Origin of the sequence: Emticicia agri, assembly GCF_004168285.1 — a bacterium.
Classification (GTDB): domain Bacteria; phylum Bacteroidota; class Bacteroidia; order Cytophagales; family Spirosomataceae; genus Emticicia; species Emticicia agri.
Genome location: NZ_SEWF01000025.1, coordinates 1 through 57671 on the forward strand (window position 1 = coordinate 1; position 57671 = coordinate 57671).

The 57671-nt window shown below is 39.7% G+C and carries 50 protein-coding genes and 1 tRNA gene (1 of these 51 running past the window's edge); 23 read left to right on the forward strand and 28 right to left on the reverse strand.

The genetic code is table 11. From position 1 onward, the window contains the following. Window positions 1-150, reverse strand: a 150-nt coding sequence (locus tag EWM59_RS28805) for an IS1 family transposase (RefSeq protein ID WP_130022357.1), incomplete at its 3' end; no start/stop codon positions are given. A gap of 125 nt (window positions 151-275) precedes the next feature. Further along, window positions 276-677, reverse strand: coding sequence for an IS1/IS1595 family N-terminal zinc-binding domain-containing protein (locus tag EWM59_RS28860; protein ID WP_445447093.1), 402 nt, complete (start codon window positions 675-677; stop codon window positions 276-278). 298 nt (window positions 678-975) lie between these two features. Here EWM59_RS28860 and EWM59_RS27650 point away from each other — a divergent pair. Next, window positions 976-1039: transfer RNA gene (locus EWM59_RS27650), tRNA-Ser, on the forward strand. 157 nt (window positions 1040-1196) lie between these two features. Further along, entirely contained in the window at window positions 1197-1502 is a 306-nt protein-coding gene (locus EWM59_RS16635) for a hypothetical protein (RefSeq protein WP_130022358.1), read from the forward strand. 281 nt (window positions 1503-1783) lie between these two features. Here the strand turns inward: EWM59_RS16635 and EWM59_RS16645 are convergent, their stop codons facing one another. The 6 genes from EWM59_RS16645 to EWM59_RS16665 all read right to left on the reverse strand — a co-directional run bounded on the left by EWM59_RS16645 (window position 1784) and on the right by EWM59_RS16665 (window position 6251). Beyond that, window positions 1784-2437, reverse strand: a complete 654-nt coding sequence (locus EWM59_RS16645) for a hypothetical protein (protein ID WP_130022360.1) — start codon at window positions 2435-2437, stop codon at window positions 1784-1786. 54 nt (window positions 2438-2491) lie between these two features. Further along, on the reverse strand, window positions 2492-2878 hold the full coding sequence (locus EWM59_RS16650; RefSeq protein WP_130022361.1) for a carboxypeptidase regulatory-like domain-containing protein: 387 nt from the start codon (window positions 2876-2878) through the stop codon (window positions 2492-2494). Window positions 2879-2939: 61 nt separating this feature from the next. Next, window positions 2940-3587 carry a hypothetical protein gene (locus EWM59_RS16655; RefSeq protein ID WP_130022362.1) on the reverse strand — a complete coding sequence of 216 codons (648 nt, stop codon included), beginning with the start codon at window positions 3585-3587 and terminating at the stop codon, window positions 2940-2942. Between the two features lie 4 nt (window positions 3588-3591). Then, window positions 3592-4101 (reverse strand): RNA polymerase sigma factor, encoded by a 510-nt coding sequence (locus EWM59_RS16660; protein WP_130022363.1) that lies wholly within the window; start codon window positions 4099-4101, stop codon window positions 3592-3594. Continuing rightward, window positions 4098-4274, reverse strand: a complete 177-nt coding sequence (locus tag EWM59_RS27655; protein WP_165372198.1) for a hypothetical protein — start codon at window positions 4272-4274, stop codon at window positions 4098-4100. The genes EWM59_RS16660 and EWM59_RS27655 overlap by 4 nt, the downstream gene beginning before the upstream one ends. Before the next feature lie 282 nt (window positions 4275-4556). Then, window positions 4557-6251 carry a serine hydrolase gene (locus tag EWM59_RS16665; RefSeq protein ID WP_165372199.1) on the reverse strand — a complete coding sequence of 565 codons (1695 nt, stop codon included), beginning with the start codon at window positions 6249-6251 and terminating at the stop codon, window positions 4557-4559. 368 nt (window positions 6252-6619) lie between these two features. On the opposite strand from EWM59_RS16665, the gene EWM59_RS16670 reads away from it, so the two are divergent. From EWM59_RS16670 to EWM59_RS16680, 3 genes are all read left to right on the forward strand, one after another. Beyond that, window positions 6620-7717 (forward strand): PQQ-dependent sugar dehydrogenase, encoded by a 1098-nt coding sequence (locus tag EWM59_RS16670; protein WP_130022365.1) that lies wholly within the window; start codon window positions 6620-6622, stop codon window positions 7715-7717. A 135-nt stretch (window positions 7718-7852) separates the two neighbouring features. Continuing rightward, the gene (locus tag EWM59_RS16675) at window positions 7853-8494 is read left to right on the forward strand and encodes a 3-keto-disaccharide hydrolase (protein ID WP_130022366.1); all 642 of its coding nucleotides are present in this window, start codon (window positions 7853-7855) and stop codon (window positions 8492-8494) included. Window positions 8495-8757: 263 nt separating this feature from the next. Beyond that, entirely contained in the window at window positions 8758-11640 is a 2883-nt protein-coding gene (locus EWM59_RS16680; RefSeq protein WP_130022367.1) for a PVC-type heme-binding CxxCH protein, read from the forward strand. A 106-nt stretch (window positions 11641-11746) separates the two neighbouring features. Here EWM59_RS16680 and EWM59_RS16685 read toward each other — a convergent pair whose 3' ends face one another. The 3 genes from EWM59_RS16685 to EWM59_RS16695 form a co-directional block, all read right to left on the reverse strand. Further along, window positions 11747-12130 (reverse strand): DUF3037 domain-containing protein, encoded by a 384-nt coding sequence (locus tag EWM59_RS16685; RefSeq protein ID WP_130022368.1) that lies wholly within the window; start codon window positions 12128-12130, stop codon window positions 11747-11749. Then, window positions 12108-12905, reverse strand: coding sequence for a HipA family kinase (locus tag EWM59_RS16690; protein ID WP_130022369.1), 798 nt, complete (start codon window positions 12903-12905; stop codon window positions 12108-12110). The genes EWM59_RS16685 and EWM59_RS16690 overlap by 23 nt, the downstream gene beginning before the upstream one ends. Before the next feature lie 141 nt (window positions 12906-13046). Then, a complete protein-coding gene (locus EWM59_RS16695; protein WP_165372200.1) occupies window positions 13047-13697 on the reverse strand; it encodes a TatD family hydrolase in 651 nt (216 codons plus the stop codon). Window positions 13698-13877: 180 nt separating this feature from the next. Here EWM59_RS16695 and EWM59_RS16700 point away from each other — a divergent pair, with 180 nt between their 5' ends. Continuing rightward, window positions 13878-14345, forward strand: a complete 468-nt coding sequence (locus EWM59_RS16700) for a GNAT family N-acetyltransferase (RefSeq protein WP_130022371.1) — start codon at window positions 13878-13880, stop codon at window positions 14343-14345. Window positions 14346-14348: 3 nt separating this feature from the next. Here the strand turns inward: EWM59_RS16700 and EWM59_RS16705 are convergent, their stop codons facing one another. The 3 genes from EWM59_RS16705 to EWM59_RS16715 form a co-directional block, all read right to left on the reverse strand. Next, window positions 14349-15989, reverse strand: coding sequence for a CotH kinase family protein (locus EWM59_RS16705; protein WP_130022372.1), 1641 nt, complete (start codon window positions 15987-15989; stop codon window positions 14349-14351). 35 nt (window positions 15990-16024) lie between these two features. Next, window positions 16025-17404, reverse strand: a complete 1380-nt coding sequence (locus EWM59_RS28415; protein ID WP_130022373.1) for a DNA/RNA non-specific endonuclease — start codon at window positions 17402-17404, stop codon at window positions 16025-16027. 123 nt (window positions 17405-17527) lie between these two features. Then, window positions 17528-20935, reverse strand: a complete 3408-nt coding sequence (locus EWM59_RS16715) for a glycosyl hydrolase (protein ID WP_130022374.1) — start codon at window positions 20933-20935, stop codon at window positions 17528-17530. Window positions 20936-21210: 275 nt separating this feature from the next. On the opposite strand from EWM59_RS16715, the gene EWM59_RS16720 reads away from it, so the two are divergent. Next, window positions 21211-21624 carry a DUF6157 family protein gene (locus EWM59_RS16720; RefSeq protein ID WP_130022375.1) on the forward strand — a complete coding sequence of 138 codons (414 nt, stop codon included), beginning with the start codon at window positions 21211-21213 and terminating at the stop codon, window positions 21622-21624. A 410-nt stretch (window positions 21625-22034) separates the two neighbouring features. Continuing rightward, window positions 22035-24179, forward strand: coding sequence for an O-antigen ligase family protein (locus EWM59_RS16725; protein ID WP_130022376.1), 2145 nt, complete (start codon window positions 22035-22037; stop codon window positions 24177-24179). Window positions 24180-24222: 43 nt separating this feature from the next. Here the strand turns inward: EWM59_RS16725 and EWM59_RS16730 are convergent, their stop codons facing one another. The 3 genes from EWM59_RS16730 to EWM59_RS16740 form a co-directional block, all read right to left on the reverse strand. Continuing rightward, window positions 24223-26337, reverse strand: coding sequence for a 3-coathanger stack domain-containing protein (locus tag EWM59_RS16730; RefSeq protein ID WP_130022377.1), 2115 nt, complete (start codon window positions 26335-26337; stop codon window positions 24223-24225). A 52-nt stretch (window positions 26338-26389) separates the two neighbouring features. Next, entirely contained in the window at window positions 26390-26704 is a 315-nt protein-coding gene (locus tag EWM59_RS16735) for a LytTR family transcriptional regulator DNA-binding domain-containing protein (RefSeq protein WP_165372201.1), read from the reverse strand. 177 nt (window positions 26705-26881) lie between these two features. Beyond that, window positions 26882-27496, reverse strand: coding sequence for a LuxR C-terminal-related transcriptional regulator (locus EWM59_RS16740; RefSeq protein ID WP_130022379.1), 615 nt, complete (start codon window positions 27494-27496; stop codon window positions 26882-26884). 349 nt (window positions 27497-27845) lie between these two features. Between EWM59_RS16740 and EWM59_RS16745 the strand changes: the two genes are divergently transcribed. The 13 genes from EWM59_RS16745 (at window position 27846) to EWM59_RS16805 (ending at window position 40087) form a co-directional block, all read left to right on the forward strand. Further along, window positions 27846-28637, forward strand: coding sequence for a tRNA threonylcarbamoyladenosine dehydratase (locus EWM59_RS16745; protein ID WP_130022380.1), 792 nt, complete (start codon window positions 27846-27848; stop codon window positions 28635-28637). Between the two features lie 2 nt (window positions 28638-28639). After that, window positions 28640-29470: a type III pantothenate kinase gene (locus EWM59_RS16750; RefSeq protein ID WP_130022381.1), complete on the forward strand. Its 831-nt coding sequence runs from the start codon at window positions 28640-28642 to the stop codon at window positions 29468-29470. Continuing rightward, complete coding sequence (gene bamG / locus EWM59_RS16755; RefSeq protein WP_130022382.1) at window positions 29445-30746, forward strand: BamG family beta-barrel-assembly machinery protein; 1302 nt, start codon at window positions 29445-29447, stop codon at window positions 30744-30746. The genes EWM59_RS16750 and bamG overlap by 26 nt, the downstream gene beginning before the upstream one ends. A gap of 11 nt (window positions 30747-30757) precedes the next feature. Beyond that, a complete protein-coding gene (lptC, locus tag EWM59_RS16760; protein WP_130022383.1) occupies window positions 30758-31354 on the forward strand; it encodes an LPS export ABC transporter periplasmic protein LptC in 597 nt (198 codons plus the stop codon). A 194-nt stretch (window positions 31355-31548) separates the two neighbouring features. Further along, on the forward strand, window positions 31549-32061 hold the full coding sequence (locus EWM59_RS16765) for a hypothetical protein (RefSeq protein ID WP_130022384.1): 513 nt from the start codon (window positions 31549-31551) through the stop codon (window positions 32059-32061). Between the two features lie 96 nt (window positions 32062-32157). Beyond that, window positions 32158-33531 carry a Gfo/Idh/MocA family protein gene (locus tag EWM59_RS16770; protein ID WP_130022385.1) on the forward strand — a complete coding sequence of 458 codons (1374 nt, stop codon included), beginning with the start codon at window positions 32158-32160 and terminating at the stop codon, window positions 33529-33531. Window positions 33532-33633: 102 nt separating this feature from the next. Beyond that, window positions 33634-33861, forward strand: a complete 228-nt coding sequence (locus tag EWM59_RS16775) for a DUF3820 family protein (protein ID WP_116982286.1) — start codon at window positions 33634-33636, stop codon at window positions 33859-33861. Between the two features lie 62 nt (window positions 33862-33923). After that, a complete protein-coding gene (locus tag EWM59_RS16780) occupies window positions 33924-34649 on the forward strand; it encodes an SDR family oxidoreductase (RefSeq protein WP_130022386.1) in 726 nt (241 codons plus the stop codon). 254 nt (window positions 34650-34903) lie between these two features. Further along, window positions 34904-35722 (forward strand): DoxX family protein, encoded by an 819-nt coding sequence (locus tag EWM59_RS16785; RefSeq protein WP_130022387.1) that lies wholly within the window; start codon window positions 34904-34906, stop codon window positions 35720-35722. An 88-nt stretch (window positions 35723-35810) separates the two neighbouring features. Continuing rightward, window positions 35811-36671, forward strand: a complete 861-nt coding sequence (locus EWM59_RS16790) for a hypothetical protein (RefSeq protein WP_130022388.1) — start codon at window positions 35811-35813, stop codon at window positions 36669-36671. 89 nt (window positions 36672-36760) lie between these two features. Then, complete coding sequence (locus EWM59_RS16795; protein ID WP_130022389.1) at window positions 36761-37960, forward strand: phage tail-like protein; 1200 nt, start codon at window positions 36761-36763, stop codon at window positions 37958-37960. An 88-nt stretch (window positions 37961-38048) separates the two neighbouring features. Further along, window positions 38049-39188: a phage tail-like protein gene (locus EWM59_RS16800; protein ID WP_130022390.1), complete on the forward strand. Its 1140-nt coding sequence runs from the start codon at window positions 38049-38051 to the stop codon at window positions 39186-39188. A gap of 2 nt (window positions 39189-39190) precedes the next feature. After that, entirely contained in the window at window positions 39191-40087 is an 897-nt protein-coding gene (locus tag EWM59_RS16805; RefSeq protein ID WP_130022391.1) for a hypothetical protein, read from the forward strand. Window positions 40088-40105: 18 nt separating this feature from the next. Here the strand turns inward: EWM59_RS16805 and EWM59_RS16810 are convergent, their stop codons facing one another. From EWM59_RS16810 to EWM59_RS16820, 3 genes are all read right to left on the reverse strand, one after another. Continuing rightward, window positions 40106-40492, reverse strand: coding sequence for a DUF1398 domain-containing protein (locus EWM59_RS16810; RefSeq protein WP_130022392.1), 387 nt, complete (start codon window positions 40490-40492; stop codon window positions 40106-40108). Between the two features lie 3 nt (window positions 40493-40495). After that, a complete protein-coding gene (locus EWM59_RS16815) occupies window positions 40496-41419 on the reverse strand; it encodes an SMP-30/gluconolactonase/LRE family protein (RefSeq protein WP_130022393.1) in 924 nt (307 codons plus the stop codon). Window positions 41420-41561: 142 nt separating this feature from the next. Further along, the gene (locus tag EWM59_RS16820; RefSeq protein ID WP_130022394.1) at window positions 41562-42932 is read right to left on the reverse strand and encodes a TlpA family protein disulfide reductase; all 1371 of its coding nucleotides are present in this window, start codon (window positions 42930-42932) and stop codon (window positions 41562-41564) included. A gap of 258 nt (window positions 42933-43190) precedes the next feature. Between EWM59_RS16820 and EWM59_RS16825 the strand changes: the two genes are divergently transcribed. After that, window positions 43191-45128: a M1 family metallopeptidase gene (locus tag EWM59_RS16825; protein WP_130022395.1), complete on the forward strand. Its 1938-nt coding sequence runs from the start codon at window positions 43191-43193 to the stop codon at window positions 45126-45128. A 111-nt stretch (window positions 45129-45239) separates the two neighbouring features. Here EWM59_RS16825 and EWM59_RS16830 read toward each other — a convergent pair whose 3' ends face one another. Genes EWM59_RS16830 through EWM59_RS16840 form a run of 3 tightly spaced genes read right to left on the reverse strand, consistent with a single transcriptional unit; the run spans window position 45240 to window position 47751 of the window. Beyond that, complete coding sequence (locus EWM59_RS16830) at window positions 45240-46007, reverse strand: ABC transporter permease (RefSeq protein ID WP_130022396.1); 768 nt, start codon at window positions 46005-46007, stop codon at window positions 45240-45242. A gap of 59 nt (window positions 46008-46066) precedes the next feature. Further along, entirely contained in the window at window positions 46067-46840 is a 774-nt protein-coding gene (locus EWM59_RS16835; protein ID WP_130022397.1) for an ABC transporter permease, read from the reverse strand. After that, window positions 46837-47751 (reverse strand): ABC transporter ATP-binding protein, encoded by a 915-nt coding sequence (locus tag EWM59_RS16840; protein WP_130022398.1) that lies wholly within the window; start codon window positions 47749-47751, stop codon window positions 46837-46839. Before EWM59_RS16840 ends, EWM59_RS16835 begins: the two co-directional genes overlap by 4 nt. 221 nt (window positions 47752-47972) lie before the next feature. Here EWM59_RS16840 and EWM59_RS16845 point away from each other — a divergent pair, with 221 nt between their 5' ends. Then, window positions 47973-49181, forward strand: coding sequence for a polymer-forming cytoskeletal protein (locus EWM59_RS16845; RefSeq protein WP_130022399.1), 1209 nt, complete (start codon window positions 47973-47975; stop codon window positions 49179-49181). Here EWM59_RS16845 and EWM59_RS16850 read toward each other — a convergent pair. The 5 genes from EWM59_RS16850 to EWM59_RS16870 form a co-directional block, all read right to left on the reverse strand. Beyond that, window positions 49168-51399, reverse strand: a complete 2232-nt coding sequence (locus tag EWM59_RS16850) for a tetratricopeptide repeat-containing sensor histidine kinase (RefSeq protein WP_130022400.1) — start codon at window positions 51397-51399, stop codon at window positions 49168-49170. The two genes, EWM59_RS16845 and EWM59_RS16850, sit on opposite strands and share 14 nt — an antisense overlap. A 262-nt stretch (window positions 51400-51661) precedes the next feature. Next, on the reverse strand, window positions 51662-52942 hold the full coding sequence (locus tag EWM59_RS16855; RefSeq protein WP_130022401.1) for a metal-dependent hydrolase family protein: 1281 nt from the start codon (window positions 52940-52942) through the stop codon (window positions 51662-51664). Window positions 52943-53026: 84 nt separating this feature from the next. Beyond that, window positions 53027-53482 (reverse strand): DUF4920 domain-containing protein, encoded by a 456-nt coding sequence (locus EWM59_RS16860; RefSeq protein ID WP_130022402.1) that lies wholly within the window; start codon window positions 53480-53482, stop codon window positions 53027-53029. Window positions 53483-53631: 149 nt separating this feature from the next. Beyond that, window positions 53632-57183 (reverse strand): T9SS type B sorting domain-containing protein, encoded by a 3552-nt coding sequence (locus EWM59_RS16865; RefSeq protein WP_130022403.1) that lies wholly within the window; start codon window positions 57181-57183, stop codon window positions 53632-53634. A 227-nt stretch (window positions 57184-57410) separates the two neighbouring features. Continuing rightward, window positions 57411-57671 carry the final stretch of a HAMP domain-containing sensor histidine kinase gene (locus tag EWM59_RS16870; RefSeq protein WP_130022404.1) on the reverse strand. It continues 1116 nt past the right edge of the window, so only the last 261 of its 1377 coding nucleotides appear in the window; its start codon lies beyond the right edge, outside the window; it ends in the stop codon at window positions 57411-57413.

Below are 57671 nucleotides of genomic sequence, written 5' to 3' on the forward strand. Positions count from 1 at the left end.
CTTGAAAACAGCAGGTATTTTTTCATAGAAAACTTGTGCATCTTTGCTTGAACGACTGCCTATATGAAAGGCAATAATTTGTCTATTAATAGGGTTTAGTGCTAACCATAACCATTGTTTATTGGCTCTCTTACCTACAAAAGTCCACATCTCATCTAATTGAATACCATAATACTCAACCCTTACCCCTCTCTGTTTACTATATAATTCATTGACTAATAAATCGTTATTTTCTATGTCAGATAAGTAATAATTAGTAACTACATCTTCTATAACTACCTCATTATCTGATACTTGAATGTACTCTTGTAATGCAATCGAATTTTTTTTATAACCTCTATCCTTCCGATTTCTTCATCCATTCTATCTCCTAAATAAGATTCAATATCCGGCAAAGTCAAATCAGCGTTTAAATCATCGGGTAGGGATTTATATAAGTCTTTGATGTAAGATAATAGCCACTGCTGACTCAAATCACATACTCGACAAATACCGGATAAAGATATTCTCTCCAAGAGTAGTTTGTTAATAAGAATTTTATCGGATTCATTCACAAACCAATCCTGACCACCCTCCACAAATTGACGATTACAATTATGGCATAAATAGTTTTGCTTACCGTAATGAGTATGACCATTCTTCTTCGTATTTTCGCTATTACAATGACTACAGTTCATCTTTGCCTTTTTTTACAAAGATAGCTACAGCATTACATTTATACGACTACCCAAATCTTAATTTCTCCGCAAAATAAAAGCATAGATAGTAACGTTCTCTTTAATGAATAACCTTAATGATATTCAGGCTTATTGATAATCAGATTGTTAAAGTCAGCTATATTCAAGGGGACATTTTTCGCAAAATGCTCTATAAATGGAGTAAGTTGAGTTAGTAATAGACCAAAGCCGACAATTGCCCGACAAAATAAGCCTTATTTCTTTGTTTATTTGCAGGCATTTACAGTTATTTGTGAACGGAAAGTATGGTAAACCCTTGACTGCCAGTCAAGAGGTCATGGGTTCGAGTCCCATCTTATCCACAAGATAAATTTTTTCTGCTATTTGATTAGAAAAATTTTCTACCAAAACTTCTTGCGCTGTCCCATAGGTGTTTTGCACAAATGTATTTTGTACAAATGTGCGTCTTGACTAAAAAAGTAAAGTTAATATTTTTTGTCAACCAACTTTTTTATCACCATGAGTACAGAGGAAGAAAAGGCCAAAAAAAGTCGCGAGTATCAAAAAGAATACCATAAAAAGTATCGTGAAAAACACCGCGACATCCTGAATCAAAGATCGAGAGACTATGCGATTAACCATCGTGAAGAATTAAGAGAGAAATCCAAAGAGTATCGTCAACTGAACAAAGAAAAGTTAGCTGCCTATGAAGCTGCCCGTTGGCCCAAAAGAAAGGAGCAACGCAGATTGAAAAGAGAAATGCTGAAACAACAGAAGCTAAATGCTTTAGCTGCACAGGATACCCCAGATACTTCAACCAAGTAAAAGCATGATAACAAAATTACTCTCATTGCCGGATGAATTTACGGGCAAACGCCTATCTTTTTATCATAAAAATAAGGGTGAAGAAGTTGTTTTATTTTTGCTAAAACCATTGAAAAATCGGAAGGTACTTGCTGTAATACTTATATTATTGACGCTGTTATCAGTTTGGTATTATTTTCATTAAACCATTTGGATTGATACGATCTTAAGACTTTGGAGTCATGAGCGTGGGCAACTATTAAGAATAGTTACCCACGCTTTTTTTGTTACAGATAGGCCGATTAAATGCCTCGTCTATACGCTACAAAAACAATAGACAGAAAGCCTATATAGATAATCAGAGTTTTGTTAAAGCTCTTGGCAACGGGTGTAATGTAGTTGTTGAAAGTTTCAGTAAGTTTCTGCGAAAAGGTACTTTCGGGTTCTTCTATTATTATGCAATTTCCTAGTAGTAAAAGGCCTTCTTGTAAAATTTTATCCTCTTTGGGCATATTGAAAATATCAAAAATATACATCTCATTGTATCTAAGGTCGATGGGATATCTAGATAGTTTATATTTCTTACAAGCATTGAGAAGTTTTACGAGAGTTTCATAAGTAGTTTTGTGGTTTAGCTTTATTCTAAGACCATACTGGTAATTAACAAGTATTTTCTCTAAAAAAGCCTGATTACTATCCAACTTAGAAAATTCGTAGATAGTCTCTTCAAGATTAGGATTATTGGACTCAAAGTCTTTTAAAACCGTTTCTTTTCTGATTTTGTCGAGCATCGAATAATCATAAGACCATCCACCTCTATAAACAGGCTCAGGCATATTCAGCTTTAGTAGTCTGAAATCTCTTTTTTTGTACTCAACCTTTAAATAGGGAATACAGATGGCAGGAATGAAAAGCAGGCTTATCATTCCAACTTTGTAGAATTTTGAAAGGAACATTTTTTTAAGTTTAATTGAACAGGGGTAAATATAGTAAATAGCTTCTTAGTATTTCTATACTTCATAAGTAATCATAAAATCAATTTTTAGTGAATACCCTTTTCTGACTAAAATTTTCCGGGTGGTAAGTTCGTGAATACCTATACTACTAATTTTTATGGTATAATGTCCTTCGTTAAGCATAATCGAAAAATCACCATATTCATTGGTTTTCAGTTCCTGCTCAAAGTTTATTCCTTTAATGCTGATTCTGGCGCTTGTAAAAGGTGAATTATCAGCAAAATCGAACAATCTTCCTTTTATTTCACCTTTTTCATTTAATGCGGGCTTAGCGTAATTCTTTACTATCTGATAGCAATTAGTCCGGCAATCGGAATTTACTAAGCTCTGCCTGCTACAGCTTATTAACAAAAAAATGGTTATAAAATAGAGTGATTTCATCAGTCAGAATTTTATACCTAAAGTTGATAAAATTACTCTGTATATTCATTACAATAAAACTCTATTTCCTTTTATACTCCTCTATCTGTTCCAGTATTTCCATTGATTTCATGAGGGGTGTCCATTCTTTGCCCCTGAAAATTAATCCAAACCACTTTTTATTTCTGTTTTCATACCTGATATTGACAAATAGCCAGATGGCTAAATAAGTAAAAGCTGCTGTAAGCGGAATTTGTATCACATACCACCAGATACCGCCATTTTCCCAGACAGCCTGAGTCCAGTAAAAAGTATTCCATACCGGAAACTGCAAGAAAAGGAGTTTGGTAACCCAGATAGTTGACGATTTTAATCTGGCTATTTTTTCCTGTGTTGCCAGTATAGAATCGCTTATGTCAACCCGGTTAATCAGAATAAGCTGATACACATACACGCCAATAGCTAATTTAGTGAGCAGTACCTGAATAATAGCTGAAATTAAAAAAAATGAAACACCAAATTTAAAAGCAATCACAATTAATATATCCACAAAAACCACCCAGAGAATACCTACGATAATCGTAAAGATTTTCATGGGTTTCATTGACAGTAAATGTGAGTGAAGTTTTATTTTGGTAATATCTTCGGCGTTCTTTTTGTTGAGTGAGAGATTCTCTTCGAGTTTCTTATCGTAGACTTTCCACAGATTAAGTATTTCTGTATCTTCCATTGTTCTATTGATTGACATTTGAGAATTTTTGTTTGAGTATAAGTTTGATGCGTCCGATTTTAGTTGCTACGTTTGTTTCGGATATCCCGATGATTTCGGCAATTTCCTTATAGCTTTTTTCTTCCAGATAAAGCAGCATCAAGGCTTTATCAAGTTCTTTCAGTTCTGCTATAAACCTGTGCAGAATGCTGATATGCTCTTCTGTTTCATCGGCATGGCCGCTATCTGCATAATTCAGAATACCCTCATGGATAGGACTGGCTATATGTTGCCGACGGCTTTCGTTACGGTAAAACGAGATAGCTACATTGAGGGCAATCTGATAAATCCATGTCGAATATTTAAACTGTTCATTATACTTATCAAAAGACTTCCAGAGTTGCACCATAATTTCCTGCACAAGGTCGTTGCGGTCTTCTGCGTCTTTACAATAGGCATTAGCTACCTTATAGATAATGCCCTTGTGTGCTTGTAACACATCCAGAAACTTCTCCGATTTAGGGTCTGGTGTCATGGTTCGCTATCTGTTTTAGCATCTTGCACACAAATACTTGTTTCTGTCCGAATCAGTTTTTGTTGTGAAGTACTATAATAGTAATTTTTAGTGATAGTAATATGACACCTGAGCGTCAGTATCGTAATAAAGAGCAATGTCCATGCAATTAATCGTAATTTTTTGTAGGTCATCTGAGTAAATAATCATTGTTTACTCAATTATTCGTAGAGAAGAGGGAAAAATCACAGGGGAGGAAAAATATTTTTAAGGAAGCGTTTTCCGATGCTGCTGCCTTCGACCTGGCGTCGGCCGCTGCGTTCAAGCACCGGCTTGGCGCAATAGAGTCTAAGTTTCTTATAATCAGCAACCATTTGAATCGTCAAATCGGCGAGTGAGCGGAGCGGAGGTCACAAGGCAAAGGCCCGACTGTAAAGCGGACATTCCTATCTGATTGAAAATATAAAGCAAACCCATCAAAACAAATCATACTCTGGCCAGTCTTTGATGGCAGAAATGATATTCCAGCCTAAATTATCTAAATCAGTAACATACTGGTCATTACTATTCAGTTCTCCATAGTTGGCAATAATTGCCCACGAAAAACCACTGGGCGACCTCACTAATTCAGAAGAAGTTCCGATAAGCAAGCCTGTATGCCACCAGTAATTAGCCTGATTAACCGACCAACCGAGCGCATAACCATTGGCTGCATTGTATTTAGTCATGGTAGCAATGGTTTCGGGCTTCAATATATCAGGCTTGGTATTAAAACCATCTACATGGCTTATCAGCTTTAATAAATCAATACTTGATGCTATCAAACCTCCGTGCGAATCCATACGGGCTACATTGTAGGCATAAGGGCTATTGGTCTGGCTATAATATACTACTTCATTTTCTTTCCGGTTAGCTATGGTATTACCTGTGAGTTGAATGTTATCGGTGCCTGTTGGCTCAAAAATCGCTTTTTGCAGGTATTGCTCGTAAGTCATACCTGATACTTTTTCAATAATTCGACCCAACATACAATACCCCAGATTAGAATAATAGTACTTCGTGCCGGGCGTGGCGTATAGATTCCGGTTCTTTACTGCATTCTCTATAATCTGGTCTTGTGTCAGATTAAAAGCTGAAAACATAGGGTCATTACCATCGTTGGTAGCTACTCCGGCTGTATGTTCTAACAGATGCTTCACCGTAATATTCTCATAGCCGTTTCTATAAGGCTTTCCGCCATATTTATTTCCCAAAATTCCATTATCGCCGAATACTTTATCATCAAGCGATAATTTTCCGTCCTCAATCAGTTTCATAACGGCAATGGCAGTAATAGGTTTTGAGACACTGGCTATCCGGAAAAGAGAATAGGGAGTAACAGGCGTATTATTAGCCTTGTCAGCATAGCCATAACCTTTGGCATACATCAGTTTTTCCTGATTACTGATGGCAAAGGTCAAGCCGGTTATATCATATTTCTTCACAAAAGCATTCACCAGATTATCTACTTCCTGATCGACAGACTTGGGTGTAATCGTATAATTTTGCGTGCTTTTGTCTTCGGCTATTACTGTAAGTGTAATAGGAGCGCTTAAATCAATGCTGTCATTACTTACCAATGGTTTATTGTTCAGGCTTACGCTCGTTTTTAAGGAAGTAGTAAAGATTACTTTTACAGACTTAGGATTAATGTGTGGTGGCATAAAAATCGTATAATTATTACCCGAAGCTTTTGCCTTTGAAATGGTTGGTGCCCCTGAAAAAGTCTTAAAATTGACAAAGAAGCCTGTGAGTTGCTTTTCTGCTGAAGGTACCTTACTCACAGTAACAGTATATTCACTCATGCTACCATCTTCGGCCTTTACTTTGTATGTAACCGGATTGGTAAAATCGTTAGCTGTAGTACCACTTATCTGATTTTTACCATTTACTGTTACAGTAGCTAACGGCGAACTGGTAAAGGTAGCCTTCAGGTTATTGAGCGCAACAGACGAAGGCAAGGAGATTTTTATTTCTTTACCTATAATTACTCCTTCGGCATCAGTATCTATTGCATTATTGGCTTGCTTGAAAGAAAAAGTAAGGAGGTCTTTGGCGGCTGATTTAGGTTCTTCTTTCTGACAAGAGGAAACAATAATGTATAGCACAACAATAGCAAAGATGTGTTTCATGGCTTGTAATGAGTATGTAGATTTTATAACGAATATAAAGAAATTAAGTAACATATCAACTCCGTTGCTGTACAATTTTTACGGTTTGTCGTTACAGAAATTGTGATTCGGGCAATAAGGTATTTTTCATTCTATTGAATTTGCAGCGCATTAAGCAAACGATTTGAAAAATTGTGCCGCAATGAAGTAGATACCTAAGCACCCTCTGATAAAAAACAGGCTTTTGTACTAAAAATTCTTTGGATAATTAATAACTTTGACAAACGGCGTATGTTTAAAGTTTTAAAGTTTTTTTTCTTCATCATGTTTTACAGATTTTAGGCATTACTCCGGGCTATCATTTTAACCAAAGCTATCTATCATTTCTAATGAACAAAAAAACGCTTTTACTTTTCACTTTTTTTCTGAGCATTACAACCCTCGTATTCGGGCAGACGAGTACCGCATTTACCTCAGAAAAACTCTATGAAGGTTTTAACAATCCGTGGGGTATGACCTGGTTACCAGATGGCCGACTATTAGTAACCGAAAGAGCAGGAGATATATTGGTGTTTAAAAATGATAAGTTTACAGGTGAGAAACTATCCGGCGTACCTGAAGTAGTAAATCGTGGGCAAGGGGGTTTATTAGATATTCAGTTAGACCCTGATTTCAAGACTAACGGCTGGATTTACATTGCTTATTCTAAGCCGATGGAAGATGGTTCTTCTACGGCAGTAACTCGCTTCAAACTAAAAGGGAATCAGGTAGTTGAGAAAAAAGATGTATTTGTTGCGAAACCTGCTTTAAAAGCTGATTATCATTTTGGCAGTAGAATTATATTTGATAAAGTCGGATATATGTTTGTAAGCGTAGGCGAGAGAGGTACTCAACCTAAAGTGCAGCAATTAGATAACGACCACGGCAAAATTCACCGGATTTATCCGGATGGCCGTATCCCGACAGATAATCCCTTTGCCAATCAGGCAGGTGCCAGCCCTTCTATCTGGACTTACGGACACCGCAACCCACAAGGAATGGTTTATGATGCTGCTAATGACAGAATCTGGGCCGTAGAGCATGGTCCCAAAGGTGGCGATGAACTAAACCTGATTCAGAAAGGCAAAAACTACGGCTGGCCTAAGACTTCGTACGGTATTAATTATGATGGCTCTATTCTGACAGAATATAAAGAAATGGAAGGGGTAGAAAACCCAACACGTTACTGGGTGCCATCAATCGGCCCGTGCGGCATGGCCATTGTTACCAGCACTAAGTACCCTGACTGGAAAGGCAATCTATTGGTAGGTGCATTGGCTTTCCGCCATGTGGCACGTGTACAATTAGAGGGTACCAAGTATGTAACAGAAGAAAAAATATTACAGGATGTAGGCCGTGTACGCCACGTAGCCCAAAGCCCTGATGGAATTATCTATGTAATTACCGAAGGTCCGGGTTTATTATTGAAATTGGTGCCTAAGAAATAACTCCTCACCCCAAACCCCTCTCCTTCGGGAGAGGGGCTTAAAAAACTTTCATCTGATTTTTTGAAAGGCTTTTAAAGCCCCTCTCCTCCTTCAAGGAGAGGGGTTGGGGTGAGGAAAATTCAACCCCTAACTGATATGAAAGTTTTATTATTCTATTCAATCATCATCAGCATTTGTCTGATGAGTTTTATCCCTCAGACTACCGTAAAACCTGTCAGGCTTTTTGATGGCAAAACTTTCAAAGGCTGGGAAGGCGATACGGTTAAGACCTGGCGTATCGAAAACGGTATGCTGATAGGTGGCTCCACTGAAAAAACAGTACCCCATAACGATTTTATTGTTACTACCCGTACCTACGCCAATTTTATCTTGAAACTGAAAATTAAGCTAACGGGAAATCAGGGTTTTATCAATTCCGGCATACAGTTCCGCAGCAAGCGTTTAACGAACCCACCCTATGAAATGGAAGGCTACCAGGCAGACTTTGGAGAAGGTTACTGGGCGAGTTTATATGATGAATCACGTCGGAACAAAACGCTGATAAAACCGGATTCTGCTCAGGTGCTGAAATGGGTAAAAATCAACGACTGGAACGATTATGAGATTCGGGCAGAAGATCGCCATATCCGCTTATGGATTAATGGCAAACAAACCGTTGATTATACCGAACCTGATACAAGCATCCCTCAGTCTGGCTTGATTGGTTTCCAGATTCATGGCGGAGGAGCCGCACAGGTAGCCATTAAGGAGGTATTTCTGGAAGAACTGCCGGATTAGGAGAATTTAGTGATTGTGGGATTTAGTGAATGAGTGATTAGTCTTGAACTGTGCCGCGACGGCGGACCGTTTTAACTGATTATTATGATTTCGCTGATAATATACTGGTAGATTAAAAAGAATAGTCCGTTTCTGTTAATCAATTATAAAATCATAATAATCAAATAAATCAGGTAAATCAAAGTTCAGACAATTATTATTCACTAATTCGCTAATTCACACAATCACTCAATAGATTTATTCAAACAATTTCACCTTTAACTATGAAAAAATCCCATTTGCTCTTACCATTACTGGTGTTACTCATAGCTATACTAAGTGTATATGCACAGGAGGACACCGAAAAAGTTGATTTTGAGTACCGATTAGACGCAAGTATGCTGGGCTACTTTGCCAAAAACGGTGCTCGTAATCCCACGCTAAAAGCTTCAAAAGGCAGCTCGGTGCGCATTACGATTGTGAATACAGAGTTGATGACACACGACATTGCCTTAGAAAAACTGGGTTTGAAAAGTAAAACGGTCAATGAAAAAGGGCAAAGTACCAGCATTACTTTTAAAGCCGAAAAAAGTGATACTTATTATTGTACTGTACCGGGTCACCGTGCCGCCGGAATGGTGGGCAAATTTGAGGTAGTTGACGGACCGGTTACAGAAGCCGTAGTAGCAGGCAAACTACCGACCAAAGACGGTCAGCCGCTGAACCTGAATTTTGAAACCGGTACGCTAAAAGACTGGACAGCTACAGGAACTGCCTTTACGAATCCACTTTACAGCACAGACCCATCGCCTGTACATGAAAAAGAAATGAGCATTGGCTTTGAAGGAAAGCAATTTTTAAGTAGTGGTGGTACAACCAATTTTCAACAAACAGGTACCTTAACTTCTGTACCGTTTAAGGTAACACAACCTTATGCGGCTTTCAGTGTATCGGGTGGAGCTTTGCAGGATACCCGTGTAGAAATTGTACAGGCTGATACCAAAAAAGTAATTTTCCATTCGACAGGGCAAGGAAGAGCCACACTACAACCTGTGGTAGTTGATTTGAGACCTTACCTGAACAAGAATATTTTTATTCGCATTATTGATAACGAAACAGGTATTTCGCAGATACCTTATATTCCGAACGACAAATGGGCGCATATTAATTTTGATAATTTCCTTTTTTATCCATCCCGCCCGAATTTTCCGAACGAATTAAAACAAAAAGATATTATTATTCTTCCTCCGCTTGACCCTGTAATCAATGCAGGCCTTTCGGGCACAGAAGCGGCCAAGGCCATGACTTTGCCTAAAGGATTCAAGATTAATCTGGCAGCATCAGAGCCGGAAATTGTCCGCCCTATATGCTTTACTATTGACTGGAAAGGCAGATTATGGGTAGTAGAAGGACATACCTATCCGGTACCTGCACCAGAAGGACAAGGCAGAGACCGAATTCTGATTTTTGAAGATACGAACGGCGACGGAACGCTTGACAGCAGAAAGGTTTTCATGGAAAACCTAAACCTGGTAAGTGGGATAGAGTTAGGTATGGGTGGGGTATGGTTAGGCGCAGCCCCTTACCTGCTGTATGTGCCACTTGATGAGGCCAACGATAAACCTGCCGGCCCTCCACAGATACTCTTGGATGGCTGGGGAACTCAGGATACACACGAGGTTTTAAACAGCTTCCGATGGGGTCCTGATGGTTGGTTGTATGGTACGCATGGCGTATTTACGCACTCCAAAGTGGGTAAACCAGGCACACCTGACGACCAGAGAGCTAAAATCAATGGCGGAGTCTGGAGATTACATCCAACCACACATGAGTTTGAGGTATTTGCTGAAGGCTCAAGTAATCCGTGGGGATTGGATTTTAATGATTACGGACACCCTTTTATTACGGCTTGCGTGATTCCGCACATGTACCACACGGTTCAGGGCGGACGCTTCTTCCGTCAGGCAGGCAAACACTTCAATCCTTATATTTATGACGATATCAGCACCATTGCTGACCACCGCCATTGGTTAGGCGAAAGAGGGCCACACGCAGGTAATTTCAGGTCGGGTGCGGCAGGTGGTGGACATGCCCATGCCGGAGCGATGTTGTATTTGGGTGGTAGCTGGCCGCAGGAATACCGCAATAAAATCTTTATGAATAATATCAATGGCGCAAGAATGAATGTTGACCAGTTGACACGTTCGGGTTCCGGCTATTCGGCATCGCACAATAAAGATTTTGTGATTATGAACGACTCATGGTCGCAATGGCTGAATTTTAAATATGACCCAAGCGGTTCAGTATTTGTTATCGACTGGTATGATAAAAACCAGTGCCATAGTGCAAATCCTGACGTGCATAACAAAACGATGGGCCGCATCTTCAAAATCACCCATGATAACGATAAATGGGTGCAGGTAGATTTGTCGAAAGCTACTGATATGGAACTGGTAAACTATCAGTTACATAAAAATGAATGGTATGTGCGTCAGGCCAGAGCCATTCTGCAGGAACGTGGCGCCAGTGCACAAGCACATGAAGCATTAAGGGAAATGTTGGCTAAAAATCCTGATGTAACCCGTAAACTGAGAGCCTTGTGGACATTGCACGTAACGAAAGGGTTGACCGAGAGAGACTTGGTAGCTTTATTATCAAACCCAAGCGAGTACCTCAGAAGTTGGGCGATTCAGCTATTGGCAGAAAACAAAAGTGTATCGGCTGAAACTCTGAAACGCTTCGGGACAATGGCAAAAACTGATGTTTCGCCTTTAGTAAGATTATACCTGGCATCGGCCATGCAACGCATTGACCCAAGCCAGAGATGGGAAGTAGTAGAAGCCTTGTCGCAGAAAGTAGCCGACAAAGCCGACCATAACTTACCTGTAATGGTTTGGATAGCCGCAGAACCTTTGGCTACTTTAGATGCCAAACGTTTTGTACAGATGGGCGAAAAAGCCAAATTGCCTAAATTCCTGAATTATACCATTCAACGCACAGGCTCATTAAATACCACAGAAGCCAAAGGCATATTGAAAGATTTAGATGCACGTTTGGGCAAAGTTTCTACTAAAGAAAATCAGGACAATCAGGCACTCATTGCCAAGATACTATCCCCTACCCCTGCAAAAGAGGCAGATGCGCATGCAGGGCATGGAAGCCATTAAAAAAACTGAGTAAATGTATTGAAAAAAGGTACTGTCCTGAAGTTTCAGGACAGTACCTTTTTATCAGGTGTCAGGCTGGCACCAATAAATGAGTCAAAGAATTGTATCACAACACCAACTGCTCAAACAATCGTCCAAGCGTCTCTTCCGGGTCGATACAAAAGCCCGGATGGATTTTTGAGGTCTGGATAATGGTGCTACGGGTAGCAGTAAGCCAACGGAAACGGGAAGCAATGGGTAAAACCCCGATAGGCCCACCATTTTTACCACCGATACAGATGCGTTCTAAGGTATGCAGGTATTCTTCCAGTTCTGCTACCTCCAGCTTGCAGGAAAAAGCTTTCAGGCGTGCTGCATCTAATTGGTACCTGACTTTCAGAAAGCCTTTTTTAGGGCAATAGAGAATCACCCCTACATTCAGAAATTCTTCTCTTTCTACCCGTGGTACAATACGGACTACGGCATACTCATATAAGTGATTTTCTTGCATGCTGTGCTTCGTTAACAAAGTTTTCGGAGTGAGATACTCGTGATTCTAAAAATTGGGCATAAACGGCTCGTCTTTCCGCTGGTGATTCTGCCAATGAAGGGTCTTCTAACCACGCTTCAGGTATTAAGTCCACAATAGCCTGTATCAATTGAGGTGTAATTTTTTGTCTGTACTCTTTATCTACCTCTTCTATCTCGGTAGCAAAGGGGAGTAATACATGGTCTTTTACCTGTACAAAAGGTCTGAGCGATTGCTCTTTCCAGTTGTCCCATGAATGATGAAAATAGAGTGATGCCCCGTGGTCTATCAGCCAGAGTTCTTTGTGCCACATAAGCATATTGGTATTGCGGGCTGTACGGTCCACATTGGTAAGCAGGCAATCTAACCAGACAATCTGTGAAGCGAGTCTGGGATTAACCACATTCAACACAGGGTCAAAAGTAATAGCACCTGACAGGTAATGTACACCCAGATTCAAACCCACGCTTGCCTGTAATAAATCCTGTATTTCTTCGTCGGGTTCGGTTCTGCCAAAGGCTTCATCAAGGTTGGCAAAGACCATTTCCGGCATACGTAAGCCCAAGGCACGGGCGAGTTCTCCGCCTATCAGTTCGGCAATCAGGGCTTTTACGCCTTGTCCGGCCCCACGAAACTTGATTACATAGAGAAAATCGTCGTCAGCTTCAGCAATAGCCGGCAACGAGCCCCCCTCACGCAGAGGGGTAACATAGCGGGTGATATTGACAGTTCTTAGTTGCGTTTCGGCTGTATTCATTGGCTTTCTTTTAACTCGTGGCGCAAAAGTAGTAAAAATGTATGACGATTTTTTAAATCGTCCTGTTTGCGAAATGAGATATTCAATTGATAGAGGAATACTACTATTTGCCATATCCGGAGGAGACGATTTGAAAAATCGTCATACATTGCCAACCAAACCTAAATAATTATCAAAAATTATCTTCTCCAATTCCTCCATTGATAAACCCCTTACTTCTGCTGCTTTCTGATAAATAGCTATAATCGAAATATCCTTATCATCTGTTTCAAGAAAAAGCCTTTCCAGAGGGATTTCCTTTAAAACTTTCAGCGCATTCGATTCTTCATGTAACAATGCACCGCCTAATGATAAATAGAAGCCTTTATCAATCAATTGTCGGGCTATTTCTATTTTGGTATTAAAGCCATGTACTATCATGGGTACCCGGGGCCTGACTATTTTTTTGATAGAAAGTAATTCATTGTAGCATTTTACACAATGAATAATCACAGGCTTTTTCAGGTCTTCGGCTATTCTGATTTGTTTGATAAAGATTTCTTCCTGCAAAGGTAAAGGGGCGCCTTTGAGTCGGTCAAGCCCACATTCTCCTATGAATTTAATAGCCGGGTCTTGTGCTATTCCTGCCAGTTTTTTTAATTGAAGATTATAGAGTTGCTCGTTGATATACCACGGATGTATTCCTGCTGATAACCAGTTATCAGTACCTTGTAAGCTGAAATTCTCTAAACCTTCTTCCGAATCAGGGATTATCTCGTTGAAAATAATCTGTTCGTTGGCTTGTTTTTTCAAAAGATGTGTATGTAAATTGAGCAGCATTTTTATACTTTTTAAGAATTGCCACAATGTACACGAGAAGTCACAATGTTACACTATTTGATAATTGCTAATTATGTAACATTGTGTTTAGGTTGTGTACATTGTGGCAAAATAAATGAATTAACTTTCTGTTTATAATAGCTACAAATATATATGCCCGATTTATCAATTACTACCAAATGTATACCTTTCTACGAACTCAGTCTTGACGAATTATATGCGGTTCTGGCTTTAAGACAAGAAGTATTTATTGTAGAGCAGAACTGCCCTTTTCTGGATGCTGATGGCAAAGACCAGCTTGCACAACATCTGATGGTATTTGATGAAAATCAGCAACTTGTGGCCTATACAAGGCTTTTTGATAAAGATGTATATTATCAGGGTTATACCTCAATCGGTAGAGTTGTTACTGTTCCGAAAGCGAGAGGTGGAGGTTTAGGAAGAGTATTGATGGAAAAATCTATAAAAAAAGTGCTTGACCTTTTCGGACAAGCACCTATTAAAATCGGAGCACAGAAATACCTTGAAAAATTTTACCGGTCGTTAGGCTTTGAACTGACAGGTAATGACTATATCGAAGACGGAATTCCGCACACTTATATGATTTATCCTGCTGAATGATACTTATTTCTGCACCATTCTCTTCACCAGCTTATGCCCGTTTGCCTCTAATTGTAGCAGATTAATACTGCTCAGATGCAACTCAGAGGGTATCTGTATCATTACCTCATTTTTGCCTATCTGCAAGGTTTCCTGAATCTGTGTCAGTATTTTGCCATTGGCATCATAGAGTACCAGATTTGCTTTTTCTGATTTGGGTGAATGAATGGTGATATAAATTCTGTCTAAAAACGGATTCGGATAGGCATTCATAGCCAATAGATTGGCAGAATTTTCTTCATTGCTTGTAATCCTTAAGTCTGCAGGTTGTTTAATGTTGGCATCAAGCCATTGTAACCGGTTAGCTATAAATGTTTTCAGTTCGTCAACTTCACCAAACCAGCTACCGGAAATCGGATTAGGTTGTGGCCATACATATACCCCTAAAATAGGCCATTTCTGGAAGTTACGGAAGGCTGGTGCTTGTAGCTCTGTGGTCAGGCTATCAATATACCTGTTGATTTTATCTAACTGAAAGGCTCCACGCTTGCGCTGAAAAGCATATTCTTCGCCTAATTCACGTACAAAAGCTGAATCTTCCATCATACGCTCCCACCAGAAAGGTACCTGAAAGCCATCGTTCGGACAAACATTGTTGAATTTATACGAGAAACCCTGGTAGTATTGCCCGTCGCAATAATTACCGTTTCCATAGGCAATGTCATAATCCCAGGGTGGGCCTGCTTTTATTTTGCCTCCTTTACTGTCTTTGTCTTTATAAAAAAATGTACTGATACGATACCCATCTACATTTTTGGAAATCTCATTTGCAAGAAATAAACCGATAAACGAGTGCGTATCAAAATACTTGCGGTAGCCATTTTCTTTATCTCTGAAATTATTACCCCTTAATGCCGTTTCGGCAGTAGAAACATAAGTACTGATATACTTCTTTTGCTCAGGTGTGATTGTTTTAGGAGCTTCATACTGATAATAAGTACGGTTAGTAACCGGAGGATAATTCTGATATTGAGATGTCCAGCCGCCTGTGGCTTCTCCGGTAGTTTTATCTACTTTAAAAATATAGCCCCCTGTAATAGCATCGCCTGTCAAATCATCTTCTTTCAATTTGGCAATATCAACCCTACCCGGTGCACGCTTGATTTTTTCCATAAACACATATACACCCATATACTGGTTATTAATAAATACCTCTACATATTGTGTACGGCTGGCATACATGCCCATCTCACGAGCCAGCTTCATGGTCAGCACGTTGTGCATCAGGCTCTTTTCGTTATAAGATGCATACAGAATCCAGTCTGACTCTTCAGGCATACCAAATAAACTGGCATCTTTCGAGTTGTTTTTATCGTCCCATAGCTCAATGCCAAGGCTTTTTTTAGGAAACATCTGCGACGAAGAACCACGGTACTCAACACCTATAAAACCACTGTAATGATTAGGTTGGTCGGTCAGGTTATTGACTTTACCCGGGCCGTTATAAATGATGTCCATTTTTGCCTTAATTTTCGGGTCGTCTGCAATAGTTAATCCCTGGGTATTGATGATGACGATAGGTAAATTAGAGGAGGTGAAATTCTGCGCCATTCCAAACGCAGAAAGTAAACAAAGTAATAGTAAGTTAAAGTAGAATTTTCTCATAGGTTGAATCTTTTCATCTGGTGTTAATCATAGCCTTATGGTCGGGTAGCCGATACCTTAAGCGTAGGGCCGTCGTCCATTCTACTTTCTAACGTTTTCTGAATGGCCGTTGGTACATTCGACAAGAAATCGTAGCCTGTAATTTTCTCCAGATCATCTACACTCAATCGGTATTCGCCCCATTTGGTATCTTTCATGGTTTGCTTGTTAGGCATATTCACAGCTATAATGCGTGTCTGTTCATTGATTCTGTTGACATCATCTGTACCATTTGGCAAAATAACAATTACCTTCCAGATAGATTCAGGCACTACCATTTTCCCGTTATCTAAAGTAAAACTCTTTCCTCCGTTTGTTCCTATTCCGGCCTTGCCATATACCCCTGCTACAATGTATAACTCATTACCTGCCTCGGCCACTTTACGGCAATAGGCTTCTAACTCTGCCCATGCCCCACGGTTATTATTAGGTGCCTGCGGAATAATATTCGTTAATAAGAATGTAGCCTCATTGTCGGCAATGGTTCTGTCTCTGTCGTCTGACGGACACAAATGCCCTCTATCAAACCCTGAACCCACATAGTCGCTGTTTTGTACTTTGTACCAACCCGAGGGCAGAGCATCGTCTGCTTTGAAATTGTCTGTTCTTTCTATATCTCCTTTCCATGCGGTACTTAAATGCCAGCTTACCCAATTGGCCGAACTGCGAGCTCTGCTATAAGATACCACATATTGCGGCTTCATCATCAGGTAATTGTTTTCGTCCTTAAATGTAGCATTGCTCGGATTCCCCATGGCCAGATTATCCTCACGGGTAGCTTTGGCAGTACTTGTAGTGGGCATAGTGGCTGAAGTAATAATAGAAATATCGTCAATATTCAGGCGACTGCTACCACCCGATACTTTTCTGATTTCAAACCTGGCTTTATTAGGCTCATTGACCGTTATGTGCATAAAACTCAGTTTGCTGCCATCGGTCTGAAACCGATTACCTAATTTTGTCCAGTTGGCACCACTGTCTCTTGATATGTATAGCTCCCATTCGCTGTCTCCGTCAGCTTTATAAGCACCATAGGCCATTTTTATTTCCCTCACGCCCGTAAGGTCGTAATTCATCCGCACAAAACCTTTTTCTCTGATTCTGATAGCCTTTTCACCGTTTCGGGTATCGCTGGTAGTTCCGCCTATCATGGCATCTTCAAAATACCATTCCCCACCCGATAATTTTACGTTGCCTGATGAATAATTGCCTTTTGAAATATCTTCCAGTCCCTCCGGAAAACCTTTGGCAAAGTTTACTTTGTTAGAAGTAGTATTGGTGTTGGTTGTGGTAGTTGGTGTTTTAACGGGCAAACAAGCACTGACCATAACCGTAATGATTACAAATAGTATGGATTTTCGGGAGAATGCAGACATAAGGAAATAACAATTTTTTCTCAAAAATAACGAAAATATCAGTAGGGTTTGTGTGAATGTTAAGAAGATGTTATGTAAATGTTTTTGGGAATTAGCAATGGTATACCTGTAAAGCTATGTATTTTATCGCTTCCGAATAATCACTACAGGCCCAATCAGCCCCGATTCTTTGGCTTTAGGTGTACCTCCCAAGCCACCGCCTCCTGATGCCAGAATTTTTGATTCTTTAGGGAGTCTGGCATCTGCGGCTATGCGGTTGCTCCATTGATTAGTTATACTGATTGCTAAGGTATTCTTACCCGGTTTAGCCGCTTTTGTGATGTCAATCTGATAAGGCGCTTTCCATAGGGTATCAAGTACAATACCATTAAGCGAGACGACTGCTATATCTTTTACTGTTCCTAAATCGAGTATCAACGAACTATTAGGGGCAGGTTTCTTAATTTCGATGGTTTTGGTGTATTTAGCTGTACCACTGAAAGATTGCACCCCTGCGTCGACATGGTCTGTCCATGAAATGAGTTGAGGTAAGACTACCTGTTTAGGTGCTCCCCATTTTTCGGGAAAATTCAATGTCCAGTTGGCAGACAGGTTATTCACAATATCCACAGACTTATCCACAACGGCCTTTTGGTTTTGTGTGGTGGTTTGCTGGAAAACCACAAAAACCGACTCCTGTGGATTCAGGTGAAGTTTCACAGTAGTAATGCCATTATCAATAGTATAAGCCAATGGCTCAGTAGTACCTTTATCGGCACGCCATAATTCCGGCACTTTGCCTGTAATTCTGAAATTTATACTGATGTCTTCGGTTTGTTTACGCATATTCAGCAGAAAATAATAATCAGCATCAGCCGTTTGTCTGTGAATCCAGTTGATGCGGGTATTGGTATGCGGCAACGTATATTCTACATCTTTTTTAATACCCATTTGTCCAAAAATACCCATAAGTGGTGCATTCCAGAATACTCTTCCTTTGCCGTATCTGTTCTGATAAATAAATTTCCCATCGGCAACACCCCATATTTCGTTGGCTTTCATGGCAATTGTATTATCCACAGCAGGATACCCCACAAGGCCTGGAGATTTTTCAGGTTTAGGGCCCACAATCGTAGCACCTTCTTTAACCAAAGCTTCAATTTTCTCTAAAACAGGCAAAGTCATTGTCATTTTTTCAGGCAATACCAATACTTTATAGCGCATACCGCTCGGCAATACTAAATCGCCATTTTCTACCGTAAATCGGTTCAGAATTTCGGTGTTTACAAAGTCATAATCATAGCCATTCGGTATTTCGTAGCGCAGTTTTTCCCAGTAAGGCACAGCCGCAGGAATATCTTCGCCTAAATAATAGGCAATGTCAGCCACAAAACGACCTTCCTGCAAGAGGTATTGATTACGGGTAATGTAATCGACAAAAGGCTTGGCCTGCTCTGCCCAGGTTATATTTCTATGGAAGTGTGTACCCACCATTGTATTACCGGGCTTGGTATCTAAAGGCTGATGGGCTGATGTATGGAAAATAAACTGGTTGATACCCTGTGTGCTCCAGTAATCACCAATGAATTTCAAATCTGCCGGAGCTTCATAGCCACCACCCGTCCATGATTCGGCCGCTACTACTTTTTTGCCATATATATGTCCGGCAGAAGCCACTTCCCGCACATCGGCCTGATGGGCATTCAGGCGGTCGTTTGCCCCACCATAGGCTTTCTGGTTTTCGAGGTCAGCGGGAGACGTCCAGTCTTTTTCTGCGCCACTACCTAAACCTTGGGTCATTCCAAACTCACCCATCGGAATATCCACCGCACCTTTGTTCCGCAGGGCATCTTGTATAATCGGCATCGAAATTCCTCCTACTTCTCCGTAGGTTTTAATGCCTTGTTTATGGGCAAATTCTGTCAGGGCAGCATAATGGTTATCTACCAGCAAATCAGCAATGGTTAGTCGGTAATCCCAAAGAAAACGGTCGCTTACTTCGGCATTGTCAACAATATAGCCCGATAGTGTGGGTAAGTATCTGATAGGGTCATACCCCCGACGATTCTTAAACTCGGTTACAATGTTTTCACTCCAGTTCTGGGCATCGGCTTCGTAACTATCTACCAGAAAATACTTCAAGCTTTTGCCATATAAATTGCCTAAAGCCGTAGCCAACGGATTCGACCATTGACTCATATAAGACAAAAGGTGTTCTTTATTGAGTTTATCTACCTCTAATCCGGTTGCGTCGCCAATGGCAGGACCGTTTTTTGCGCCTGTCAACGAATAGCCCAAACGTAGGATAGTCCAGTTACCAGCCGGAACCTGCCATTCTAAGGTGCCATCTATTTTCAGTTTTGAAGTGAGGTCAATCATTTCATTAGGATTAATAGCAGATGAAGCTCCTGTTTCAGGTGTTTGAAAAGTGTCAAAAGCAAACATCGGGGCAAAATTGGCTTTGTCTTCCCATCGGTTCACTCTGGCAACACTTCTGAAAATAACTTCTGCTATATCGAATGATTTAGGTGGAGTAGCTGGCCCCATGAATCCGCCAGTATCATCAGGCCCACCAACAGTAGTAACGGTAACACCCGGACCACTTAAAAATACTACCCGAAAGAATTTGCCTGTAACCTCGGGGAAAGAAAAAGTACGGATAGGCAAAGCCCGTATATCATGCTGTGCCCCTGAAATAATATGAAAGGTTTTGAAGTTTTTGCCATCATCGCTCACCTGTAACATTCCCGGACGCATGCTCGTGCTTGGGAAAAACCCGGCACTACCTAAAGCCAATGAAAATGAACGGGCAGTGAAAGGTTGCGCATACTCGTATTGTAAATAAATAGGTTGGTCAGGTTTAGGGGTTTCTATTTTGATTTTAGATGTCAGATCGTCATCTAATAGGGCTTCCGGTGCAATGGTTTCGCCTTTATGATTTGTAATGGTAGGTTTAGCTGATACCAATGCGGCCTCTGGTGTTTTGAATGCCAGTATAAACTGGTCGGCATATAATGTTTTATCTTTGGCTGTTCCACCGCCAAAACCTCCCCCCTTAGGCAGATTGCGTATGGGTCCATTTACAGTAGGCGGCAAGGGCAAAGCAGCATTGAAACTGGTACCGCCTTTTACTTGTAGTTCGCTCCAGACTACTTTTTTCATGGCTTCCTGTGGTTTTACCCATACTCCCCCTGTTTCGCTCCAGCCTGCTGCGGTTACTACGGTCATGTCCAGTCCTAAACGGTCGGCTTCTGCGGCAGTATGTCTGAATAGTTCGAGCCATTCGGGCGTCATGTATTTTACTTTTTTCTCTACCGTCTGCCCACTTCCCAACGATACATCAAATGCCTGAAAACCACCTATACCTGTGCGTTTCATCCATTCAAGGTCTTTGGTAATACCCTCTCGGGTAATATTGCTGCCAGTCCAATGCCACCAGACCACAGGTTTAGCCGAGTGGGGCGGATTAACAAATCCTTTGCGGAGGTCCTGGGCAAAAAGTTGAGAAAGCGTAAGAGAAAGCAGAAAAATAATGCGTAAACGTTTCATCATCAAGTCAGGTTAAATCTATTGTTTAGGGTTATTATAGAACCCAACAAATATAAACCTAAAAAGAATAAATCAGACTATTCTTAGATTTTTATAGTGGAATATGTTTATGTTAACCCGAAAAGCTATAATCAAGATGAGACATTATGAAATCAATCAGAACCAATGCCTAAATATTGGGGGTATAATTAGCTATGCTTTTCTCTAATTTTTTAAAATTGTATTAGATTTACTATTCAATATGATACAACTTTAGTAACTAATAAATACACGCTTTCATGAAAACACATACAACAAACTATTACGATACATTTATAGAAATTGCTACCGATTGTCCGGTTACTAACGGAGAAGTGCCACCTGTAAAAGGAGATGCTAAAACCGCTGCCAACATACAGTTTGACATGCTTATAAAAAATCCCTATAAATATACCTCAGACGATGTGCTGTTTCAGGTCTTTGCTGATAAGCATGATTTAACAGAGGCTGAGTATGAAGAAGCCAGAAAACAGTTTTTTTCGAAAGGGCAAGCCTGTTTAAGGGCCTCACCTTTAACCAAAAGATACGGTTGGGGTGTGCATAGCAATCATGAGGGCAAAGTTGCCTTATATGCCAGCAATTCGCCGGAGTATGAAAAATTTGTAAATGATAAGGGTTTGAAAGTGGTAAAGGCGATGAAATCAAGTAAATAACACTAAATATGTCAGGTTTTTATGTAATGCCAAGAGCCTATTTAAAACTTCCATTTTATAGCTGCTTACAGGCTTGTTCAGTGTATTTGTTAGCAATGAAAACTTTTCATTGAGTTATATCCCTTTTAGGTAGAAATCCTGAAAGGGAGCATATCACCCAAATAACAATCGACAACTATATTCTCCCTGACAGTATAACAGTGTTATTAAGTTTACTTATTGTTGGGTTATCTATATACAAATTGATAAGGACAATCAGGTTACTTTTATTCAGATAGTAAGGTATAGATGTTTTATTATCAAATTATAACAAACCCCGACTGACCGTAGAATAAATTTGAAGACAATCTTACTGATGAATTCATGAATAATATCGAAATTACCTGTAACTAATCATCATGATGCATTAAATGACCCGATTCTTCAAGTATTTCAGTAGTATTCCTTTGTTTCTTATCTTACTGATACCTCTTATTTATGACAATACCGGATTTTATGGGTATATAGTACCCAAAGCACTGCTATTTCAGTGCTGTGTCATTGTAGGAAGTATCAGCGTGCTGATTATCAAAAAAGAGCCGCCAACTATCAGCTATAATCCGCTTTCCATAGCTATCACTGCTTTTTTACTCATAAGTCTGATAGCCAATATACTATCTTATGACAACCTGCTGAGTATAGGAGCTACCTTTGAGCGTATGGAAGGTGCAATCAATACAATTATGCTCTGTATATTTTTCTTCTGGCTGGTAGCTTTGATAAATGAAGATAAACAGCAAAAAAACATTTTTCTGTTCATGCTCATTATCAGCAGTCTGGTAGCAATGTGGGCGGTCTTATCGGGGAAAGAAATAGGTTTAAGGCTTATTTCTACCATAGGTAATCCGGCTTTTTTATGCTTTTATCTGGCTAATCACCTTTTTTTGATTGTAATATATTACATAAAATATCAGCCAAAATATAAATGGTTGCTGTTGCTAAGTAGCCTGCTGATGGTCTGGGTAATCGTGCAGACTTTAACCAGAACTTTTTACATAGCCCTGATGATTGCAGGTCTGGTTATGAGTATGCTCTACCTGCTGAACAGGGTTAAAGAACAACAGCGACGAAAAGTATTTCTGAAAGGGTTTCTGATTTCGGTGGGCGTCGTATTTATTTTATATGGCCTGAGTACCGTGCCGTGGATTATCAGGAATATTCCTATGGCTCGTTTAAAAGATACCAGTTCTTTGAGCGCACGTTTTTTAGTTTGGGGCATTGCTGCAAAAGGATTTATGGAGCATTGGGTATTAGGCTGGGGACAAGAAAACTTCAACTATGTATATGCCCGGTTCTTTAATCCTAATCTGGCTGCCGAGGGTATATGGTATGACAGGTCGCATAATGTTTTTCTTGACTGGTTTGTGTCAGCAGGATTATTAGGCGGATTAGCTTACATTTTTATCTGGATAAGTGCTATTTATACTATACAAAAGATTAGCCTGCCTTTTTTGGTCAGATTACTACTGACAGGTTGGGTCGTATTTTATTGTTGTTTCACTTTTTTTAATCCTGATAGTCTGGTAAACAGTATTTTTGCTATGCTGATGTTAGCCTATATCTATAAGCATAGCAATACTAAAAGCATTACTTTGTCTTTTATTTCTCAAAACTACTCAGTCATTAAAATCTTTGCTATTGGTATCTTAGCCACTATTTTTTATCAGTTTACCTATACCAATATTCGCTCGTATCGTACTTTCTCCAAAGCAATTACCGAACCTACCATTGAAAATCTGATAGCTTTGTCGAACAAGGCTTATACGATTCGCTCGGCTGTAAATCTGAATATGGTGGAGCAGTTGACTTTTATGCACAAAACAGTAATTGCCAGTGGTTTGTCGCTTGAGCAAAAGCAACTATATACGGCAAGTATAAAACGCCTTCTTGAAAAAGAGATACAGAGGCATCCGCCATCGGTAAAATTATTAGAATTAAAATCTTTGGTTGAAATTAACAATAATGCGATTGCTACGGGCGAAGAGACACTGGACAAAATATTGCTATTATCGCCCGATTATGTCAACGCCCTTATGCAAAAAGGAAAAATTGCCCTTGTACAAGGTCGCTATGATGATGCTATCGGTGATTTTGATAAGGTGATAGCAAAAGCACCGGAAAACGTGTCGGCTAAATTGTTCAGGGTATATGCCCATGCGTTGAAAAGTCCTGACTACAACCTTGCCAAAGGGTTAAAACAAGTATCTGTAAAAGATCTGGATGTGAATATAGTATTTGTAAAAGAGATTTTTTTCAGATTAGGTAAACCACAAGCCTTTGTTGACTGGGTTCGGAACGGAGGTCTCGATGGTGCTTTTTTATCAAAGCAGGTATATTTTGAATGGATTACAACAGCCTATCAAAATAAAGATTTGAAGAGTGTGAATGAAATACTTAGGGTATATAAAGCAAACCATATATGCGATAGCCCTCTGTTAGAAAGAATAGCAATAGATGCCCAAAATGGTAATCCTATCGAAGACTCTCTCAAAGAATTATTTGTAGTTTGTCGATAAAACAAAGGGTTCAGATTGTCTGAACCCTTTGTTGCTTATCCGGCTAATTACATCCTCCTGTATTTGCCGTAAATATTGTTCCGGTATCTGCTATAAAACCCGGCGATAGTGTAACACTCTTTGCTGCATAAGTTGCCTTAGTGCCATTGCCGGTTACCCAGTTAGTAGCGGTAATAGAACCGTTAGAGGCTGAAGCCTGCCTTAAATTACCATTCGCATTGGGGTTACTGGTTATATCGTTGGCCGGGTGCGAGAGCGTAAGCGAACTACTACATGCGGCCACTATTACCTGAATAGTATTCCCGTTAGGGCTTGTACAAAGTGTATTGGTACATTTAGCAGTATAAGTGCCACTGGCAGACACTACTATACTGGTTGCCGAAGCACCTGTTGACCACACAACAGTACCATTACAATTGCTTACCTGAAGAGTAACCGGTGAACCGGAATACGTATTGATTGGTGATACCAATGGGGTACAGGTACCTGGATTGGCTCCGGCACAGGCAGTAATCACAGGTGTTGCAGCGGCTTGAGTACTTGTAGTATTCATCGAGCTTGACGTCGGGTTACATGTGCCGTTATTAAACAGGTTAGTAAAAGATGCCGCTACCTGATAATAACCTTCTTCGTGCGTGCTATACTGGTTAGCTGTTGCTCCGTTGATAAGATTAGAGTCTTTATACCATTGGAAAGTCACATTGGTACCCGGTGTGCTACTGGCAGTTAATATAGTAGGGTTACATGCTGTCGCACCCAGTGTTTTTGTAACTTCAACCCTTGCTACGGCTACTAAAACTGTATCGCTTGCTACACCGTCACAAGTTTCGCCTGTGGAGCAACGTGCATAGTATTTGCTACCGTATGTAGTGGCAAATGCTCCGACTGATGAGCCTGTACCTTGAACATACTCTGAACCCTTCACATACCATCTCAATGTCTGGCCATTTGCACAACCATTGCCATATAGCGTAGTATATCCACAAGTGTAAACAGTACTGGTTACGGCTACACCATTCATATCTCTGATAACTGGTTTTTGTGTAGGGGCAGTGCCGGAGTTGGTAACATTAATAGGGGCAGAAGTAGAAGAACACCCGTTTTTTGTAACGGTTAAGGTATAAGCCCCCGGCCCTTGTGTAGCAATAAAATTAGTACTTGTTGCACCAGTAATATCTATACCCCCTTTTTTCCATTGAAAGGTTAGTGTTCCTCCGCCCTGATTAAATTCATAATCGTAATTCCATTGCATTTTTACATTATTACCAGGACAGACAGTGGTGGGCGTAGTAGCGGAAATGGTAGCTGTTGGTAAAACATTTACCCGGGAGTTGGCATACGCATTAGTTGTACAGGTATTTTTAAATGGCAAAGGAATATTGATAAAAACCGAATAGTAGCCACTAACTTTAGCTTTATACGTAGAATTAGTAGCACCTGAAACAGGATAACCATCTTTCCGCCATTGATAAGATGGTGCTAACGGGAAATTGGTAGAACTTGCTGTATAGAATTCTACGGCAAGTTCTAAACTATCACCAGTACAAACAGTTGGCGGAATATTTGTCGGAATAACTCTCGCATTCCATACAGGCACATGCAGTGAGTTACTCTTGGTACTGGTGCAAGAAGCCCCATCTGAACACTCGGCATAATAATTAGCATTAGTACTCGGATATCCGGTAAAAGTCGTACCTGTACCTTCATAAAGGCCATTCCGGTACCATCTTACCTGATTACCACCGCAACCTGCCGCAGTTAAAGAAATACCACTACACCCTGCAAATGATGAAGATACATTGGCATCTGTAAACGATATAGTAGGTACAGGCAATACAGGGCAGGCATCGCCTATATTGGCACTAAAGATTTCATCTGAACCAAGTGGCTTCATTTCATCTACCTCATTTGATGAAAAATCAAATAAGTGGTCTGTAACAAAAGCTGATACCTCTTTATATAAAGACTTTATCTGAGCCATACTTGTTTTCTCTTCAACTTGTTTTGGCTGAGTTTTTGCTTGTATATTATCAGCATTGCTGATGACTGATTCATAGCTTTTGCTATCGGGCTGAGCGTTTTCTTTCCAGTAGTCAATGCCTTGATTCAGGGCAAAAAGAGTGCTGATTACGAAGGTTAGGGGTACAATTTTTCTCATATTCTAATTGTATTTGATAATCGTTAAAAATGAATAATAATTTATGGAGGGTTTAATGAATTTCAAGTATATCCCGGAGAGCACGGTTTTTACGGCGTGAAAGGCTGAATATTTCACCGTTGTCAAGAATAATTTTGTTATTATCGAAGCTGTAATTCCTGATAAATACGCGATTGATGATGATTTTTTTGTTGATTCTGATAAAATTATCGGAGTCAAGTTTATCATTTAACCTTTTGATGGTTGTAGTAGAAATGATATTTTCTTTCTGGCAGGTAAAAATGGTAGTATAGTTAATATCAGCTTGTAGGTATCGGATATTATCTATCAAAACCTGTACTTTTTTAGTTACGTATAGGGTTTTCATCGTATAAAAGATATGGTTTGCATCATACAAATTTTTACTTTTATACAAGGTTTTCAAATAAGCAAGTTGTGTAATTTTCCTACTCATTCTGAGTAGTTTTTATGGAACAGCAGCACATAGAAAAAGAAAATCGGTCTTACATAAAGCTTATGCAAGACCGATAGCAAGGCAAACATATTATTTATTCCCTTTCCAGAACCAGCGCATCATTTCTTCGGTTCTGTGGAATCCTAATTTTTTTCGGGCATTGTCAATGTGTTTCCGCACCGTTTTTTCAGAAATAGATATCTGGTCTGAAATGAGCTTATTAGAAATACCGCTGATACGATAGCTCAGAATTTTGTTTTCCTGTTTCGATAAAGAGTTATTGAAATAAATATCTGTATCGATACTGTCTCTGATATCTTCGCTGATGGCTTTCTTATTTTGCAGCACTCGCTGAATAGCTTTCATAAGAACACCTTCTGGTTCAATTTTCAGAACATATCCATTGATACTGGGCAGTATATCTTTCACAAAAAAGAATCTTTCTTCCTGCGTATAAATTATAATTTTCAATAGCGGGTATTTAAGCCTCAGATTCTTGATAAAAGTCTCATAGCTGACACTCCTGAACCAGCAGTCGGTAATCAGAATATCTATCTTGTACTGAATTATTTTAGCTTCAATTTCATTGACATTTTGCGTAACTGCTACAACTTTTAAGTTTTGTTCAGTCTTAAACTCTACTATTACACCATTAATGATAGCAGGATAGTCGTCAGCTACTAAAACATTTAGTTGATTGCTCATTGTTTCTTCTTTGAGTGGCCTCTTTTGGGTGCAAAAATTTAGGTAGAATTTAAAAGCAATACAAGATAATTTTATTCATCGGCTTGTAGAAGGGGCATTATTTATTTAAATGCCTTATTTAGCTCACCATAATTGAATAATTATCTTTTTTTTCTGACAGTATTTCCTGATAGTATATTAGAATTAGACATAGGGAAATATACGAAAGGTTTCTATCAGTCAATGTTAGAAGTGAGTTGCTCATTGAAGACAATTCTTATCTTCTTGTGTGCATGATTAACGCAATTCCATCATTTGTACTTACCTTTGAAGTTTATTAAATCTTTTACAATACTACGCTTTATAAATTATGCCTGCTTGGTTGTCTCGTTCCGAGTTGTTGGTCGGAAAAGAAGGAATTGATGCTTTACAAAATGCACACGTACTGGTTGTTGGCTTAGGTGGTGTAGGCTCTTTTGCAGCCGAGTTTATCTGCCGTGCCGGTGTAGGCGAAATGACTATTGTAGATGGCGATGTAGTTGACCCCAGCAACCGAAACCGACAACTACCTGCGCTGGCGACCAATCACGGCGTATCGAAAGCCGATATTATGGCCGAACGCCTGTTGGCTATTAATCCTGAACTAAAACTCAATGTAGTAAAGGAATTTTTGACACCTGAAAAATGTCGGGAAATTCTGACAGTAAAGTATGATTATGTAATGGACTGCATTGATAGCATTACGCCTAAACTCACACTGTTATCGACAGCCTATGAGCAGAAGCAAAGAATTGTGAGTTCGATGGGCGCAGGAGGGAAATTAGACCCAACCAAATTGTTTGTGGCTGATTTGTATGATACTTATGAATGTTTGTTTGCACAATATGTACGCAAGCGCATCAAGAAATTAGGCGTTAATTATGGAATAAAAGCAGTCTTTTCGACCGAGGCTGTGAAGCGGGATTCGTTGATACTGACTGATGGGAGCAATTTTAAACGCTCGGCTTATGGCACTATTTCGTATATACCCGCAGCCTTTGGGGGCGTTTGTGCGTCTGTGGTGATAAGAGAATTATTGGGTTATCCGATTGACATAGTGAAACGCCCGAAAAAAATTCGGAAGAAGTCAAAAAAAGAGGGGGTTAAAAAAACAGAAGAATAGCCATGTTCGGAGTTGTTGACATCGGCAATACTTTTGCCAAAGTAGGTCTGTTTGAGGATGATGAACTGGTAGAAGTCAGTACAGGATTAGAGATTGAGGCTTTAGACGATTTCCTTTCGTTAAAAAAAGTTAAAAAGGCACTCATTTCTTCGGTAACTAAAAATCAGCAGGAATTAGAAGCTATATTTGAGCAGGTAAGTTTCGGTAAAATCATTCTGAACTCATCAACAGCCTTACCGATTGAGAAAGATTATGAAACACCCCAGACTTTAGGATCTGACCGTCTGGCGGCAGCAGTGGGAGCCAATTTTTTATATCCCGCTACCAATTGTCTGATTATAGACATGGGCACAGCTATCAAGTACGACTATGTGTCGATTGATGACAGTTATGTGTCTACAGATGAAAAAAAGCCGAAAGGAATATTCAGAGGAGGCATAATTTCTCCTGGTATGAGAATACGATTCGAGGCGCTCCATACGTTTACAAAAAGGCTCCCCTTAGTAGAAGCCGAGGGAGCTATTCCACCGCTGATTGGTAAGAATACCAAAGCCTGTATTCAGAGTGGTGTAGTGAATGGAATCATTGCCGAAGTAAACGGAATGATAGAAAATTACAGCCAATTGGGCAAATGTCAGGTAATCTTATGTGGTGGCGATGCTTCTTTCTTTGAAAGTCAAATAAAAAAGCCGAACTTTGCGGGCTCATTTGAAATTGGCTCAACACAAAACTGGCCGATTGACAATATAAAAATTGAATTGATACCAAATTTAGTCCTGATTGGGCTAAACCGAATTTTAAGATACAATGTTGAAAAACTTACTACTCCTTAATTTTTTTCTCGTTTGCACTCTTGTACTTACTGATACCTACGCTCAAAGAAAAGAATCCAGACTCACAGGTAATTCGCCTTATTCTGCTTTAGGCATTGGTGATATTACACCTGCCAATGCGATTCCCGGAGATGCGATGGGAGGCACAGGCTTAACTTTCGGTAACGGTATTTATGTCAATACGTTGAATCCTGCCATGTTAGTGAAAACCCGTTTTGTTGCCTTCAGTACAGGTATCCGCGGGCAATACAGAACCATTTCAGACGGTACAAACTCACAAACCGATTTTGGTGCAAACCTGAGCCATGTCATGATGGCGTTTGGCATGAAACCCAAATGGACTATGTCGGTAGGGTTGAGACCTCATTCAAGTGTAGAATACGAATCACGTTATACGTCTACTATTCAGGGAACAACCAACTCGGTACAATATATTTATAAAGGACAGGGTGGTTTTTCTAAAGCTACTGTAGGTAGTGGCCACATGATAGGCAAATCGCTTTATGTGGGTCTTGAAGGTGCGTATTATTTTGGCAGTATAAGCCGCGACACGACTTCAAGATTGTTGCTGAACGATGGTGAAGACTATTACCTGCGCTATTCAGACCGTATCAATGCCAATGGAGTAGGATTAAAAGCCGGATTTATGTGGCAACAAAAACTGAGTAGCAAATGGTTTCTGAATGTGGGAGGCACTTATGAATTGCAGAGCAAATTGAAAGGAAGCCAGCTACGAAGTTTAACGACCCTGATAGAAGGACAAAACGGTCCGCAGATTCTTAAAAAACCTGATACTTTAGGTATTGCGTCAGGTAGCTTGGTGCTTCCGTCACAATATGCTTTGGGAATCAGCATTGAAAGCCCATTGAAATGGATTTTTGCAGCAGAATATAGCAGACAGGACTGGACAAATTACCGCAATTTTCAGGGCAGAGCTGAAAGCAACCTGACTGCCGGAGACCGGATTTCGTTAGGCGTAGAATTTCTGCCAAAAGTAACCTCTACGGCTTATTTCGATCAGGTATTCTATCGTGTCGGTTTTCAGCAAACCAAGACACCTTATTTAGTAAATACTACACAGGTAACGGATAGAAGTTTCACCTTTGGTTTGTCTACCCCATTAGGTTTCAGAAACCTGAGTTATATTGATTTAGGTTTATCGGTGGGAACAAGAGGGCTAACCGGTAATGGTCTGGTAAAAGAAAATTACTTCAAGATTTCATTAGGTTTCTCATTGATTGATACCCGCTGGTTTCTTAAAACTAAAACTGATTAATAGCTTTGGCTATGAAAAATATGTTTGCCATTAGTAGCAGAAACCTGATGCTCAGTTTACTTGTCTTTGGTAATATCTTGCTTATCTCTTGCGAGGACAAAAAGAAAACAGGGCCACCTCAGAAGTATAATGGTCCTATGATGGTAACTGATAATCTGGCTATTATGATGAGTGATTCAGGCAAAACTACCATAAAGGTTACCACTGCGCAACAAATAAAACTACAAAGTGAAGACGAGATTTATCCGAAAACTGTATATGTTACTTTTTTTGATAAGAACGGAGTTGAATACTCTTCTCTCAGAGGAGATTCGGGGCGTTATTTCAAAAATGAGGGGCTTTACAGAGTAATGGGTAATGTTTTTTTCTTTAATCGTCTGCAACAACAAAGTCTTTCTACTGATCTGCTTAACTGGAGCTCTACTAAAAAAAAGATATATACCGATTTACCTTTTATTATCAAAACCAGATTTGATGAGATACATGGCGTAGGTATGGAGGCCGACCAGGACTTTACTCACTATACCATGAGAAAAACCAAGGGTGTATTTGCCATAGATTCTTTAGAAACCAGTGGAGAGGTTGAGGTAGATACAACGAGTAATTAATTGGCGTAGTTATTCTGGCTTGTATGGTTTAAGTATTGTTAAAAATTATACATCGCCAAAAGCAGTACTGAACAGTTCCTATCAGACATTTGTGCAAGACTCAACATCCGTTCTTCGATTAAGTTTTTGTGTTAAAAATCCTCCAATGCTACAATACTTAAACCGTTAAAGACAAGTGTAAATAACAACCCCCAATGACAATAGACCAAAAGAATAAAGTATCAGGACTGGCTTTTCTATTGACAGCTTTGCCAACAATGGTTTTTGCGAATGCTGGTTCACCGATGATGTGGTTTGGAGTTTTTCATTTATTGATTTTAAATGCTGTTATTGGTTGGAAAGAAAGTGCAATCATTAGCAAGTTCAAAATACCAAACAGGACTTGGTTAATCATCATTGGCAATTATGTTTCAATGTTTATCGGACTTGATTATATCGCACCTCACTTTTCGACACTTATAGGTAATCACGATTTCTGGGGCGGAAAGACAAGATACGGAGACTACAAGCTACAAGGTTTTACACTCGGAATGGTTACTTCATTTATTGCGACCCTAATCATTGAATTGCCATTTTTTTATTTAGCAGTTAAGGACAAATTTCAACGCAGACAAATTTTTATTCCGTTCTTAGTTGCCAATACCTTGACAAATATTATAATGACAATAATTTACTTCTGGATTGTAAAAGGAGGAGCACATTGGTGAAAAATAATGCCTGACAAGTATTGCATTTACTTGCATTAAACCCAATCTACCGCTAAATTTATACCCTCACGTATTTAACCCCAACAATCGTCCATTATGACACCTTCACGCAGGAAGTTTATCAAAGGAATTGGTGCGGCCTCAGTACTCATGGCTACCGAATCTTTTGCCAAACCATTCAATATTATTAAAAGCCTCAAAATAAGTCCGAACGACAAAATCCGCATTGCTACCATTGGTTTAGGTATTCAGGGCAATTCTGATACCAAAGCAGCTTTACGTAACCCCGAAGCAGAGTTTGTTGCTGCTGCCGATTTGTATGACGGACGTCTGGTAAGAGGCAAAGAAGTCTATAACAAAGACCTTTTTACGACCAGAGATTTCAGAGAAATCTTGAACCGAAAAGACATTGATGCGGTAATTATAGCCACTCCAGACCATTGGCACGACCATATTTCAATTGCGGCACTGAATGCAGGCAAAGCCGTATATTGCGAAAAACCAATGGTACAACACATAGACGAAGGCAGAAAAGTAATAGAAACCTGGCAAAAAACAGGCAAAACTATGCAGGTAGGTAGCCAGCCTATCAGTGGAGCGGCTTATGGTGAAGCCCAGCGGCTATTACAGTCAGGTGAAATAGGTGAGTTGAATTTCATTGAAGCTACCTATGACCGTTTTAGTGCTTTGGGTGCCTGGACCTACTCTATTCCGCCTGATGCCTCAGCACAAACTATTGATTGGGACAGATTTTTAGGTGATGCGCCCAAACGTCCTTTTGATGCGACACGTTTCTTCCGTTGGAGAAATTACAGAGACTATGGCACAGGTGTAGCCGGAGACTTGTTTGTACACTTAATTACAGGTATGCACTATGCCACAGGTGCTATCGGCCCAAACAGGATTTTCTCGTCCGGCGAATTAAGTTACTGGAAAGATGGCCGTGATGTACCCGATGTAATGGTAACTGTATTAGATTACCCTGAAACCGAAAAACACAAGAAATTCCAGGCCGTATTACGGGTAAACTTTGCCAATGCCGGAGCTATTAAAAACGTAACTCGGGTTGTAGGTACCGAAGGTGAAATTCAATGGAGTGCACAAGGATTGACCCTTACTAAACGTAAACTGCCTAAAGCACCGGGTTATGGCAATGGCGAGAGTTTCCCGACCTTTGCAGAAGCTACGCAGAAAGAGTTTTTGAAAGAGTATGATGCCAAATATGCAGAAAGCGACAGAAAAGCAGAGCCAGTAAAAGAAGTGAAGTTTGATACCCCACAGGGCGACGATGCACACGCCAAGCACTTCAAAAACTTTTTTGATAATATGCGTGCCAACAGTCAGAAAACCATAGAAGACCCAATTTTCGGTTTCCGTGCGGCGGCTCCGGCATTGGCCTGTAACATGAGCTATTTTGATAATAAAATCGTGTACTGGGACCCGATTGAGATGAAATTGAAGAAGAAGTAAACCCCACACCCCTGCCCCTCTCCCCAACAATGGGGAGAGGGGTTTTCGCTCCCTTCCTCATTGTTGGGGAAGGGCTGGGGATGGGGTCTAATCCACCAACAAATGAACGAAGCAAACTCCGCCATTATCAAAGAATTGGTTACCTTCAGAATGCCATTTGGCAAGTACAAAGACAGGCTTATCTGCGACTTACCAGAACATTATTTATTATGGTTTCAGAGAGAGGGCTTTCCTGAAGGGAAACTGGGTGTTTTACTGGCAACCATGTACGAAATTAAACTCAACGGGCTGGAATATCTGCTTAAGCCTTTGAAAGAACGAAAAATCTGAACTCCCGCTTAAACTATCTCTTATTGGCCATTGTTATAGGCTAATAAACTTATTATTCTCTTATGTCTGACAACACAACAATTATCCGAACAGCCCTTGTTACCGGAGGCTCAAAAGGTATTGGCTATGGTGTAGCCGAAGTATTAATTAAAGAAGGAATCAAAGTAGCTATTACCAGCCGCACACAGGAAGCCGCTGACGAAGCAGCCGCAGCATTAAATAAAATCAAAGAGGGATATGCGCTTCCATTGGTTTCTGATGTAAGAGATTTTGACTCTCAACAAAAATCCGTAGATGCCATTATAGAAAAATGGGGCCGACTCGATTATGTGATTGCCAATGCAGGTGTAGGGCATTTAGTAACATTCGCTGATATTTCATTGGAACAATGGCATGAAACCATTGATATTAATCTGACGGGCGTATTCTATAGTGCCAAAGCCGCTTTAGAAGCGCTTAAAACCTCAAAAGGTTATTTCATTACCATAGCCAGTCTGGCAGGAGCTAATTTCTTCGATAAAGGTACTGCTTACAATGCCAGTAAATTTGGTCTGGTAGGTTTTACACAGGCCCTGATGTTGGATTTACGTCAGGAAGGTATTAAAGTATCTACCATTATGCCCGGCTCGGTGGCCACTTATTTCAACAACCATACCCCAAGCGAAAAAGATGCGTGGAAGATTCAGCCGGAAGACATTGGTCAGATTGTTTCAGACTTAATAAAAATGCCAGCCCGTACCCTACCAAGCAAAGTTGAGGTAAGGCCCTCTATGCCACCGGGGAAATAGTATTATTTAGTTTTGTAGAGACGCAATGCGTTGCGTCTTCAAGGGGCTATGCAATCCAATAAATGTAATTTAGAGAGATAGATTGCTATTAGATGATTGTCTATATTCACAGGCCAATGAAGACGCAATGCATTGCGTCTCTACGAAAATTATTGGTTCTTCATTTGAACGGCTTTTGCCACATTTTGACTGACTTTTGGCTGTAAAATATCTCCTCCTCCCTCCTACCTTTATCGGAAAATAATCTAAAAACGATGAAGACACTCCCCAGAATAGGTCATTGGTTTTATGCAATAACCATAGTAGTTTATGGCGTTCAACAATTATGGTATGGCAATTTCCGTTCAGTACAATTGCCTGCCTGGCAATTGCATCTGCCACTACTCCCTGTATGGGCTTATCTTACCGGAATTGGACTAATTCTGACAGGTGTGGCTATTGTAGCTGGTATAAAAGCCAAAGAAACCTTTTTACTATTGGGTTGTATCTTCCTGTTGTTGTTCTTATTTGTGCAGATTCCTTATGAAATTTTTGGTAACCCTAACAGCAGCCTGCATCTGGGTGTTTGGACCAACGCTTTAAAAGGACTTGCTTTGGCCGGAGGTGCGTTTGTTATGGCAGGTTCATTTACTGAAAATGATTCACAACAATCGTCTTTAATCAAGTTTGCAGAAAAGCTCATTCCTTTTGGACCTCTATTTTTTTCTATAACAATGATTAGTTTCGGGATTGCGCATTTTTTGTATGCAGAGGGGGTGTCGACTCTTGTCCCACCCTCTTTTCCCGACCCTGTTTTCTGGACATATCTGAGTGGCGTGGTATTAATCAGTTCCGGTATGGCCATTACTTTAAAAATAAGACGTGGTGCTATTGCAATGTTATTCAGTATTGCTTTATTACTCTGGGTAATTGTATTGCATATTCCAAGAGCTATTCAGGAACCATCTGCTTTACGGGGGAATGAGGTATCAAGTTGTTTTGATGCATTGGCATTTTGTGGAATTGCCTTAGTAATTTCATTACCAACATTGAAAGCCGATTTGGCTGAGATTTTTGAGACTCGCTCACGCTGATTAAATTTAATTAGCAAAGGGATAAATATCACGGCAAACCGTGATTGATTCTTGTTTCTTTTCATGGCACATTTGCATAAAAATGTCCATGAAGAAATTTGTCCTATTACTTATCATCTTCATTCCGCTTATTAGTCTTGCGCAATCGGGTATAATACTCCCTAATAGTATCGACTTACCAAAAGTAACTGCTTTAGCTACTTGCGGTATTACCGAAAAAGGAAAAATGGTTTATCGTATCACTGACAACAAAGCTTATTATTGCAATGGTACAGCCTGGCAGGAAATGACAGGTGGTGGTTTTAATTTGCCTTATTCAGGTACAGGTACTAATACTGATGTACCGCTATTCAGAATAATTAATAATACAGGTACAGCCATCTGGGCCGAAGGTGATAACGGGTATGGAATATATGCCCAAAGCAATAATACGGGTTTAAGAGGTGTAAGTATAGATAGATATGCTGTACATGGTACCAGTACATATGACATTGCAATACTGGGAGTATCTTCATTATCTCATGGAGTATTCGGGACCTCCAATGGTGTTAACGGTTATGGCATCTATGGCACAGGAATTAATGGTCGGGCAGGTTATTTTGATGGAAATCTGAAAGTTGCAAATGATTTAATAGTTAATGAAGACAAAGGGATTATTCAAAATTCAAGTAGTACTCAACTAAAACATTATAGCCGTAAAGTAACTTTTAACCATACCATTGCTCCTTTTTCTACACTTATTTCGGATGACATCCCGATAGCTACTTTTTCGGCAAAACCTGTGGTATATATTGGTGATATTGAAAATCAATTGAATGATTATTATAAGATTATACTCTCTATCGTATCGGTAGATGAAAACTCTATTAGAATCAGGCTATACAATTCAAGCAATACAGAAAGTACTTTTACAGCTACATGGAATATAATAGCTGTTGGCCCTAAATAGGCCGAAAATTGTATCCTGAACTCAAAATATCACGGCAAACCGTGATTGATTTCGGTTGCTTTTCATGAGACATTTGTAAAAAAATGTCCATGAAGAAATTTATCCTACTATATATCACAGCTCTTCCTTTGATAAGTCTGGCACAATCGGGTGTAATGCTTCCTAATAGTATCGACTTACCAAAAGTAACTTCCTTAGCCACTTGTACTAATCCCGAAAAGGGCAGAATGGTGTTTAATACAACCGACAACAAAGCCTACTACTGTAATGGTACCACCTGGCAGGAAATGACTGGCGGAGGTTTTTCAATCCCCTACTCAGCTACACAAAATTCTAACTCAAGCCTTTTGCGAATCGTTAATGAGGGTAATGGAAGGGCTATTTCAGGCGAGTCGATGGGCACTTCTTTGGCTATTGGTGTGCAGGCAATTACGGGTAATACCAATCCTGACTTCCCTACGTATGCATTATTTGCCCAGAATTACAGTACTAACGAAAAAGGAGCAGGCGTATATGCCCGACACGATGGTACAGGTATAGGAGTCTGGGGTGCATCGGTAGGAGGTGCTGGTGTAAAAGGTGAGGCATTTCCGGTAGGTTTGGGTGGTACAGGTAATGGGGTAGGGGTATGGGCTGAAAGCACTTCAGGTTCAGCCTTATATGCCAAAAGTACCAGTGGAACGGGTGCCAATGCTATCAGTACAAGCGGGTACGGCGTAAGAGGCCGAAGCGAAAGTAATGTAGGTGTCAGAGGAGAATCACTTGAGAACTATGGCGTACATGGTCTCTCAACATCAGGTTATGGGGTGCTTGGTTCTTCACAACAACAGGTAGGAGTATTGGGTCAAAGTAATGGTAGTCATGGTGTATATGGAAATGCTAACAATACTACAGGATACGGCGTTTTTGGAATCGGTACCAATGGCAGGGCTGGTTATTTTGCAGGCAATGTGATTGTTTCTAACGAATTATTGGTAAGTACCAATAAAGGCCTCCTTCAGAATACAAGTAGCACCCAACTAAAATATGATGATGGTAAGGTAGTCTTTGGGGATACGCTGGATGCCTTTTCTACTTCAATTTCACCAGTAATTTATCTTTCCACTTATCCTTCAAACCCTGTAGTATATATTGCTAATGTCGAAAATACTACAGGCGCTTATTATAAAGTTATTGTTTCTGTTGTAGGGGTAACTACCAATTCTTTCCGGCTCAGATTTTACAATGCCAGTAACGCAACAATTGAATTTACCGGCACCTGGAATTTCGTAGTTATCGGCCCTAAGTAGCCTATAAATTTACAATAACCCCAAATATCACGGCAAACCGTGATTGATTCTGGTTTATTTTCATTGGAGATTTGCAATAAAAATGTCCATGAAACAACTATTCACTCTACTTTGCTACAGTTTCTGTAGCTTGCCCCTCATTGGGCAAAGTGTCACTATCTCGCCAACATCAACATCAGCCATTATTCAGTCAAGCAGTACGACCAGTGGCTTTCTACCTCCCCGTATGTCAAAATCCCAACGAGAGGCCATTGTCAATCCCGTAAATGGTTTGCTGGTTTTTCAGAATACAAGCAATGTTGATAGCCCACCTGGTTACTATTGGTACAATGGTGCTTACTGGCGCCGCCTGGTTGAAGCCAATGAGTTGAGTTGGAATGTCAACAACAATAATCAATCAAGTGCAGTTTCGGGCAATGTGGGTATTGGTACAGCCGCCCCCGGCGATAAGCTACATATACGCACTTCCACTTCATCAGCAGGCATTACTTTTGAGGGTGTCAACCCTACTTTCCAATTCAGACAACAAGGGGCAGCGACAGCGGCTTATACCGATAAAGGGTTTATCCAATTGGCTGATAACGACCTGAGAATCGGTGTCAATAGCAGCAATACAACCGGAAAGTTCATTATCCGTACACATGGAGCCGACCAGATAGAGGTTGATGGAAGTGGCGGTGGAGGTAGAATGTTTTTTAATTATAATGGTACTAATGTAGGGTCTATTTCTCCTTCCTCCTCAGGCAATCTTCATATATCTACCCCTGGTACCTCTTCTGATTTTGTTGGTTTGAATGGTGCTTTATTTGCCACTTATGGTGGACGAGTAGGTATTGGCATCTCAGACCCTCAGGAAAGATTAGATGTACAAGGCAATCTGAAACTATTGGGTAGCATTGCTATGGCAGGCGAAATCACCAAGACTAATGTGGCAGAAGGAAGTTTTCTGCCGCTCTGTTATGGCAGAGTGGGTTTTAGTGGCGATCGTCAATCGGGGTCAAGCAACTTTACTTCTGATAATCCATCAACAGGCAGATACAAAATCTATAATGTCAGCATTAATTATAACTCTACCATTATCGTAACCCTTAATAGTAGCAATGCACAGATAATAGCCTCAGCAGGTTGTGGCGATGGCGACTGTACCGTTTACCTGAAAGATGGTTTTAGTAACGAAAATCGATTTGACCCCATTAATCAGGCTTTTTACTTTGTCATTTACAGATAACCATGAAAAAACTAATCCTTCTACTCTGTTTTACTGCTCCATTGTGGAGTATAGCGCAATCGGCTACAATTTTGCCTAATAGCCTTAGCGTGCCAAAGGTTTCTTCAATGCCTACCTGCAATACCACCGAAAAAGGCACACAGGTATTAAATACTACCGACAATAAAATGTACTACTGCAATGGCACAAACTGGCAGGAAATGACAGGCGGAGGCTTTACCTTGCCTTATAGTGGCACAGTAAATGGTAATTCGACACTCTTATATTTGGAAAATACAGGTATTGGAAGAGTCATTCATGCTAAAAGCACAGATTTTGGTGCGTTAAGAGGTGAAAGTGAGACAAATATTGGCGTTCATGGATCAAGTACATCGTATTATGGAGTCAATGGTACGAGCATCTCAAGCGTTGGAGTTCGTGGTTCAAGCGCTTCAGGAACTGGAGTCTATGGCATAAGTACAACAGGCTATGGAGGCTATTTTTCTGCTTCCGGCAATCAACCTACACTTTATGTTTATACTTCTCAAGGTGAAGCAGCCGATTTCAGAGGAAATGTCAAAATAAGAGATGAGCTGATTGTTGATGATAATAAAGGGATTGTAAGAAGTAGTAATAGTGAACAACAAAAAATAGTAAAAGGAACCATTCATTTTCTTGCAAGTAATTTAGCAGTGGGAGCCTACGTAGAGGGCACCTATAATTACGAGAATTTTGGTGACACACCAATAGTAACAGTTGGACAAATCCAGAATGTCAATTCTACAGGCGAATGGTATAAAGTTATGGTCATTCCTATGAATGTCACTTCAGCACTCTGTACTTTCAGATTAGTGAATGTAGGCAACAATGCTATTACCTTCAATGCTTACTGGAGCATTTTAATTGTGGGACCTGAATGAAACTCTAATCGCATCATATTACTCAATCCCTTCAACCAACAGTGCGTGTCCCTGCTTGTCATAGTAGCTAATGGTCATTTTGTTGGTATCAAACGCCCATTTTTCGATACCACTGTCGGCTAAGCCTTGCGACATTTCAAAATAGTCGGTTTTACCCTGCTCATGCAGACTCAGATGTTTTAGCATGCTCTTGCGACTGCTTTTGTCAGCAATCGTGAATATCTTATGCGTCGGAGGAGAAACTATTTTCTGATTATGCTTTCCAAAATATTCTGAATGTCCGTCAGCGATGAACGAGTAGTAGTTCTCTACACCAATGGCATTCAATGCCTTTAAATATTCAGGCAACGATGCCTGTTTACCAAGGCGTTTATGTATATCGTTTATCTGGTCAAGTGTGAACATGGTTTAATCAATCTTATACTTCAATAAAACAAGCGATTCCAATTTATTTTTATCTATTATCGCATTGGTACTATCATTAAAATTATCCAATTGTACATTTTTAATAAAGTAGATAGAATCTCCTGCAATATCAAAAGTAGTCGGCGATTTATAGGTTTTATCAAATAAGATAATTGCCTTTTTACTGGTAATTTCAGTACCATCTTCATTCAGATAATATCTGAACACTCCTTCTTCCACTATCCCTATTAAACTATTTTGATAAAACTTCATGGCATCAATTCCGGAATAATCTTTATCAGGCTGATTGAGGATTTTTTTCGTCAATAAATCCACCACTCTGATTCCTTTTGCGGAAGCTAAATAAAGCTTCGTATGATCATCCGAAATAGCTATTCCGTTAGAATTTGCTACTTCTTCTGTATCCAGATAAACTTCCAGTTTACTATTTGGTCTCTGTATCTTATAAATCCGATTACTTTCTGAATCTGTGATAAAAATTTCATTACGCTTGCTCACAGCCAAATCATTCAGATAAGCATAAGGCGGAATACTGATTTTGTATTGCGCAATTAATTGTTGGGTTTTTATATTTAATAATAATAAAACAGAGGTATTATTCTGTTTTGGCAAGCCATTACTCAAGGCATATAAAGTATCGCCTTTGATAGTCATTCCGAATCCGGCTTGATATTCATACTGATTACTTGCAATAAAATCCTTGGCATTATTGCCATCAACTCTGGCTCTTACAATCTTGTTTTTTCTAAGGCTACTTAAATAGAATCTTCCTGATTTTGCATCAACGGCAATGCCCTCGGGTATTAAGTCTTTTTCAAAGGTTAGATTTACTGTTTCAGATATTGGATTATTGCAGCTTGTTAAGGCCAAGGTTGTAAGCAATAGTAGGGTTAGTTTTGGTAACATTTGATGGTAAAGGTTATAACTACAGTTTATAGAATATATAGCAGTGAGATGTTTAGCTTATCATGATGGCTACAGTTTTCCGGCTTCGAGAGAGATTGTCTATATATATTTTTGCAAATACTTTTATTGGCTGAATGTGCTTTTATTTGTCTCTTAAATATTTATCAATTAGCAATATAGCATCTTTGTCATTTGGATGTGGGGCAGAACTTGTTATTAGGACTCCATTTTTGTCAAGCAGGGCATAACGTGGAAACCCCTGGTCAATGCCAAATTTTTCATCAAAGTATTTTTCATCTTCTTTTTCGGCTTTTACGTGCATGCCCGTTAATTTTTTATCCTTAATGGCTTTTAACCATTTTTCTTTTGTGTCATAAAAGTCAATAAAAAGAAACGTCACATCTTTACCTTTATATTTTTGTTGCAGCTTTGAGGAGTTAGGCATCTGAGTTAAACAAGCTTTACACCAACTACCCCAAAAATCAATATAAACTACCTTGCCTCTGGTAGATTTAATGTTAAATTGCTTTCCTGATGCGTCTTTCAAAACAAAGTCGGGAACTGAAAAAGCGTTTTTATTTTTCTTGTCCCACTTCTTTTGTATTACATCAATGTATTTAGATTTGGGGAACTCTTTTTTATAGTTTTTAAATTGCAATTCCACGAATTGCGGCAAATTAAAATAGTTAATCAGGAAAATTAAATTTTCACCCTTTATCCTTTCTTTTGTTGAAGGGTGGTTAATTAATAATGAGTCTATAATTTCGTACTCTGTTCGGCTATATTTTTCTCTATCCGGATAATCATTGAATAGATTAAGCCGTTTTGTTGCGGTATAGCCAATATAATCTACCAGAGAATTTCTATAAAAATCGCTTAAACAGTTATCGTCTAAAAGCTCAAATTTATTCCAGAAATCATAGTAATCTGATGGAATTTCTTCCTTTTTAATCTTTCTTTGTCCAAAGATATTCTGTAATATATATTGGTTTTTATTAAAGTTTGAAAAATGTGTTATTTCTCCTTTGCAGTAAGAAGAAAACATTTTTGAAATCTGGTTAGCATTAAAACTGATTTTGTATAAATCCCATCTTTTTTGTTCTATGCTGTCAAGGTGGGCTATTTGTTGCAGGGGAGCAAATTTGTCAACAGTTACGGTTGGCGAAACAGCCCTTGGTGTCATCATTCCAGCTTGGAATAAAAAATTATTCTGCTTAGCCGCTTGTCCCGAAAAAAGAAATTCATTTCTATTTGTTTCCTCTATTTTTAAAGTTGTATTAGGTATTACCCAAAGCCTGAGAAATTGATTTGAAATAAAAAGTATGACAGGTTGTTCGGTATCTAATTGAAATGAGGAAGAGAAATCCCCGCTTACATCTGTCTTACCTGTCCCTAAAATTTCTCCTTGAAAATCATTTAAGGAAGACTGATTAAAAACTATTCTAAAGTCCGTTGATGGCCATGACTTAAAACTACCTTTTATGATTGTCTGCCCGGAAGCATTTATGAACAATAAGGCTGCTTGTCAGAAATAATAAAATGAATTTAGACATTTTGTAGAAGTTTGAAGATGTAACATTGCTGCCAATTCTTTAATAGCTGTAAACTTGTGGATATATTGCAAAAATAAAAAATCGAATCAGTTAAAAAATGTTAATCACATATAGAAACACTATTGCAGATTTCTAACTGTGGCACAGCTAATGCACTTTTAACTTGCCTCTTTCCTATTATTTTGCTTATTTAGGGCTTCTTAAACCTCAACAAACTTATGCGAGCCCTATCAGGCGTTTTACTACTCATTGCTTCGGCTGTTTTTGCCCAACAAAATGTACCTCAACGAACAGCCATCGAGACCAACACTCGTACCATCCGGCAGGGTGTACCCATGACCAATTCAATCCGTAAAGCTTTTGCCGCAGGTACCCGTGATTTTTCGGGCAAACCTGGCCAGAATTACTGGCAGCTGGAAGCTGATTATACTATTCAGGCCAGTATTGACCCCACAACACAAACTATTACTGGTACTGAAAAGATTCTGGTGCATAACAACAGCAAAGAGGACTTAAAAAATCTGGTGCTACGCCTCGACCACAACATTTTCCGTCCTGAAGTACCCCGTGGTTTTTCAACCCCTGCCGAAGCCACCGAAGGTATGGTGGTTACAAGTATCAAAGTAGCCGGAGCAGAGATTGAACAAAAAACTATCAGAGGCTTGAACCGCACTATTGCCACTGTTCCATTAAAAGACTTTATCAAGGCCGGAACAAAAGCTGAGGTAGAAATAGCCTGGCATACCAAACTCCCGGGCGGCCCGAATGGTGTAGGGCATCGGATGACACAACGTTTTGATGATAAATTGTTTCAGCCTACGCAATGGTTTCCACGACTGGCTAAATATGACGACCTGAGAGGTTGGGAAACCAGCCCCTATTTAGGGCCATCGGAATTTTATAATAATTTCGGCAGGTTTGATGTGCGTATCACTGTGCCAGGTGGGTGGCTGGTAAGCGGAACAGGTGTATTGCAGAACCCTGAGCAGGTACTGAATGAAACTACCAGAAAACGATTAACCACTGTACTGAACAGTAATGATGAAGTAACGATTGTAAGTGCAGAAGAAGCCGGAAATGCCACAGTTGCCGGAGACAAACTTACGTATCATTTTGTAGCCGACAAAGTAAACGATTTTGCCTGGGCTACCGCCGGAAAATTTATCTGGAAAGCCACAAGAGCCACTATTCCGGGCAAAGGGGCAATACCTATTTATATGTTCTATCTGCCCGAAAGAGCCAGATTTTTTGAGAAAGCAGGGGCTATTACCCGCCATGCCTTAGAATTTTATTCTGCCTTGTGGACTCCCTACCCTTTTCCGCAGCTAACCTTGCAAGATGGCCCCAGTGCCGGAATGGAGTATCCGATGGTGATTAACTCTAATCAGGGAGCAGCCGACCATGAGACGGGGCACCAGTGGTGGCCGATGGTGGTGGGTAATAACGAAACCCGCTATGGCTGGATGGATGAAGGCTTTAACCAGTATATGAATATTCTTTCGGCGGCTGATAGCAAAGGCATACCTTATAAATTGGATGGTCTTGGACAAAGCTATGGCAAACAAAGTGGCGATGAGGACGAAGCCCCGATGATGTGGAGTGCTAACGATGCCGCAAGTGGCTATCGTTTCCAGACATACGGTAAAACGCCTCTGATGCTGTCTATGTTAGGGGGTATAGTTGGCGATGAAGCTGTTATGAAAGCCATGAAAGAATATGCTAAGGTATGGAGTTTTAAACACCCTTCGCCCTGGGATTATATGTATTTCATGAATAATGCCCTCGGACAAAATCTTGACTGGTTCTGGTACTACTGGTTATTTACCACCGAATCGGTTAATGGTTCTATCAAAGAGGTAAAAACCAATAAAGATAAAACCATTGTAACGGTACACCAGGCAGGCGAAATGCCTTCTCCGGTAGTACTGAAAGTAGAGTTTGAAGCTGAAGGCCCAGCTATTAAAACCTTACCAAACACCAAAATGCTTGATGCTAATACGGCTGTGGTAACCTGGCCTGTTTCAGTATGGTTTGGTGGTAGCCGCACATTTGAGGCTGAAATGAATTTCGGCAAACGTAAAATCAAACAAATTACTTTAGACCCGAACGGCCGCTTCCCGGATAACGATACAAAAGATAATGTATGGCCGAGGTAAAACTCAATGCGCCACCGTGCCACCCCCTTTTGCGAACGAGTATAGGGGTGGCACGGTTAATGCACTAAGTGGCTCATATAATCCACATAACACCTGCGAAACATAATACTATCACCCCTTCCCCTTCCTCCTCTTAAAGTCCCAAAAACCTCCCATCAGAAACAAACACATCAAAACAAGTGCATTCCTTAATAAAATCAGATGAAGATGCTCGAAATTGGGGAAAGCAATCATCATCAGGTAAGAATACGGATACCACTCTTTTGGAATTGTTTTATATTCAAAAGTCATCATAATTCCGGCAAACCATAAGACAAAACCTAAAGCGAGCGGAAGAATAAAATTCCTGAACCGAAGACTCATCCAGAATTGTATCGAACTGATAGCCAGACTGCAGACAAATGTTTTTGATAGTAGTGCCACAAGATGCTGCCAGTCAAGGTATTTATGGAACAAGTCAAGTTTTGCATCGATCGCATTGAGCAACAATGCTGCTAAAAATAAAAACGTTACATTTAATAAGAGGAATAAAAGAATCAGGAATTGCAGGTTCAGAAATTTGCTGATAAAAACAGTTAATTCAGATTGAGGAGAACTGAATACCTGCTTCCATGTATGGTTACGATACTCTATCTGCGCTGTTAAGGTAGCAATCAGTATCATATAAAGTGGTAATATCATACCAATCATCATCTGCAGGCTGATTTTGAAATAAATCTGCCACGGGTCGGCATATAATCTTGCTACAGAATCGCTTGTCGTAAGCATCTCTAACAACTCCATGAATGGAACAAAAAAAGCACCAAAAAAAGTCAGGTAAAAAGCTGAAGTTCGTTTGGTTTTCAATAATTCAGATCGTAAGGTAATAGCTAAATTCATAATAGTTTTTTATCAGGTTAATAAATAATTTTGGAAGATGGCTTATTGGGGTTCAACAGTTAATCGTTACCCTTTCCCTTTCTACGTTTGAAATCAAAAAAGCCTATTAGCAAAAACACACCTGTGAAAAGAAGCGCATTGCGTAATAGCGTAACGTGCAAATGTGCATAGTCTGGAAAAACAAGCATCATCAGGTAAGAATACGGGAACCATTCTTTTGATAGGGTTTTATATTCAAATACAAACATGAGTCCTACAAACCATAAGGTAATACCTATGGCCAATGGCAGAATAAAATTCCTGAATCTCAGACTCATCCAGAATTGTATCGAACTGATGGTCGTGCTTAAAAGAAGTGTTTTTCCCAGCGTTTCAATCAACTGTTGCCAGTCGAAAGATTGCTGTAATAAACCAAGCTGTGGATCAACCACATTAACCAATAATATTACCACAAATAACAATGCGGCATTTAGTAGCAGGAATGAAACGATCAGCAATTGCAGGCTCAGGAATTTACCGAGAAATACGTTAAATTCAGATTGAGGAGAACTGAATACCTGTTTCCAGGTATTGTTACGGTATTCAATCTGAGTCAGCAAGGTAGTCATGAGTATCATATAAAATGGTAATAGCAAGCCCATCACTATATGCAGACCATTTTTATAGTAAAACTCCCAGGGATAAGTATACATCTTTTCCAGGGGTTGGCTTATGGTGAGCAGTTCATCTAATTTTATTGACGGAACTATCAATGCCCCAAAAATAGTCAGATAAAGTGCTGAAGTACGTTTGGTTTTAAGCAGTTCAGATCTTAGGGTAATAGTTAAGCTCATGAGAGGTTGGTTGTCATATCAATAAATAATTCTTCAAGATTATTTCCTTTGGGTTGCAAAAGATATACATCAATATTATTTTTCATCAGCTTCCTGTTAATTTCAGCTATCTGTTGAAGACTATTATAAGATAAAGAAAAAATCTCGTCGCTTAATTCAGGGCTGTATTCATGCAAAATCTTTATGGCTTCCGGATTATCTGATGTATGCAGGTTAAGTTTCGCTTTTTTCTGTTGAAAACCATGTAGCTCCTGCAAAGTACCCTGAAATAGCATTTTACCTTTAAAAATGATACCGATATGCGTTACCATCTTTTCAACTTCTGCCAGAATATGGCTTGAGATAATAATGGTAATGCCCAATTCCTGATTCAGTTTTTTAATCAGTCCACGTAGCTCAATAATTCCATTGGGGTCAAGACCATTGGTAGGTTCATCTAAAATCAGTAATTCGGGGTTTGGCAGAAGTGCCAGAGCAATAGCTAATCTTTGTTTCATACCTAAAGAAAAGTGCCTGGCTTTCTTTCTCCCGGTATCACTTAAATCAACCAAGGTTAATACTTCTTCAACCCTGTTTTTATCTACTCCATACACATCCCGGTACACATTAAGGTTCTCACGGGCGGTCAGATGCCCGTAAAAAGAGGGACTTTCAATTAAGGTTCCTACCTTTTTCAGAATATTAATCCTATCGTCTTTTAATTCTTTGCCAAATAAGGCAATGCTTCCTTTTTGCAGATTCCGCAACCCTAAAAGCAAACTTAATGTAGTGGTTTTACCGGAGCCATTCGGGCCGATAAATCCATAAATACTGCCTTTTTCCACCTGCAAATTAATGTCAAACAATGTCTGAACATTTTTTGAATAATTGTAGCTTAGGTCAGTGGTCTGTAGAATGTAATTGTTTCTCATAATTTTTGTTTTGGTTGGTGTTATTAAATTCGAAGAATCCGAATGTAGTACATAATACTTTGCAAAGCAAGGTATTATGCAGACTATTTGATAAATGGTTGAAATAAAGGGAAGAAAGGAACCGAAATTAGAATGGCAATACATTTAATTACCTCAATATCACGGCAAACCGTGATTGACATGAATAGAGTATGAGAAGACATTTGTAGAAAAAAACATTCATGAAAATATCTACAAAACTTTACCTGAGCCTTGCTCTTAGTCTGTCATATACCACAATTTTTGCTCAAAATGCAAAAGTTGTCGACACACCTAATGGTACTGTCATTAGCAATATGGGAGGCACCGACACACCATATTCAGCTTCAATTCTGGATATCCGTAGTGCTAATAAAGGTATTTTACTACCTCGCATGAGTACTGCCAACCGCAATGCTATCAGTTCTCCACAAGCAGGTTTACTCATCTATAACAATTCTACTAATCAGTTCAATTACCACAATGGTTCCTCATGGCAAGTAGCCTCAATTGGCAATCAATGGGGAGTAAATGGGAGCATCCTGCACCATAGTGGACAGGTAGGGATTGGAACAGCGAACATGATAAATGCTAATACCTTTCTGAATGTACGGGGAAATCTGGGTGGTACTGGTTTTGAAGGCATGTATATTACTTCCAGTGGTAGCAGAGGCAAACCTTTTTACGGATATTCTGCCAATGATAGCACAACAGCGTATCATTATTATGATGGCAGCAATTCAAGATGGAATCTGAATGTAGGAAGTGGTGATAGAATAACCGTTACAAGCACGGGTAATGTAGGTATAGGTATAACTAACCCTATATATAAATTGCATGTCAATGGCTCTAGCTATCTTAATGGTTATACCGAAGTAAATGGCGATCTGTATGTAAACGGTATTTTTGATGTAGATACAGACGGATATATTAACAGAGACGCTATTGTAGGCAGAAATTTAAGCGTAGCAGGAACAAGTTCTTTAATCGGAAATGTAACAACCACCAATAATATTACGGTAGGTAATAATGCAACTGTTAATGGGAATGGAGTAGTGGATGGTAATCTTACAGTTAATAATGGCAAAGGAGTAGCTTATAATGCCAGTAATAGCACAAATCTGAGAATATATAAATTTACGACAGCTAACTTTCATGCTGTATTACCAGCTCATGGTTCTGCTGTAACAGCCATTGCATTTAATGGCGGATTTACTTCAACTCCTCATGTGATGGTAGCTGATATAGCCTCATCGGGAGGAACTGTAGGAGAAATAGACAGAGTAATATTGGTATTAAGCGGTTGCAGTATTTCGGGTGGAACAACTTCTTGTACTGCCAAAATTGTGAATACTGATAATGCTGCTGTAGATTATAACATTACCTGGAATTGCATCGCTATCGGCTATTAACCAACATTTCATTCTGAACCAAAGGCACTAAAATGGTAAACTTGGTGCCTTTGTCTTTTTCAGAATTAATAAATAACTCTCCCCCTATGGTTTCCAGTCGGCCTTGAATATTTTTCAGTCCTATGCCTTTCTGTTGGTTTTCCTGTATGCCTCTGCCATTGTCGGTTACTTCCAATACCAGGTCTTTCCCTTTTTGTGACAGATAAATAGTGGCCTCGGTAGCCTTTGAATGTTTGATAATATTCTGCATCAATTCCAGACAGATGGCATAGATATTCAGATCAATATTTTTATTGAAATAGGCTAATTCATTAATAGTTAAGCTGAAACAGATTCGTTGATTATGATTGATTTTCTGAATCATACGTTTCAGGGCATTTTTTAATCCTTCTTTCTCCAATTCTTCAGGCATCAGGTTATGTGAGAGAATCCTGACTTCGGAATACGCATTTTCGGTCATTGATAAGATATTGGCATAAATCTGTTGTTCCCGTTCTGACAGATGTTCGGGGCTGATATTATCTAAAGAGATATTGATGGCCGTGAGCAAACTACCTAAATTATCATGCAAATCGGCCGCCATACGCTTGCGCTCAATGGTCTGCCCACGTTGCATGGCTTCCTTGATTTCATCGTACGATTTTTGTAATTCTGCTGTGCGTTCTTTTACTTTTTGTTCCAGTTGCTCATTCAGCAATTCAGTTTCCTTTTTCCGTTTTTGAATATTTCTGAAGTTCCATGCCAACGACAATAACAGTAATCCGAGCAAACCAAGCCCAATCCATAAAAATTGCTGGGTTTGCTGTTTTCTTTCGGCTTCGGCAGATAAATTATTAATGCGATTCTGTTGTAAAAGCCTTGTTTTTTCTGAGGAGGTTTTCAGTTGTTCTATCTGCAATTTCCTTGCTAATTGGTCTCTTTCATTTTTCTCAAAAAGAGCCAGCCTTTCTGCTTCGGCGTTGCGGCTTTTGAGTAGTAGTATTTCGTTGGCACGCAACGATGAATCAATAATGGCTTTCTGCAGGAGTTCCTGCCGCTCAAATTCTGCTTTGGCTCTTTCGGTCTCTAATTTTTTCTGCAAACCCAATACCTGTGTCAGTTTTCGCCTGTTACTTACCGAATCGTTCATGATATTATACCTTTCATAGGCATTGAGCGCTAAATCATATTTTTGTAGTTTTTTAGCAGACAAATACTGCACTTCATAATTATCGGCTTCGTGTTTAATTGCCATTGCCGCCTGCGCCAGCGACTCTGATTTGGTGGTATATTGAAGCGCCAATGGATAATCTCCCGACAGGTAAGCAGCTTTTGCCAGATAGGTAAAAGAAGCAAAAAGATAGAAACGGTTATTGGTTTCTTCAAAGTATTTTACTGCTTTTTTTACATTTGCTACACCTTCCTCTATCCTATTCAGGTGAATCTGGCAACGTCCGATTTCCATAAGGGTAACCATCTCTATAGAAGTAGATAATTTCCCCTCGTGTATATAATCAAGTGCCTTCTGGTAATTTTTCAGGGCTTCTGCATATTGTTTCTGCTCGGCATAAACCACGCCAATGTCATCATACTTATAGGCATAGTTCAAAGCCCATTTACTGATTTTTTCCTTAGTAGTACCTGTTTTAAAGTCATTTGCCTGACAGATACCGATTATATCAAGGGCTTTTTTATGATAAATAAGTGAGTTTTCATAATCACGCAATAACTGATAGCTACTGGCAATGCGGGTTAATGAATAAGTAGCCAATATTAAATCAGTGCCTTTTAGGTGTTCTGCTTTTTTGTTGGCTTCCAGACTAATATCCAGTGCTTTCTGATAATCGGTTTTGATGGTATAGGCAATACCCATGTAATCGTAAGCCTTGAAAATATGAGCATTATACTGCATGTTCGTGGCGTATTTCAGCAGTCTTTCAGCATAGTGTATCATTGAATCGGCATTTTTACGATCAACCCGATTATTATAATACATATAGGCCAATCGCTCGGCAGCTAAAACGAGCAAGGTATCTTCTCTTTTGTTTCTGTTTTTATATTCGAGTGAATAAAACAAGCCTTTGGTAGCGGCAAAAATACTATCGGCATTGATGGGTTTACGGGCAAGGTCGGCCGCTTTAAAAGTATCATTCAGGTTAGGTAAACGAACTGATTGCGCATAACTATTGGAACACAGGAGCGTGAGAATGATTGAAAAATATAAAGCTGTATTTTTCATATAGTATGCCGTTACTCTTAGAAACAGTATAACCAAACAGTAAATGTAACTGTTGTAAACCTGATTTGTTCTTTTCCCGGCAAGTTTTTTGTAAAAAGTTATTAAGCGTTTTCATGTATCACGATTTATAAAATCGTGTAATCAGCGAATATGACAGGCTAAAATTTGGCAGAATTTCACGACAGGACGATTTGAAAAATCGTGATACAAACAAAAAACTCGGCTTATGGCCGAGTTTTCGCATTTATTCTAATTTCCTTTCTTATTTCTCCTTATAAATCTTCCCATCTTTCATCACAAGTGCCACATTCATCATAGCTTTGGCATCTTTCAGAGGGTCACCCTCTACAGCTACTATATCAGCTAACTTACCTTTTTCTACTGAACCCAATTCTGATTTCATGCCTAAAATTTCAGCATTCACAATGGTAGCAGATTTAATGGCTTCCATCATGGGCATACCTCCTTCTACCATATACTGAAACTCTTTGGCATTGTATCCATGCGGAAATACGCCTGCATCGGTTCCGAATGCTACTTTTACACCTGCTTTATAGGCTTTGGCAAAGGTTTCGGCTATTTGTTTAGCGGTTTCAATCGCTTTTGGCACAACCAACGGATGATAGTATCCCGGTACTTTTACCGAATCACCTACGGTTTTTCCGGCTATGATAGTTGGCACATAATAAGCTCCATGTTTTTTAAAGAGGGCAATAGCCTCGTCGTCCATAAAAGTACCGTGTTCAATAGTGGTTACTCCGGCTTTAATGGCACGCTTCATACCCTCGGCACCATGCGCATGGGCAGCCACATGAAAACCATAATCTTTGGCTGTTGCTACTATTGCCGAGATTTCGTCTTCTGTAAATTGTGGACCTTTACCATTTTTCGCAATACTCAATACCCCTCCGGTTGCCGTAATCTTGATACAGTCTGAGCCATCTTTATATCGCTGACGTACGGCCTGACGGCCTTCTTCCGGGCTATCAACTACGCCATTGGTTACATAATCCGGTACTGTGTAGGTATTACTGATGCCATTGGTTGGGTCGCCGTGACCTCCGGTAGTAGCAATGGTACGACCAGCCGTAAAAATTCTTGGCCCTACTACCAAGCCCTTGTTAATGGCATTGCGGATAGAAATATTTACCCCACTACCACCTAAATCTCTTACGGTTGTAAAACCTGCCATGAGCGTAGTAGCGGCATACTTCTGCGATTCAAACGCCACATCAGCCATGTTGCTGCTCATGCGTTTCAAATATTGGTCTTTGCTGGTTTCGCTTTCAATATGTACGTGCATATCAATCCAGCCCGGCATTACGGTTCTGGTTTTCATATCCACCACTTTATCGCTTGTCTGCGCAGGAGTATAGCCATTCTGTACTTCTGTGATACGATTTTTTTCTACAATAATCGTTACCTGCGACTTAGGCGCATTGCTGATACCATCTATCAGGGTACCACAATGAATAAGGGTGCGTTGGGAAAATGTTGACGAAGATACCCCCAACAAGAGGGCTAACAGGTAGTTTTTCTTCATTGATGAGTTTAGTTTAGGTATGGTGTAAATATAAATAAAAAAGCCTCTCTGTTACGCAGAGAGGCCTAAATTTTTATCATATCGTTAGTTCTTCGGCACTAATACGCCGTTAGCTACGAAAGTAAGTTCTGTTTTAGGCTCTGTAATTTTGGCAATTTCTTCTTTGCTTTTACCACCATCTTCGGCATAGTGGCGAAGTTCGTCAACCGAGGTAGTTTTGGTTTTGGCATTGCCTTCAAATACGACTGTTTTGCCTGCTATATCTTTTGGTACAAAAAAACCATAGTCTTTAAAAGTAACACGCATGGTCTGGCCATCTGCCAATTTTACTTTCATCCAGCAGCCTTTTACCTGGCATACTGATTCAACTACGCCTGATACTTTGCTTTCAAAGGCAGGTGTTTCTTTGGCTTTCTGATTTAGTTCTGTGGCGGCAATAGCACCATTAGCTTCAATTTTTTCGCCGAAACTGTCAAATTTTTGTCCAAACGAAATGTTTGCAATTAATACAATAACAAGAATTGAAATGAGTTTTTTCATTGTTGAGAATTTTAAGTGATGATAAAATTGATTAAACTTTTTTAAATACATAACTGTCAATCGTAAGATTTTATCAACGTAACATTTTTAAAAACAGCAAATATGAATATTTATTATATTTTAACTACAAAGTTAAATCAAAAAACTGATTAATCAATAACTGTTACCCAACCTTTGCAATTAGAACCTGACGGTGTGCTGAAGATGTAATAATAGGTACCTGATGGAATATCTTTCCCCCAGTCGTTCTGATAATCCTTCGACGCATAAATCAGTTTACCATAACGGTTATAAATATCTATGGTTACATCTTTAAAGCCCGTTACGAAGTTATCGTTTTTTCCGTCATTATTGGGGGTTATCACATTCGGCACTTTCCCTTCATTTTCCGGAATATCAATATTTTTTGTTACAGACAATTCACAGCCAATCTTATTATAGGCTTTAAGTGTAACCTGAAAAGTACCGCCTTTGCTATATCGGTAGCTTTGCGGTATCAATCCACTCAAGGTATCAGCATTGCCCATACCCCACTTAAATTCAGCAGCATTCTGGGTTTTGTTTGTGAAAGTCAACTCATAAGGCTTTGTACAATCTTGCGTAATAGAATAATCAAAATCAGGTTTGAATGAATCATCAATTTTCACGGTTACGGTTCGGGTTGGTTTACAACCATCAGGGTATTCACAGGTTACCGTATAAATACTGGTTTGCTTAGGTGTAACTGTAATACTGGTACCCGACGAATTCTGTATACCCGGCCCTGACCATGTAAATTTGGTACCATATCCGGTAGCCTTTAATTCCACACTCTCCCCTGCGCATATTTCTTTACCACCATTGGCCAGAAAATCGGGCTTATTGTCTTCTACTTTAACGGTTACTTCCTTATTAACAGTACACCCTTCTTTTTCAATCACTACATTATATTCAGTCGTACTCTGAGGGGTAGCCACCGGATTGGCAATACCTGCATTATTTAAACTGGCCGACGGAGACCATGTATATTTTTCGCCACCCTCTGCCATTAACTGAACGGGCGAATTAGGGCACACAAGCGTATCACCACTTGCTTTGGCTACAAAGCCTTTTACCAAAAAAGTTTTTACCGTAGAATCGGTTACGCGGCAGGTGATTTTATTAAAAATGCGTAATTTAATGGTATAAGTACCCGGTGTAGTAAAGTTATACAATAACATATCTTTTGTTCGGGTTATTACCTTTTCATTAATCACCCATTCGTAGGTTTTTGCGCCTTTACTCAGGTCATAAAAGTTAATTTTGGCAGGCGCACATACTTCGGTTATCAGGCGGTTGGCTTCATTCTTGATTTCGAAATCGGCTTTCAAAGCATCAATTTCAAATTTAAAAGCAGCCATGTTACAGTTGGTACTCTGGTGTTTAGGTTGCCAGGCGTTTTTTATAGGAAAAGTAGCAATCTGGTCTTCTCCTCTCGATAAACAAGCACAGGCACTATGGTAAATGTAGCCATGCTTATCAAATCGGCAGGTACCTCCGTCCACATGGTCGCCTACTTCTCCTGATGCGTCTTTAGGCGCAGCAGAACCAAAAAAAGTAGCATAGAGTAATGACTTAGCGTTTTTCTCTAAAATCATCAGATAAAAATTACTGCCTGTTGTAGTAGCCTGATAGGCATCTTGCGTAACAGGCAACCCGGTAGTAGTACTAAAGCGGTTAAGATTTTTGGTAGCCGACGAATTTACCTTACCTCCCCAACCTGCCAGATAAATATTACCACAATCGTTTACCAGAAAAGCGGTAGGTACAATATCAATACGACCTCTGCCTCGGCTTGCACCTACAACCGTAGAAAAAATAGTTTTTGACAGGTTCTTATCCAAACAATGAACAAATTGGCCGCTATTGGCATTACTATACACATCGCCCGATACCGGATAATCGCCCTGGGTAAGGCCAAAGACATACACATTATCTTCAGTGTCTATTTCTAAAAAGAAGTTGGCGTCTGCCTCCTCTGTACCCATATAAGTCAATTGCTCCTTCACACCCGAAGCACTGAATTTAGCAATGAATCCATCACCACTCCCCGAATAGGTTTTACCGTGCACGCCTGAAGTAGTAGAGAGGTTTGCACTAAAGGTTTGTCCGCATACATATACTTTCCCGGCATCATCAACTTTTATTCCGTATGCTCCCTCAAAATTATTCCCTCCCAGATAAGTACTCCATAAAAGTTGTGAACAGGTAGGGTTTAGTTTACAGATTACCGCATCATACCCTGCACCTTTGGTTGGCTGACTTGCTTTTACCACCGGAAAATCGGTTGAGGCAGTGATAGAGGCAAAGTAAATATTATCGTCTTTGTCAACCACTACTTCACCGCGAAACTCATCGCCATAATTTTTGATAATCAGCGCACGGGTATCGTTAAAACCATCGTTAGCCCTACCGCCTATATAAGTACTGCCTACCAATTTTTTGCCATCGGTGCTTAGTACTGCCACAAAAATATCACTGCCCCGTTCAAAACCTATCCCTGTAAAATTGGGGTCTTCGTCAGCTGTCGATACCGAACCATACACGCCAAAAAGGCTTCCGCCTGCGTGCCTGTTCTGGTAAGAAGCATTCGTAGTCGGAAAATTGCTTGAAGCCGTGGTTCCAAAAATAACCAGTTCACCTTTAGAGTTGGCAATCAGGCTATGAGGCACGTCAGAAGCGTCGCCTCCTAAATAAGTAGCATAGATTAACTGCGAACCAGTTCCCGCAAATTTCATAATCACTACATCTGTAATGCCATAGCCCTTCACATTGTTCATGCCGTTAGGCATACTGCCCGGGTCGGCATTTACCTGAAAAGCTCCATTGGTAACCGGAAATTCGCCACCAAAAACAGACCCCCCTGCAAACAGATTTCCATCGGCATCGTAGGTAGCTGTTTGTGCCCAGTTGTCTGACTTTGAGCCTGAGTAGGTCGAAAAAACCAATTCGGGGTCTATGGTAAGCGGTTGAGATGATTCATAATTTTCGGGGAACTCAAATTGTACTTCATTATTTTTTAGTCTGAATCCCGACTGGACGTCTCGGGTTTTACCTCCTATTACCTGAAATGAATAAGGCTCAAACTCGGTTACAGTATTGACCGAGGTACGATAGCTTAATTTTTTATGCTGTATGCTCAGTTCGTCTAAACCCACATATTTCATTCTGATTTTAGATACATCAGCCTTTGGTTTGACAATGTATTCATATTTGAGCGATTGGTCGAAGCTGTAGAGTTTAAAATCAATGTCGGGGTAAATATCTTTCAGATAAATTTCGTCGTAGGCCGATACATTTCCCCGCCATTTGCTTTGGTCGTTGCCAATAAAGAAGTTATAAACTGTCTCACTTTTACCTGCTGTTTCAATTTTAGGAGAAGCGTTGGCTTCCTGAAAAGTCATTTCAAAAGCGTGTCCTTTAATAGGTCCAGGGGCTACTCTTGCGCCTTTATCGTCTTTTATTCCACCACCATGTAAAGCTGCCAGTGCTTTGGTATCAAAAAAAACGTATTGTAAGCCTGTACGTTTTACCAATAAATATCCGCCCGGAATCTCTGCCTTAAAAAGTACTGATGCCTCCCATTGTCCTTCATTACGAATAAACTTGACTGATTTATCAGGGGCGGCATTTGACTCAGCAACTGCTACAATGAAGAAACAAAAAAAGTAAAAATATTTCATCACAATCCGTTTTGATAGCGAGGTTAAAAGTAGGTCAAAATTTGTTTAATGAAGAAGTGGACTTTTTAAGTACAGCAGATTTTTTCAGCTAAATTACATTATATTTTTCAGATAACAGCAATATTCACCATTAAAAAATATAACGTAATTCTGAAAGGCAATGCTGTTTTAAAAATCGTTTTCTACAAAGCTCCAACTGTTAAATCTCCATTCACCTGAATAAAAACCTATAAATGAGGCACTGTAACTTCAAATACGCTTCCTTTTCCTATCTGACTCTGCACCTCAATTTTCCCCTGATGAATATCAATTATCCGGCGACACACCGACAAGCCTATTCCGTGTCCACGATACCCTGAGGCATTATGCGTACGATAGAACGGCTCAAAAATTTTACTTAGTTCACTCTCCGGAATCCCTATGCCATTATCTTTTACGGCCACAATACATTGTTTTTCGTTAAATCGTATTTTTACCTCTGCCTCGTG

Coding starts and splice junctions, on each gene's coding strand:
- EWM59_RS16730 (WP_130022377.1), bottom strand. CDS start 26,337: ATGAGAAAAATTGTACCCCTAACCTTCGTAATCAGCACTCTTTTTGCC.
- EWM59_RS16765 (WP_130022384.1), top strand. CDS start 31,549: ATGACAATAGACCAAAAGAATAAAGTATCAGGACTGGCTTTTCTATTG.
- EWM59_RS16660 (WP_130022363.1), bottom strand. CDS start 4,101: ATGACACCAGACCCTAAATCGGAGAAGTTTCTGGATGTGTTACAAGCA.
- EWM59_RS28860 (WP_445447093.1), bottom strand. CDS start 677: ATGAACTGTAGTCATTGTAATAGCGAAAATACGAAGAAGAATGGTCAT.
- EWM59_RS16680 (WP_130022367.1), top strand. CDS start 8,758: ATGAAAAAATCCCATTTGCTCTTACCATTACTGGTGTTACTCATAGCT.
- EWM59_RS16685 (WP_130022368.1), bottom strand. CDS start 12,130: ATGCAAGAAAATCACTTATATGAGTATGCCGTAGTCCGTATTGTACCA.
- EWM59_RS16750 (WP_130022381.1), top strand. CDS start 28,640: ATGTTCGGAGTTGTTGACATCGGCAATACTTTTGCCAAAGTAGGTCTG.
- EWM59_RS16785 (WP_130022387.1), top strand. CDS start 34,904: ATGAAGACACTCCCCAGAATAGGTCATTGGTTTTATGCAATAACCATA.
- EWM59_RS16665 (WP_165372199.1), bottom strand. CDS start 6,251: ATGAAACACATCTTTGCTATTGTTGTGCTATACATTATTGTTTCCTCT.
- EWM59_RS27655 (WP_165372198.1), bottom strand. CDS start 4,274: ATGACCTACAAAAAATTACGATTAATTGCATGGACATTGCTCTTTATT.
- EWM59_RS28415 (WP_130022373.1), bottom strand. CDS start 17,404: ATGTCTGCATTCTCCCGAAAATCCATACTATTTGTAATCATTACGGTT.
- EWM59_RS16865 (WP_130022403.1), bottom strand. CDS start 57,183: ATGAAATATTTTTACTTTTTTTGTTTCTTCATTGTAGCAGTTGCTGAG.
- EWM59_RS16830 (WP_130022396.1), bottom strand. CDS start 46,007: ATGAATTTAGCTATTACCTTACGATCTGAATTATTGAAAACCAAACGA.
- EWM59_RS16715 (WP_130022374.1), bottom strand. CDS start 20,935: ATGATGAAACGTTTACGCATTATTTTTCTGCTTTCTCTTACGCTTTCT.
- EWM59_RS16840 (WP_130022398.1), bottom strand. CDS start 47,751: ATGAGAAACAATTACATTCTACAGACCACTGACCTAAGCTACAATTAT.
- EWM59_RS16705 (WP_130022372.1), bottom strand. CDS start 15,989: ATGAGAAAATTCTACTTTAACTTACTATTACTTTGTTTACTTTCTGCG.
- EWM59_RS16850 (WP_130022400.1), bottom strand. CDS start 51,399: ATGAAAAATACAGCTTTATATTTTTCAATCATTCTCACGCTCCTGTGT.
- EWM59_RS16675 (WP_130022366.1), top strand. CDS start 7,853: ATGAAAGTTTTATTATTCTATTCAATCATCATCAGCATTTGTCTGATG.
- EWM59_RS16855 (WP_130022401.1), bottom strand. CDS start 52,942: ATGAAGAAAAACTACCTGTTAGCCCTCTTGTTGGGGGTATCTTCGTCA.
- EWM59_RS16650 (WP_130022361.1), bottom strand. CDS start 2,878: ATGAAATCACTCTATTTTATAACCATTTTTTTGTTAATAAGCTGTAGC.
- EWM59_RS16770 (WP_130022385.1), top strand. CDS start 32,158: ATGACACCTTCACGCAGGAAGTTTATCAAAGGAATTGGTGCGGCCTCA.
- EWM59_RS16725 (WP_130022376.1), top strand. CDS start 22,035: ATGACCCGATTCTTCAAGTATTTCAGTAGTATTCCTTTGTTTCTTATC.
- EWM59_RS16670 (WP_130022365.1), top strand. CDS start 6,620: ATGAACAAAAAAACGCTTTTACTTTTCACTTTTTTTCTGAGCATTACA.
- EWM59_RS16635 (WP_130022358.1), top strand. CDS start 1,197: ATGAGTACAGAGGAAGAAAAGGCCAAAAAAAGTCGCGAGTATCAAAAA.
- EWM59_RS16810 (WP_130022392.1), bottom strand. CDS start 40,492: ATGTTCACACTTGACCAGATAAACGATATACATAAACGCCTTGGTAAA.
- EWM59_RS16690 (WP_130022369.1), bottom strand. CDS start 12,905: ATGAATACAGCCGAAACGCAACTAAGAACTGTCAATATCACCCGCTAT.
- EWM59_RS16845 (WP_130022399.1), top strand. CDS start 47,973: ATGAAAATATCTACAAAACTTTACCTGAGCCTTGCTCTTAGTCTGTCA.
- EWM59_RS16795 (WP_130022389.1), top strand. CDS start 36,761: ATGAAGAAATTTATCCTACTATATATCACAGCTCTTCCTTTGATAAGT.
- EWM59_RS16735 (WP_165372201.1), bottom strand. CDS start 26,704: ATGAAAACCCTATACGTAACTAAAAAAGTACAGGTTTTGATAGATAAT.
- EWM59_RS16860 (WP_130022402.1), bottom strand. CDS start 53,482: ATGAAAAAACTCATTTCAATTCTTGTTATTGTATTAATTGCAAACATT.
- EWM59_RS16825 (WP_130022395.1), top strand. CDS start 43,191: ATGCGAGCCCTATCAGGCGTTTTACTACTCATTGCTTCGGCTGTTTTT.
- lptC (WP_130022383.1), top strand. CDS start 30,758: ATGAAAAATATGTTTGCCATTAGTAGCAGAAACCTGATGCTCAGTTTA.
- EWM59_RS16790 (WP_130022388.1), top strand. CDS start 35,811: ATGAAGAAATTTGTCCTATTACTTATCATCTTCATTCCGCTTATTAGT.
- EWM59_RS16775 (WP_116982286.1), top strand. CDS start 33,634: ATGAACGAAGCAAACTCCGCCATTATCAAAGAATTGGTTACCTTCAGA.
- EWM59_RS16700 (WP_130022371.1), top strand. CDS start 13,878: ATGCCCGATTTATCAATTACTACCAAATGTATACCTTTCTACGAACTC.
- EWM59_RS16740 (WP_130022379.1), bottom strand. CDS start 27,496: ATGAGCAATCAACTAAATGTTTTAGTAGCTGACGACTATCCTGCTATC.
- EWM59_RS16800 (WP_130022390.1), top strand. CDS start 38,049: ATGAAACAACTATTCACTCTACTTTGCTACAGTTTCTGTAGCTTGCCC.
- EWM59_RS16645 (WP_130022360.1), bottom strand. CDS start 2,437: ATGTTCCTTTCAAAATTCTACAAAGTTGGAATGATAAGCCTGCTTTTC.
- EWM59_RS16835 (WP_130022397.1), bottom strand. CDS start 46,840: ATGAGCTTAACTATTACCCTAAGATCTGAACTGCTTAAAACCAAACGT.
- bamG (WP_130022382.1), top strand. CDS start 29,445: ATGTTGAAAAACTTACTACTCCTTAATTTTTTTCTCGTTTGCACTCTT.
- EWM59_RS16780 (WP_130022386.1), top strand. CDS start 33,924: ATGTCTGACAACACAACAATTATCCGAACAGCCCTTGTTACCGGAGGC.
- EWM59_RS16720 (WP_130022375.1), top strand. CDS start 21,211: ATGAAAACACATACAACAAACTATTACGATACATTTATAGAAATTGCT.
- EWM59_RS16815 (WP_130022393.1), bottom strand. CDS start 41,419: ATGTTACCAAAACTAACCCTACTATTGCTTACAACCTTGGCCTTAACA.
- EWM59_RS16745 (WP_130022380.1), top strand. CDS start 27,846: ATGCCTGCTTGGTTGTCTCGTTCCGAGTTGTTGGTCGGAAAAGAAGGA.
- EWM59_RS16805 (WP_130022391.1), top strand. CDS start 39,191: ATGAAAAAACTAATCCTTCTACTCTGTTTTACTGCTCCATTGTGGAGT.
- EWM59_RS16655 (WP_130022362.1), bottom strand. CDS start 3,587: ATGGAAGATACAGAAATACTTAATCTGTGGAAAGTCTACGATAAGAAA.